The organism is Streptomyces yaizuensis, assembly GCF_034961445.1.
Taxonomy (GTDB): domain Bacteria; phylum Actinomycetota; class Actinomycetes; order Streptomycetales; family Streptomycetaceae; genus Streptomyces; species Streptomyces yaizuensis.
Genome location: NZ_BSBI01000009.1, coordinates 115344 through 172503, shown reverse-complemented (window position 1 = coordinate 172503; position 57160 = coordinate 115344). Strand labels below are relative to the sequence as shown.

Sequence of the window (57160 nt, the reverse complement as noted above, 5' to 3'; positions counted from 1 at the left end):
GCGCGTCGGCGTCGCAGTCGGGGTGGGTGTAGCCGCAGAGGAGGGCGTAGTCGTGCGCGTCGAGATCGCGCTCGTCCCAGATCCCGGACCCCTCCAGCATGCCCATGCCGCGCGCCCACTCCCGGGTATGGGCACGTGCCGTCTCGACGTGCGGATTGAGCCGTGCCGGATACGGCACATAGAAATCGGGCAGGGTGAAGGGCTGGGACATGGCGTACGGGGCCTTCCGGGCAGGGCTGAACGGGTTGATGGCCACAGCTCTACCCGTCGCCCGGATGGCCCACGCGGACACCGAGATAGTCATACAAGCTTATGAATGGGCGGCTGTTGATCGGTTCAGCGGCCCACGTTTCTCACCGCACCGGCCTCAGCGCACCGGCCGCACATCGGACGCCTTCACGAAGGCCACCCGGTGGCCGAACTGGATCTGGTAGTACCACTCCGAACCGCGCACCACCCGATGACCCGACGGATCGAACGTCTTGGCGAACAGATACTCGCCCCGCACCAGATCGCCCACCACATACCGCTGACCCGCCACCAGGGAGTACGGGTACGGAGCCAACTGCTGCACCGGCACGTCCGCCGGATAGTCCGCAGGCTCCGGATAGGCCCGCCCGTACACCGGCACATCCGGCCGCCCCGGCGCCGCCGTCACCAGCAACCCCCGCGACCCCACCGCCACCGGCCGCCCCGGAGGGTTGTGGAACCACGCCTTCTGCCCCAGGTACCAGATCGCCGTCCACGCGCCCCGGCGCTCCGCCACCGCGAACCGCTGCCCCGTCGACGCCCGCGCTCCCGTGTCGTTCACCTGGGTCGTCGACTCCTCACCACCGGGCCGCAGCCCCACGTCCCGCACCAGCGGGGCGTCCGGGGACGGCCCGGTGTGCAGCCGCACCGCACCCGACCCGTGCGGCGCGCACACCTCGCCCGGCTTGCGGCACCCCGTGTACACCGGCTGGTGGGACGCGTAGTCGGGCCGGATCGTCACCACGGAGGCCCGGGGCCCCGCCGTCGCCCGGAACGGCTTGCCCAGCAGCGTGAAGTAGTGGTCCCAGTCCCAGTACGGACCCGGATCCGTGTGCATGCCCCGGATCGTCGCCGCCGTCGTCCCCGGCACATTGTCGTGCCCGATGATGTGCTGCCGGTCCAGCGGAATCCCGTACCGCTTCGCCAGATGCCGCACCAGCCGCGCCGACGACCGGTACATCGCCTCCGTGTACCAGGCGTCCGGGTCCGCCAGAAAACCCTCGTGCTCCAGACCGATCGAGTGCGCGTTGACGAACCAGTTCCCCGCGTGCCAGGCCACGTCCTTCAACGGAACGTGCTGCGCGATGTGCCCGTCCGACGCCCGCAGGCTGTACTGCCACGACACATACGCCGGGTTCCGCACCAGCCGCAGCGTGGTCTCCCAGGTGGCCTCCGTGTCATGGACGACGATGTACCGCACCCGCTGCGAACGCGGCCGGTCCGCCAGGTCGTGATTGCCGTACCCGCCACCCGGCAGCTCCTGGTACGGCGCCGGCAGCCACTCGCAGGACACCGTCCCGGGGCACTGGGGCCGCTGGGCCCCCGCGGCGCGCGGCTCCCGCAGCCCCGGCAGGGAACGCTGCCCGGCGGACGGCACCGCCGAACGGTCCGCCGCCAGCGTGATCCGCGCCCCGCTGTCCGTGGTGCGCGCCATGCCGGAACGGATCACCGAGAAGACGTCGTCGGCCCAGGCCCGCGCCGCTGCCGCGTCCTCGGCCGCCGGGAACAGCGCCACCGCGCCGTACCAGCCGGACACCGGGGCGTCGGCCGCCCGGCCCAGCCGCCGCTGCGCGTCGGCCAGCAGCGCCGCCCCGCCCCGGACATTGGCGGCCGGCTCGCTCCGCAGCCGGTCCGCGCCGATGCCCGAGACCTCCGCCGCCCGCTCCAGCGTCCGCAGCCGGGCGGGCACCCCGCCCGCCGCGACGGCGGCCGCCGCCGCCGATGCCCCCGCCGACGACGGCAGCGGCCGGGACGGATCCCCGCGCCGGTCCTCCCCGGCGCCGTGCCCCGCGTGACCGGTGCCCGACCCGTCCAGCGCCGCCCGCAGATCGGTCAGATGCATCGGACCGTAGCCACCGGCCACACTCGGCGCGCCGCCGTGCCAGTCCCACCGCGACTGGAGGTACGAGACTCCGAGCAGCACCTCACGGGGCACCCGGTACTCGGCGGCGGCCGCCGTGAACGCCGCGTCCAGCGACCCCGGAGCCCCCGGAGCCCCCGGCGTCGGCGGAGCACCGGCCGTGGCGGAGCCGGGACCGGCGGACAGCAGCGGCAGCAGCAGCGCGGCGGCCGCCACCGCGACCCCCGCCCTGCGCGCGCGGCGCCCCGGCCGGGCCGGTGGCGGTACGGGAACGGGCTCGGTCACGTCGGACCTCCTGGGGCGGACGGGACGCGGGACCCACCCGGCCGAGACCTCTGGAGGGGCGAGGAACACGGACCGGCCGCAGGACACCCCGCAGGGACCACCACGCATATCCGCCGGGGACCCCGCCCGTCAATCGCGACATGCCGGGTCACCACCCCCGGACCGCGTCTTTCGGCCGATTCTCATATCCCGCGCCACCGAGCCGTGTTCACCCCGACAACCCGGTCGAGTGTCGTCTCGAACACAGGAACGTATCGATACGACCGGCCGGGCCGGTGGACCGACGTCCGCAGGACCGGCACCACAGCACCGTCCGCACCACCTCACCGACCGCACCACCTCACCGTCCGCACAACGGCACAGACGCAGACGACAGCCCGCCGCGCGCCCGGGACGAACCGGTCCGGACGCGCGGCGGGCTCTCCCTTCCGCCGGAAGCTCAGCGGGTGCCGACCGCCGCCCGCACCGCCCGCCGGGCCAGGGCGCAGTCGTCGTGCAGCCGCCGCAGCAGCAGCCGCTGCTCCTCACCGGCCGACAGACCGCTCGCCGACAGCGGCGCCGACGGCGCGGCCTCCCGCATCGTGCGCTGCACGGCCGTCTCGTACGTACGGATCTCCCGGGTCAGCACCAGCATCAGATTCACCAGGAAGGCGTCCCGCGCGTCCGGCCCGGCCAGTTGCGCCGCCTGGCTGACCCGCCGGCGCGCCGCCGGGGCGTCCCCGAGCACCGACCAGAGGGTGGCCAGGTCGTATCCGGGCAGGTACCACCCCGCGTGCTCCCAGTCGACCAGCACCGGGCCCGCCGGCGACAGCAGCACGTTGGAGAGCAGGGCGTCCCCGTGGCAGAACTGGCCGATCCCCTGCCGCCCGCCCGACTGGGCGAGTCCGTGCAGCAGCTTCTGGAGATCCCCGAGATCACGGTCGGTGAACAGTCCCAGCTCGTGGTAGCGCGTGATCCGCGAGGCGTAGTCCAGCGGCCGGTCGAACAACTCCGCCGGCGGCCGCCACTGGTTGAGCCGGGTGACCGCCGTGAGCACCGCGGCCGCGTCCGCGCGCGGCGGCGCCTCCGCGGGATGCCGGGACAGCCCGGCGGGCCGGCCGGGCATCCGCTCGATCACCAGCGTGCAGTTCTCGGGGTCGGCCGCGATCAGCCGCGGCACCCGGACCGGCGGACGGTGCCGGACGAAGGTCCGGTAGACCGCTATTTCGTGGCGGAACCGCTCCACCCACACCGACGAGCGGTCCAGCAGGCACTTGGCGACCGCCGTGTTCCGTCCCGTGGTCCCGACGATCAGTACGGAACGCCCGCTGCGCCGCAGCACCTGCACCGGATGGAACTCCGGGCAGATCCGGTGCACCGAGGCGACCGCCATGCGCAACTGGGCGCCCTGCGCGCCCGACAGGTCGATTCTCCCGGTGAGTGGCGCTCCGGCGGCCGGGGCCGCCCTGCGCGCCCGGACGGCGCCCACCGGGTCCGCGTACGGACCGGCACCGGCCGCGCCCGGCCGCCGTGGCCGGTACGGGGCGGACACGGAGGACGATGCTGTGTACATGGGGGTGACAGATCCCTTCGTGCGCCGACGGATGTCGTGCGCCACCCCGCCCCGGCGGCCCGCCGCACCCTGGGGAATGCGGTGGCCGCCGGGGCCGGGAATGACGCGTTCCTACGTCACACCAGCGCGCGGGTGGCACACCATCTGGCGAACCCTGGCGAACCCTGGCGAATAGTCGCCACCCCCCTGACGGGGGGCTACTGTCAACTCAGCCGAGAACCTGGGGGCTTGACGTGACCGGAGTACCCAACACCCGCCTCTGCGACCTGTTCGGCCTGGCCGGCTGGTCCAAGGGCGAACTCGCGAGACTCGTGAACCGGCAGGCGGCGGCCATGGGCCACCCCCAGCTGGCGACCGACACCTCGCGGGTCAGGCGGTGGATCGACATGGGGGAGACCCCGCGCGATCCCGTGCCGCGGGTGCTGGCCGCCCTGTTCACCGAGCGCCTCGGCCGTGTCGTGACCATCGAGGATCTCGGGTTCGCACGGAACGGGCGGACCGGCAGGCGGAAGGACGAACAGGGCACCGCTGACCCTGACGGTCTGCCGCTGCCGCCCGGCCGGACGGCCGCGGTCCTCACCGAATTCACGGGAATGGACCTCATGCTCAACCGACGCGGCTTGGTGGGCGCGGGCGCCGCGCTCGCCGCGGGATCGTCGCTCAGCACGGCCATGCACGACTGGCTGAACACCGACCCCGCCCTCGCCCAGGACGCCCCCTACTCCGATAACCCCCTGCACGCCGACCCCGCCGGGTACGACCGCTACGAGGCCGCCCCCATCGGCTCCCAGGAGATCGAAGCCCTGGAACGGTCCGTCGAGGTCTTCCGCGCCTGGGACGCCGCCCGGGGCGGCGGGCTCCAGCGCAAGGCCGTGGTGGGGCAGCTCAACGAGGTGGGCGGGATGCTCTCCTACCGCCACCCCGAGCACCTCCAGCGGCGCCTGTGGGGTGTCGCCGCCAACCTCGCCGTCCTCGCCGGCTGGATGTCCCACGACATCGGCCTGGAACCCACGGCGCAGAAGTACTTCGTCATCGCCGCCCACGCGGCCCGCGAGGGCGGCGACCGGCCCCGCGCCGGAGAGGCGCTGTCCCGCGCCGCCCGGCAGATGGTCCACCTGGGGCGCCCCGACGACGCACTCGATCTGATGAAACTCGCCCAGTCCGGATCAGGCGACGAGACCCTGCCCCGGACCCGCGCCATGCTCTACACGATCGAGGCGTGGGCCCAGGCGTCCATGGGCCAGGGCCAGGCCGTCCGCCGCACCCTCGGCAAGGCGGAGGAACTGTTCGTCTCCGACAAGGGCGACGTCCCGCCGCCCAGCTGGATGCAGATGTTCGACGAGGCCGATCTGCACGGCATGGAGGCCCTGGCCTACCGCACCCTCGCCGAGCACGACCCCACCGCCGCGCCCATCGCCCAGGGCCATGCCCGCAAGGCGCTGGAGCTGAGGGCGAGCGGACACCAGCGGTCCCAGATCTTCGACTACATCTCCCTGGCGTCGGCCAGCTTCATCGCCGACGACCCCGAACAGGCCGACCGCTACGCCCGGCTCGCCCTGGTCTCCATGGGGGAGACGTCCTCGCACCGGACCTGGGACCGGCTCCGTGAGATGTACCGGCTGACCGGTCAGTTCGCGGGATACCACCGGATCGAGGAACTCCGCCGGGAGATCCGCCTCGCCCTGCCCAACAGCCCCTCGCTCAGGGCCAGGAACGCGGAGGTCTGAGAACAGCGGCTCTGAGAACAGCGGGTGTCCGTGAACTCCGGGAACGCGCCCGGCCACCGGCACCACCGGCGCCGGTTCCGACCCCGCTCCTGATCCGGCCTGGTCCGTAGAAGACGGCCTAGGCGTCGATCCGTGCCACCAGGACGCAGGCGTCGTCCTCGCGGCCCTCCTGGCCGAAGCTCTCCACCATCGCCCGCAGGCAGGCCTGCGCGTCCTGGGCCGCCGCGAACCGGGGGGCCAGCGCGAGCAGCCGCTCGACACCGGAGCCCACCGCCGGATCCGTGCTGTCGGCGCGGGTCAGCCCGTCGGTGTGGAGGACGAGCAGATCACCGGGGAGCAGCCGCAGTTCGGCCTGCTCGTACCGGCTGCCGGGGGTCGCGCCGAGCAGGACGCCCTCCGGCGGGGTCAGCACGCGCCCCGTCCCGCCGCGGAACAGCAGCGGGGCGGGGTGGCCGGCCTGCGCCCAGGAGAGGGTGCGGGTCGCCGGGTCGAACCGGCAGCACACCGCGCTGCCCAGCGCGGGCTGGACGGCCGTGTCCAGCAGTTGGTTGAGATGGCCCAGCAGCTCGCCGGGGGCCACGCCCGCGAGGCTCATGCCCCGCATCGCGCCCAGCAGCGTCGCCGTCGCCGATGTGGCGGTCACGCCGTGCCCGGTGAGGTCGCCGACGCCGAGCAGGGAATGGCCGCCGGGCAGCGGAAAGGCGTCGTACCAGTTCCCGCCGATGAGGGCGCTGCTCCCGGAGGGGAAGTAGTGGGCGGCGATGTCGATGCCGCTGTCGCCGTCGGCGCCGCGCGGCAGGGAGCCCTGGCCGACGGGGAGTACGGCCTCCTGGAGTTCCTTCGCGAGCCGCCGCTCGGTGCGTTCGGCGTACTGCCGGCGCTGGAGCGTGTCCCGGCTCTCGCGGACCGCCCGTTCGCTGCGGCGCAATTCGCTGACGTCGCGGAAGACCGCCCACATGGAGGCGGTGGAGCCGTCCGCGTCGAGGACCGGCTCGCCGGTCATGTGCACGGTGCGGACCCGGCCGTCGGAGCGGACCATCCGGAACTCCCCGTCGATGGGGCGCCCGTCGACCAGACACCCCGTCACCAGGACGGTCAGCAGCGGCTGGTCCTCCGCGAAGACCACCGACGGCAGCTCGTCCAGGGTCATGGGACCGCTCTCCGGGCTGCGGCCGAGGATCCGGTACAGCTCGTCGGACCAGCTCACCTCGTCGGTGAGCAGATTCCACTCGGCGCTGCCGATGCGGCTGAGCAGCGAGCCGGTGCGCTGGGCCCGGTCGGCCTCGTGCCCGGCGAGTTCGTCCAGGGAGGTGCCGGCGCCGGGCGGGTCGGGGTGGTCGAACGGAGTGCACGGCGCGAAGGACGCGAAGGAAGCGGAGGGCGCGCAAGGGGCGAAGGGGTCGAACGGTTCGGTGCCGCCGAAGGGGTCGGCGGAGGGGTCGGCGGAGGGGTGCGGGCCGGCCGGGGCGAGGGGCCCGTCCGCCGGGCCCGGGTGGTCGCCCGTGCCGTCCGCCGGGCCGGTCAGCCCCTCCCGGAGCTGCCCCAGATGCGCGCCCAGATCGTCGAGTTGATGGACCGCCAGATCGCAGAGCGCCCGCTGCCAGCGGCCGTGCGGGTCGTCCTCGTCCCCCGTGGTGTCCCGTCGTACGGCGTCCACGTCGCCGCGCAGCCGACGGGTCCGGGTGATCAGAGCGTCGACGGTGCCGCGCTCGGGAGGCTGTGAGGCGGAGGGGTCCGCGAACACATGGGACGGCATGTCGTACTCCGATACAGGCGCGGCCGCGGCCAGGTCTGAGACACGGTCTGAGCAAGGGGCCGTGATGACTCTTGCACAGGGAGAGATGGGCTGTAAGCGATTCGGCAACACTCGGTACGGTGGTGCCCGCGTCATATGTCGTCGGCGCGCATTCTGATGCGCTGAATTCCGGCCATACCGAGGGCTGTTGGGTACAGGATACGCCTCGGCGCGGCGGTCCGGGACATCCAGGGCGCGCCCGGTGGCGGTCGGCGGGGCTCCCGGGTGGGCCCGGGGAGAGGCCGGTGGGGCGGGGTGGGTGCGGCACCGTTCGTCTGCCGCCGCAACAAGGGGTGAACTGCGTCTCTGCGGCCCCGGGAGGCGGCCGGACCGTGCCGCGGCCCCGGCGTCGGCCGGTCCGGCACCGGGGCGGGGGCCCGGTGCCGGACGTGGATCGAGGGCCGGTGTATCCCGGCGGTCGACCGTTCAGATTCGGCCACCGACCCGCCCGAGGCGGACGACGGCCCGAAGGGGCGGTCAAATGGCGTGGAATCGCCCCCACATCCGGGGGGCCGGCGGGGGGAGGGGCGGGCCTCGGGCGGCGTCCGCCGCGAGGTGGTGCGTTGCGCCCCGGTGGGACACGCCGGGCGCCCCGGCGCACCCCGGCGTGGCCGGCCAGGGTGCGACACGCCGGGCGCCGACGGCCGGGGCCACCGGGCACCCCCTCCCACCCGTTCACGGGCCTCCGGGGGAGCTGGTTCAGTCACCCTCGCCCGGTATCCGTCCGGCATATGCCCAAGGCCTACGGAATCCCGCCCTCCGGACCGGTGGCGGGCCGGCCGGAGACCGGCGGAACCGGCGTTACCGGCCAGCCGCCGACCGGGCAAGGCCGGGCGGGACCGCGGGTGTTCGCCGCCGCGGCCCACCGGGCCCGGCCCACCGGCCCACCGGCCCACTGCCGTCGAGCCGCCGGCCTGTCGGCCCGTCAGGTCAGACCGCCCGTTCCACCGTCTCCCGGCGGAGGAAGGCCAGCCGGGCCCGCTTCTCCGGCTTCTCGATCTCCGGCCCCAGCTCGAACCCGGCCCGCACCAGCCGTGCGACGGCCTTCTCGTTGCGGATGTCCGGCTCCGCGACGATCCGCCGGGTCGCGGGGTCGGCGAGGGCGAACCCCACGAGCGCCTGGAGCAGCTTCCCGGTGAAGCCGCTCTCCTGCGTCCCGCCGGCGGAGCCGATCAGCAGATGCACCCCGAAGTCGCCCGGCTGGACCTCGTAGCACTCGGCGACCGGGTCGGCGGTCGGCTCGTACGTCTGGAACAGCGCGACGGGCTCCCCGTCCCGCAGGGCGAGAAAGGCGTGATGGGTGGTCAGCGAGTCGACGTACGCGTAGATCTCCCGCACCTGCTCCTCGGTGTGGCCGACCATCCCCCAGTAGCGGGCGCGCTCCTCGGAGACCCAGCCGTGGACCAGCGCGGCGTCGGCGCCGGGGTCCAGCGGGACGAGCCGGACGGTGCCGAAGCCGTCGACGGTCTGCTCGTGCACGGCCGGGCGGGCGGCCCGGACGTCCTCGGGGGTTTCAACGGACACGGTTCTCCTCGGTGAGTCGGTTCCAGTCGGTGAGTACGGGGACGAGCCCACCGGTCAGCCAGAGGGGCAGCTGATCGCGGCGGTGGGGGTCGCCGTCGGCTCCGGAGGCGCCGAACGGCACCACCCAGAGGCTGTTGTCGCGGTCGGCCAGGTCCCAGACGAAGCGGGCGGCCGGACCGCGCCAGCTGTGGGCGCCCACCCCCGGGACGCTGGTGGTGGAGAGGACGCAGTCCTGGTCGCCGGAGAGGCCGGGCCACCCCTCCTGCGGTACGTCCGGCAGCGCCTGCCAGGGGGCGAGCCGGTGGACCCCGCCCCAGGTGGACTCCGGGCCGTCCGCGGCCGCGGCGCGGGCGGCCACCTCTTCGAGCCCGGCCCGCGCGGCGCCTGCCCGGTCCAGCTCCGGCAGGGCGGTGGTGGTCAGCAGCCCCTCCAGGGCGAAGCCGACCCGGGGCAGGAAGGCGAGCCACGGCCGCAGCTCGCCCGGATGGTCCGTGGCGGCGATCCGCCCGGCCAGGGGCGCGAGGGCGGGGTCGGCCGCGAGGGCGCGCACCACGGCCGAGCGCACCTCGGCCCAGCGGGCGGCGTCCGCGCTGTCCGCGTCCATCCGGCGGTCCCAGCGCACCAGCCGGTCCCGCAGCCGTTCGGCCGCCCCGCTCAGTCCGGTCAGCCCGGCGAGCAGGTCGAGCAGCGGCGGTGCGGAGTCCAGCCGGGTGTCCATGTGGATCGGGGACATCTCCCCGGCGGTCCAGTCGGCGCGCCCGCTCAGCAGCTCGTGGATGCGCCGGGCCCGGTGCGGCGGGGCGAACTCGGCGCCGAGGGGCGCGGCGAGCCCGCGCTCGTTGGCCATCACGGCGAAGCCGCCGTGGATGTCACGCCGGGGCAGCGGGTGCAGGCCCCGCCAGGCGTGTTCGGCCTCCCAGGCCGGGACGGGGCGGAGCATGTTGTCCGGGTGGCGCAGCGGGACCCGGCCGGCGACGCGGTGCAGCAGCCCGCCCGCCGTGTCGGCGGCCTGGACCACGTTGACCGGCTCGGCCCAGTGGTCGAACGCCCGGTCGACGTCGTCGGTGTTCCGCGCCCGCAGCAGCGCGGGCAGCGCGTCGAAGCCCAGCTCCCCGGTGACCCGGGGCGGGGTGCGCAGACTGTACGTGGCCTCCGCGCCGGGACCGCCCATGATCACCGGTCCGCGCTCGGTCTCGATCACCTCGACCGACACCGGTGCGCCGCCCGCGACCTCGATGGTCTCGGTGTGGACCGTGGCGGGTCGCCAGCCGTCGGGGCCGAGTGCCTCCACCCCGTCGGCGGTGGCGCGCAGCCGCTCCCGGTAGAGGTCCTGGTAGTCCGCCATGGCGTTGGTGATGGCCCAGGCGACCTGGCCGGTGTGCCCGAAGTGGGCGATGCCGGGGACGCCGGGCACCGCGAGGCCGACGACGTCGAACTCGTCGCAGGCCAGCCGGATCTGCTGGTAGACCCCCGGGTCCTCGATGATCCGGTGCGGGTCGCCGGCGATCAGCGCGGCGCCGCTCGCGGTGCGCTCCCCGCCCACCAGCCAGCCGTTGCTGCCGGAGCCGCCCGCGTCGGTGGCGAAGAGGCCGATCAGCTCGTCACCGAGGGTGCGGGCCACCTCCTCGCGCCAGAACTTGGTGGGGAAGCCGGCGAACAGGATGTGGGCGGAGAGCCAGACGGCGAGCGGGCTCCAGGGCTGCCACGGGCCGGGGACCAGACCGGTCGCGGCGAACTGGGGGGCGCGCCGGGCGCCTTCGGCGAGGCCGGCGTTGACGCCCTCGGTGTAGCGGGTGACCCAGGCCGCGGTGGCCGGTTCCAGACGGTCGAAGCAGCGCCGGGCGGTGTCGTCGAGCCGGGCCTGCCGGGCGAAGCGGTCCCAGTCGACGGCCTCGGCGCCGAGGAAGGAGGCCGAGGTGCCCTGTGCGCGGTGCCGGTCCACCTCGATCTGCCAGGCGCGGTCGACGGCGGCGTTGTGGCCCTGGGCGAAGGCGAGTTCGCCGGCGCTGTCGGCGCGCAGATGCGGAATGCCCCAGGCATCCCGGTAGACCGTGAAGTTCACTCTTCCCCGCCTCTGGTGGCTGTGCGGCCGGACTGACCCGGGCCCATTCGACTTTAGGTTAGGCTGGCCTAAATTAATGCACGGGTGTTCGATGGGCAAAACCGGAGATACCCGAAGAGAAGGGGAGGAAGCGGAGATGGGACATGGGTGGGAGGGTGTCGTCCTCAAGCTGATGCGCGGCAAGGACTTCACCTTCACCGTGACCGGCGCCGAGCAGGTCACCGAGAACTACCAACGGGTCCGCCTCTCCGACGGCGGCATGCTCGCGCGGACCGGGGTCCACCCCACGATGTGGGTCCGCGTCTGGTTCGGCAACGCGGGCAAGCCGCACCAGCGCGCGTACACCCTGGTCGACCCGGACCCGGTCGCCGGCACCTTCAGTCTGGAGTTCGCCCTGCACGACGGGCCCGCCAGCGACTGGGCCCGCGCCGCCCGGCTCGGCGACACCGTCGACGCGACCCTCCAGGGCACCGGCTTCACCGCCCCCGAGCCCCCGCCGGGACGACTCCTCGTCGTCGCCGACCCGGCCTCGCTCCCCGCCGTCAACTCCCTGCTGGACGCCTTCCCCGGCGTCCCCGCGACCCTCTGGTTCGAGACCGCAGGCGACGGGGACGAGGAACTGCCGCTGCGCGTCGACCCCGCCTGCCACGAGGTGCGCCGCGTCCCGCGCGAGGACGCGGGCCGCCGCCTGGTCGCCGAGGTCACCGAGGCACTCCCCGGCGTACTGGCGGGCTGCGCCGACCCGTACCTCTGGATCGCCTGCGACACGGTGACCACCCGCGCGCTCTCCGGTTTCGCCCGCAAGGAGCTGGGTATCGCCAAGGACCGGATCAACGCACTCGGCTACTGGCGGCCCTGACCGGCCCCGCCGCCGTCACCCCGTGCCCGCCCGCACGGGGCCGGCTCCCGCGCGCGTCCACGACCGTGACGTCAGAGGGCCGACGGCCCCGGCGGGAGGAGAAGGCATGCCCGGCACCGGCGTACCACCGCAGTCACCCCGGCCGTCCCAGGGGCCCCCGTCGCCGGAATCCCCCCGCTGCACCCTGCGCAGCGTGGTCCTCGACTGCCCCGACGCCCACCGGCTCGCCGCCTTCTACGGTGCCCTCCTGGGCTGGCCGGTCCGGGCGAGCGAGCCCGGCTGGGTCCATCTCCGCCCGCCCGGCGGCGCCCTCGGCCTCTCCCTCCAGACCGAGGAGGGGTACGAGCCCCCGCTCTGGCCGGAACGGCCCGGCCGGCAGCAGAAGATGGTCCACCTCGACATCCAGGTCGACGACCTCGCGGCGGCGGTCCGCCATGCGCTCGACCTCGGTGCCACCCGGCCCGCCGCCCCGGAGCAGGGCGACCCGCTGCCGGAGCAGGACGGCCTGCGGGTCCTGCTCGACCCGGCCGGGCACCCCTTCTGCCTCTTCCTGGACGCCGTGACCTGACCCCGCCGGTATCCCCGCACGACCCGCCGACCTGCTGATGTAATACTCGTACCATGAGTAGGCATATGACAGGTGCGACCGGGGCGATCAGGATCGTACGGGCCACCGCCCGGGACAGCGCCCGGCTCACCGCCATGGTCCGCAGGTCACGCGCCTACGAAGGGCACTACGCCGCCATGGTCGCCGGATACCGGGTGGGCGCCGTCTACATCGACACCCACCCCGTCCATCTCGCCGTGGACGACGACGACACCCTGCTCGGCTTCTACTCCCTGGTGCTCAGCCCGCCCGAGCTGGACCTGATGTTCGTCGCCGACGCCGCCCAGGGCCGCGGCATAGGCCGCCGGCTGGTCGGCCACATGCTCGACGAGGCCCGCGCGGCGGGCCTCGACACCGTGCGCGTCGTCTCGCACCCGCCGGCCGAGGGCTTCTACCGCAGCGTGGGCGCCGAACGCGTCGGCACCTCGCCCGCGATACCCGGGTCCGTCCCCTGGGAGCGGCCCGAGCTGGTCTTCCGCCTCCACGGCGAGGCGTAGGTCGTGTCGTCAAAGTCCCGTCTGCCCGACGGGGTCTGGCACGGCACCTCGCCGCGTTGTCGTCAGTCGCCGATGGCCCCCTGGGCCTGGCGGCCCGGGTGGGGGTGCCACCGGCGGAGCCAGGGGGAGTACCCCCTCCGCATGGACTCGCCCCCTGGGCCTGGCGGCCCGGGAGGTACCCCCATCCTCCGCCTTGCGATGCGTCCCCACGGCCCTGGGGGCCTGGGGAGACCCCATCCCTCGTCCGCTGGCGGGCCTGGGGAGACCCCATGCGCCAGACCCCGCCGGGCCCGCCCTCCGGGCGGACGACGCTACTGTGACGACACTCCCTAGGACGCATGCCCGGCGGGGCGGCCCCACATCCCGGACCGCCCCGCCGGCGCCGCCCGCTCAGACCACCGCGCCCGTCCCCGTCCGCCGCCCGGTCCGTTCGGACGCCGGCCGGGCCCGGTCCGGGTGGCGCAGCTGGAGCCCGACCGCGAGCGGCATCGCCGTGAAGACCGTCGACGCCATGCCCAGCACCACGCCCGCCAGCAGCGCCACGGAGAAGTCCGCCAGCGAGTCACCGCCCAGCACCGCCAGCGCGACCAGGACGAACAGCGCCCCCATGCCCGTGTTCACCGTACGGGGCAGGGTCTGCGCCACCGCCAGGTCCGCCAGGTCGGGCCAGGCCGCGCGCGGGGACGCCCGCCGCAGCTCCCGCAGCCGGTCCAGCACCACGACCGTGTCGTTGACCGAGTAGCCGACCACCGTCAGCAGCGCCGCGAGGAACACGCTGTCGACCGGCTTGCCCAGCCAGGCGAACAGCCCCACGACCAGCAGCACGTCCTGCGCCATCGCGGCGACGGCGGCCGCCGCGAACGTCCACCGGAACCGCACCGTCAGATAGAGCAGCTGCGCCGCGACCGCGACTCCCAGCGCGATCAGGGCGTGCTGCCGCAGCTCCGAGCCGAGGCTCGGGCCGATCGTCTCGTCCCGCTCGACGGTCACCTCCCCGGCGACCTTCCCCAGCTCCGTACGGATCGACTCCTGCTCCGCGTTGCTCAGCCCGCCCGTGCGGACCGTGATCCCGCTCTCGCCCGTGGTCTGGACGACGGCCCGGGGGAACCCCGCGTCGGCCACCGCCTGCCGCGCCCGGTCCGCGTCCACGGGCCGCTCGGCCGCGTACTGGATCTGCCGGCCGCCGGTGAACTCCACCCCGAACTCCAGCCCGCGCACCCCGATCCCGGCGAGCGCGACCAGCAGCAGCCCCAGACACCCGGTCAGCCAGCGGCGCCGGTACCGCATCAGCCGGGGCGGCCGGCGCTCCAGCAGGGTGCGCACCCTGCCCCGTACGGTCAGACCCGTCCACGCGGGACGCCGCCGCACCGCCGGCCGGGCCACCGCCCACTCCGCGAGCAGCCGGGTGATCACCATCGCGGAGACCAGCGACGCCAGCACACCGATGGACAGGACCACACCGAAACCCTTGACCGGCCCGGTCGCGAAGACGAAGAGCAGCCCCGCCGCGAGCAGGGTCGTCACATGGGAGTCGGTGACCGCGCTCCACGCCTTGTCGAACCCGGTCCGCAGCGGCCGGCGCAGATCGTCGGAGCGGAAGGCGGAACGGGCGTACTCCTCCCGTGCCCGTTCGAAGGCGAGGACGTTGGCGTCCACGGCGATCCCGATGGCCAGGACGAATCCGGCGAGTCCCGGGAGCGTCAGCGTCGCGCCCAGAGCCACGACGGCGGCGTACGAGATCACTCCGTACAGCAGCAGCGCGAGCGCCGCCAGCGCCCCGACCAGCCGGTAGACCGCGATGATGAAGACGCCGGTGCACACCAGGCCGATCACGGCCGCCCAGGCGCTCGCCCGGATCGCGTCCGCGCCCAGCGTCGGCCCGACGACGGACTGCTCGACGGCGGTCACCGGTACGGGCAGGGCGCCGCCCTTGACGAGCGCGGCCAGGTCCCGGGCCTCGTCCGCGCCGAAACCGCCCGTGATCTGGGCCGAGCCGCCGGTGATCCCCGTACCGCAGGGCACCGAGGACTCCATGCCGGGTGCGGAGAGCACCGCGCCGTCCAGGACGATCGCCACCCGCCGGGCCGGGTCGCCGGGCGCGGCGCACGCCGCCGCACCGGTGATCCCGGCCCATTCCTTGCCGCCGCCGCGGAAGGAGAGGTCGACGGTCCAGCCCCGGCCCGACATCGAGTCGAGCACGGCCTCGGCATCCTTCACGCCGTCCCCGGTGAGCGCGGTCGGCCCCAGCGCCAGGAAGCTCCCCGGCGCGTCGGGGTCGGGCAGCACCCGGGAGCCGTCCCGCTCCGGCCCCGAGCGGGGTCCGGCGGTGGCCTCCCGGACCGGGTGGAACGAGAGCTGCGCGGTCCGGCCGATCACCTCGGCGGCCTCACGGGGGTCGCGCACCCCGGGCAGCTCCACCACGATCCGGCGCTCCCCGGACCGGGCCAGCGTGGGTTCGGCGACACCGAGCGCGTCGACCCGCTGCCGCAGCACCTCCAGGGTCCGGTCGGTGGCGTCCGCGTCGGCGCGGACGGTGGGGGAGTCGCGGGTCTCCAGGACGATCCGGGTGCCGCCGCGCAGATCGAGCCCCAGCCGGGGCGGGACGAACACGGCGACGCACACGGACGCGACGACGACGGCGAGCGCGAACAGGGCCCGCCAGAACGTGGCCCGGGAGCCCCGCCGGCGGGCCGGCCCGCGCGGGGAGGGACGGGACGGCGAATCGTTCCCGGACGACGCGTTGTCACGCGATACGGGAGGTGAGGACATGGTGGACCACTCCAGAGGCAGCCGAGCGGACCGCCCCACGGGCGGCCGCGCTGGAAAAGGGAGGTCGCGCCCCGGCCGTACCGGCTCCGGACAGGCCGAAGCACCGGGCGGCGGGCGCGGTGGGAACGTCAGCTGCTCGTGGCGGAGGGGGGTGCCCGGCTCTGCCGGGGGGTGTGGGGCGCGCGCGGCGGCGCCCGCTCCTGCCGGGGCCCGGCGACGAGCCGGCCGGCGAGGACCGGCGGGTCCACGGACACCACCGCACCGGCGGCGTCCGCGGGCACCAGGGGCGGCCGGGGCCCCTGTTCCCGGTCGGCCGCGTACGGGACGGCGACCGGGGAGCGCCGGGTCTCCGGGTGCGCGGCGGGGCCGCGCTGGGCCACCTCGGTACGGGCCGGCAGCGCCGGGGCGGCCGCGGCGGCCGCGGCCACCGGGACCGCGGCGGCCGGACCGGCACCCGTGAGGGCCAGGACCGCCGACCAGACACCCAGCAGCAGCGCCGGCAGGACGGCCGCGACCAGCGCGCGTACCCGCTGCCCCATCGACCCCCCTCGTGCCCCGTGCCTCCACCCGCTCCGTCCGCCCCACCCTAGGTGATCCCGTCCGCGGGGGCGCCCCGGCCCCGTCGCGCGTGTGAACGCCTCGTGAACTGTCCCTTCGGGACCGCGCCCGGTGCCTACGCTCTCCGTCGGACGGTCTCGAACCGGTGACCGCCTGCCCGCACTCCCCCCTTCGACGGAGGTCGTACGTGTTCGGGAAGGCCACAGCACGGACCAGAGGCACCAGATCCATCAGATCCATCAGATCCATCAGAGCCACCGGAGGCACCGGAGGCACCGGAACGGCGAGGCCGGCGGCGTCGGCCGTGGCGTTGCTCGCGACGCTCCTCGCCACGGGCTGCGGCTCCGGCGACGAGGGGGCGACCACCTCGGACGGCGTCCCCCTGGTGGCGAAGGGCAGGCTCACCACCTGTACCCACCTGCCCTACCCGCCGTTCCAGTTCGAGCGCGACGGCGAGGTCGTGGGCTTCGACGTGGCCCTGATCGACCGGGTGGCGAAGAACCTGGGCGTCGAGCAGCACATCGTGGACACCCCGTTCGAGAACTTCAAGACGGGCGCGTTCCTCAACTCCGGCCAGTGCGACCTCGCCGCCGCCGGGATGACGATCACCGACGAGCGCAGGAAGAACGTCGACTTCTCGATCCCCTACTTCGACGCCACCCAGGCGCTCCTCGCGACCGCCGACAGCGAGGTGACCACGCTCGCCGAGGTCCGCTCCGGGAAGAAGCGGCTGGGCGCGCAGAGCGGCACCACCGGCGAGAGCCACGCCCAGGAGCAGGGCTTCGACCCGGTCGCCTTCGAGAGCGCGGACGCCGTCCTCAACGGGCTGCGCACCCGCCAGGTCGACGCCGTCGTCATCGACTACCCGGTCGTCCAGGGCTGGCTGAAGGACCCGGCCAACGCGCGGACGTTCCGGCTCGGCCGGTCCATCGACACCGGGGAGCGGTACGGATTCTCCGTCAAGAAGGGGAACGACAAACTCCGCGCCGCCATCGACCAGGTCATCGAGGAGTCCCGGGCCGACGGCGGGTACGAGCGGCTGCACCGGGAGTGGATCGGACCGCTGCCCAAGGGCTCGGGGTGAGCCGCCGGCCGGCCCGCCGGCGCCGGAGGGTCCTCCAGGGTGTCCAGTACGCGGTGTTCGCGGCCGCGGTCGCCTTCGTGGCGGCGTACGCCGACTGGGAGACCCTCGCCGACCAGTTCGCCCAGCGGGACCTGGCCGGGCAGCTCTTCCCGGAGATCCTCACCGTCGCCCTGCGGAACACGGTGCTCTACACCCTCTCCGGCTTCGCCCTCGGCCTGGTCCTCGGGCTGGTCGTCGCCCTGATGCGGCTCTCGTCCGTCGCCCCCTACCGCTGGGCCGCCACCGTCTACATCGAGGTGTTCCGGGGACTGCCCGCCCTGCTGATCTTCATCTTCGTGGGGGTGGCGGTCCCGCTCGCCTTCCCGGGGACCGAGATCCCCGGCGGCACCTACGGCAAGGTCGCGCTCGGCCTCGGCCTGGTCGCCGCCGCCTACATGGCCGAAACCATCAGGGCGGGCATCCAGGCCGTGCCCCGGGGCCAGTGGGAGGCCGCCCGCTCGCTCGGCTTCTCCCACTCCCGCGCCATGATCTCCGTGATCATTCCGCAGGCGCTGCGGATCGTGGTCCCGCCGCTGACCAACGAACTCGTCCTGCTGTTCAAGGACTCCTCGCTGGTGCTCTTCCTGGGGGTCACCCTGACGGAGCGCGAACTGACCAAGTTCGGCCGGGACCTCGCCGGGCAGACGGCCAACTCGACCCCGATCCTGGTCGCCGGCGTCTGCTATCTGCTCGTGACCGTGCCGCTGAGCCTGGTGGTACGGCGTCTTGAGGCCCGAGCGGCCCGCTCGGGCTGAGCGGGCCCGGCCCGGCGGGAGCGGCGCCGACGTCCACCACACCGACGAATCGAGCGGAGGGGCACATGACAGGGACACCGGCACCGAAACCGGCGCCGAAACCGGCACCGGCACCGGCACCGGCACCGTCGGGCACGGTCCGGGGAGCGGAGATCCGTATCCGGGGCGTGCGCAAGTCGTTCGGGGACCACCAGGTCCTGCGCGGGATCGACCTCGACGCCGCCCCCGGGGACGTCGTCTGCGTGATCGGGCCCTCCGGGTCCGGCAAGTCCACCCTGCTGCGCTGCGTGAATCTGCTGGAGGTGCCCAGCGCGGGCCGGATCACCGTCGGCGGAACCGAGATCACCGACCCGGACACCGACATCGACGCCGCCCGCCGCCGGATCGGGATGGTCTTCCAGCAGTTCCACCTCTTCCCCCATCTCGATGTCCTGGGGAACCTCACCCTCCCGCAGCGGCGGGTCCTCGGCCGGGACACGGAGCACGCGGTGGCCGTCGCCCGGGAGAACCTGGCCCGGGTCGGCCTCGCGGACCGCGCGGCCGCGTATCCGTCCCAGCTCTCGGGCGGCCAGCAGCAGCGGGTGGCCATCGCCCGTGCGCTGTCCATGGGGCCCGAGGTGATGCTGTTCGACGAGCCGACCTCGGCCCTCGACCCCGAACTCGTCGGCGATGTCCTCGCGGTGCTGCGGGAGCTGGCCGGCGACGGCATGACCATGATGGTCGTCACCCATGAGATGGCCTTCGCCCGCGAGGTCGCCGACCGGGTCGTCTTCCTCGACGGCGGCGTGGTCGTGGAGGAGGGCCCGGCGGCCCGCGTCGTCGGCGACCCCGTGCACGAGCGGACGCGGGATTTCCTCCGCCGCGTCCTGCACCCGGCGGGCGTCCGCACACCTCCGCCCGCCCCATCCCCATGACCGTGGTCCTCAGGATCGGCGCTCGTTCTAGGCCGTTTCTTGCGGATCAGGCTGGGTAAGTGAGCGGGGTCTGGTGCCGTGCATCGCAAGGCGGAGGAATGAGTCCATGCGGAGCATCGGCGATTGACGACAACGCAGCGAGGTGCGGTGCCAGGGCACGCGAGCCCCAGCAAGATCCGTAAGAGACGGCCTAGCGCCCCGGAGGCGAACCGAGCCGGCAAAAATAGTCGAAGCGTGCGGTGCTGCGGTGGGCCGACGGTGAGACCACCCGCAGCTCCGCGCGGGCGCTGTAGTCGCCCCGCCCCGTGAACGACCACAGCAGCCGCAGCCGTGCCTGCTCCTGGCCCCGGGCCAGTTTCTCCCTGAGCAGCCCGGAGGTCGTGCCGTCGCTGCGTACCCAGCGGTAGACCAGGGTGCCCGGCCGGCCGTTGGTGCCGACGACGCCGACGATGTCCGCGGTGCCCTCGCAGCCGAGGGTCGGTGACCCGGGCCGCGCCGACACGTTCTCGACCGCGATGGACTGCCCGTACCGCTGCCAGGTCAGCAGCGCGAGCACGGTCACCAGGACGGCCGCCGCCAGTGCCCAGCGGCGCAGCCTCCGCAGCCGGACGGTGCGGCGGGTGCGGCGGTCCGGTGGCGGGGTGCCGTCGCCGTGCCAGACGGCGACCGCGGTGACCGCTGTCGGTGCGGCCGGCGCGGGTACGGTCACCCCGGGGCCGAAGCGGCGGACGTCGCCGTCCACGCGGTCCGGCCGGGCGTCCTGGGGGACGGCGGGCCCGATCGGCGTCGGCTTCTCCGCGCCGGCCGGCCGGCCCGCGGCGGGCCGTTCGAACCAGTGGCTGCCGAGTGCTGTCGCGCTGTCGGTGTCACCGCCCGCCGCGTCGGGGCAGCGCTCATGCGGGGTTCTCGGATCCGTCACTGGACGCGCACCTCCGATCGAGGATCTGCCGTGAGGCGTCGCCGCCCCCGGGCGCGGGGGAGGCGCCGGCCACCACTCCCAGGTAGCAGCCCTGCCCCTGGAAGGTGTGGGTCAGGGTGAGGGTGTACGTCCGCGCGCCGCTGCGGGACAGGGTCTCCACGGCGTCCGCTTCGCCCATGTCGCCCGCGTTCTCGCCGGTGTACCAGGTGAGGAGGAGGGTGACGGGCCCGGTCCCGTCGGTGGTGACCTCGGCGGTCACGGTCACCGTCGAACCGGGCAGCCTGCGTGCGGCGTTCCGTTCGACGATCTGTTCAAGCCCGGTGATCTGCACCGAGCGGACCCGGGCGGGGGCCGGGGTGGTCCCGCTCGGCGTCGGCCGGGGCGGGGTGCTCGTGGGGGGCCTGATGGTCGGTGCCGTGGTCGGCGGGGCCGTCGTGCGGGTGGGGCCCGGCGGGACGGGCCGCCCGGCGGAGGGCGAGCGGGACGGCCCGGGTGCCCGGGACCGGGTCGGGCGGCCCGAGGGCGGGCCGCTCGCCCCCGGAGCGGACGCGGCCGGGCCGGCGTCCGCGCCGACGGCGGGGACGGGGGCGGTCCGCCGGGCCGACGGCGGGGCGGAGGAGCCGCGCGCCGGGGAGGCGACCCCTTCCGGTAACGCCGGTGCCGACGCCCCGTCCGGAGGGCCGGCGCTCGTGGTGGCCAGATGTCGCCCCGCCGCCCGGGCGCTGTCCCCGCCGTCCGGTTCGGCGGCGACCATCAGCGCGAACAGTCCGGCCGCCGCCGCGGCCGCCGCGCACAGCGAGCCGGCGGTCCACAGCCGTTCCCGCCCGACGCTCCGCCCGCCGATGCCGCTCCGCCCGGTACCCCGCCCGGTGGCGAGGCCCGCGCCCGCGCCCCGCCGGCCGCCCCGGCCCGCGCGGCGGCCCGCGCCCCGGCCGGCCAGGCCGAGCAGACGCGGTGGCCCGGCCCGCCCGGCCCCGCCGCCGAGTGCCGTGGTGGCGCTGTCCTGCGTACCCGACGACTCCCCGCCGGACGACGGCAGCAGCAGGGGCAACAGCGCGACCAGCGCGGCGAGCCGGTGCTGCCCCCGCTCCTCCCACGCCTCCCCGTAGGCGGCGCGGGCGATCTCCTCCAGCTCCGCCACGAACGCCGCCGCGCTCGCGGGCCGGTCCGCCGGGTCCTTCGCCATACCGCGCCGGATCAGCGGGCGCACCGGCTCGGGCGCCTCCTCCTCCGGTACCGGCGCGCTCATGTGCGCCACGGCCAGCTCGGCCAGATTCTCGGCGATGTACGGCTTGCGCCCGGTCAGACACTCGAAGAACGTGACCGTCGCCGCGTAGACGTCGGCGGCGGGCGAGACGGGATCGCCCTGCCACTGCTCGGGGGCCATGTAGGAGGGGGTGCCGGCCGGTTCGGGTGCGTCCCCGAGGCCGGCCGCGATGCCGAAGTCCCCCAGTTTGGACGAGCCGTCCGCCGCCACCAGCACGTTCTCCGGCTTGTAGTCGCGGTGCACCACCCCCGCCCGATGGGCGTCGGAGAGACCGAGAAGCGACCCCTTGAGGACGGCGAGCGCCGCTTCGGGCCCGGTCGCGCCCTCCTCGCGCAGCAGCACCCGCAGGGCGATCCCGTCGACCAGCTCCATCACGATGGCGGCGCCGTGGGGCGACTCGACGTACTCGTACAGACCCACCACGTACGGTGAGCCGAGATGGCCGAGCAGCCGGGCCTCCGCGCGCAGCCCGAGGACGAAGTCGTGGTCCGAACGGAGCCGTTCGGCGAGGTACTTGACCGCCACCGGGACGCCGGTCGCGTCATGGACGGCGAGGACGACCCGTCCGCTCGTCCCGGATCCCAGCTCCCGTGACTCCGTGTACCCGGGTACCGTCCACGCGTTCATCCCGCCCTCCCCAGGGCCTTCGGGCCGTCGCGCCGGCGTTCCGTTCCGCGCCGGGCAGCGCCGTCGCACGGTGTGCTGCCGCACGCTAACCCACGGGCCGTCGTCTGAGCAGACTGGATCGCGCCGTCTGCCGGTTGCCCTTCGGCCGGGTTCCCCGGGGCGTGTGGAAGCGCGCGAGGCGTACGGGGGAGCGCGGAAGAACGGCCTGTACAGGGCGTGTTACGGGAGCGCGCCCCGCCACCGGACCGTCCGCGCGCCACCCCCCGACCCGTCCCCACGGGGCGCCCGGGACAAGGGGTGTCCCCGGCTCTCCGGCGGCCCGGGAGACCTGTCCCACCAGGGCGGATCCCGGCCGGGCCCGTTCGGTTCGGCCCGTCGGGAGCGCGGGTGAGCGTTGCCCCGCCGCCGTACGGCCGGTTAGAGTCGTCCCGTGACTGCCGGGTCGGCCTTGGGCCAGAAGCGAGCAGGGTTCCCGGCCCCGGAGTGATTCCGGGGCGGGTGCGAGCCCCGCCTTTTCCTCTTTCTCCGCGCGCCGAGCGCGCCGTTCTCCGCGTACCCGCCCCACGGGTGCGCCTCTGCCGGCGCGTCCCCGCGCGCCGCGTGCGCGCCCGTCGCCAGGACCGCGACACGGGGCGCGTGACGTGTGACGCATGCCCCTCCCCGTATCCGTACGCCCCCGTCGGCGCACGGCGGCCGGAGCATGCCCCGAAACCCTTCTCCCCGGGCGGCCGTTCGGCCCGCCCGCGCTCCGCCGCGCCCTGCGCCGGGGCGCCCCGACACAGAGAGCCGTGTATGCCCAACGACTTCAACCAGCAGGTCATCGACGAGTTCCGCGCCCATGGCGGCGAGGTGAAAGGCCCCTTCGAGGGAGCCAGGCTGCTGCTGCTCACCACCACCGGCGCGCGGACCGGCGCCCCGCACACCACCCCGCTCGGCGCCCTGCCCGACGGCGCCGGCCGGACCCTGGTCATCGCCTCCGCCGGGGGCGCGCCCCACCACCCCGCCTGGTACCACAATGTCCTCGCCCACCCCCGGGTGACCGTCGAGGCCGGGGTGTTCACCTACGAGGCCGACGCCGTCGTCCTCACCGGTGAGGAACGCGACCGCGCCTTCGCCCGCGCCGTCGAGGCCGACCCGGGCTGGGCCGAGTACCAGGCGAGGACCACCCGGACCATCCCCGTGGTCGCCCTGGACGAGATCCCCGGCCCGCCCCGGGTGCGGGCCGGATCCGTCGGCGAGAGCCTGCGGCTGGTCCACGACGGCTTCCGCCGGGAACTCGCCCTGATCCGCGCCGAGGTCGCCGCGTCGGGCCCCGGCATCGGCGCCCAGCTGCGGATCAACTGCCTCACCCTGTGCCAGGGGCTCCACAACCACCACACCGGCGAGGACCGGATGCTGTTCCCCGCGCTCGCCGCGGCCGGTGACCCGGCGCTCGTCCCCGTACTGGACCGGCTCCGTGAGGAGCACGAGCGGATAGCCGCCCTGATCGCCGAGTTGCAGCGGACCGTCTCCGCCGGAGACACGGGAGACGCGGGGAGCGTGGGGGACGCCGGCGGCGCGGCCGTCGTGGACCGGGACACCGTGGCGCGGGAGGTGGACCGGATCATCGCCGAGCTGGAGGGGCATCTGCGCTACGAGGAGGAGCAGTTGATCCCCGTGCTCGACGGCTGAACCTCCCCGGCGGGGCCGGTACCCGCACGGATACCGGCCCCGCTCCGCCCTACCCCTCCCCGGCCGGCCGGCCGCCGGCCGAGCCGGTCCGCGGCGGCGATCACCCGGGTGTACGCGCCGTGCGGCTCGACCGCCGCATGCGCGTCGACGCGGCCCACCAGCGACGGGTCGGCGACCCGGGCCACCACCTCCCCGGTGGCCAGGGCCTGGTGGGTGACGTCCGGTCCGCACATCTCGGCGGGCGGGCCTGTCAGTCCCCCACGGCAGGTGATGAAGCGCGGTACTTACGCCGGGTCCGTCGAGCCTCGCTTGTCCTCGACGTGGACGACGTGAAGCTCGGTGCCGTCCCGGTGACGCTTGGAGCGTCCGAACAGTCCGACATCGATATGCGAGTGATCCTGAGGTTCATCGGGGCCGACATAGGTGAGAACGTCGTGGTGCTGCCCGGTGACGACCCATCCCTCGATGCCCTTGAGGTCGATCACCCCGAAGTCTGCCGCCGAAGTTCCGGCATAGACCGGGCCGACGTCCTTCAGGAGGTCGGTGGCCTGTTCGGCGGGCTCCCCGTCCGGAGCGGTGAGCACGACACAGGTGCCGTGCTCGAACAGCACCCACGACTTTCGGGATTCGGTGAGAAGGCGCTGCCAGACGTCTATCAGTATCTCGGTGTTCATGCAGATCATCATGGAGCAGAGCACCGGCACAGGGTGACGATCCGTCGGCGGTCACGGTGGTCACGGCGGTCGCGGCGGGTACGTGACTTGCGGACCTGCGGGCCTGTCCGTCCCACCAGGGACACCGACCGGTCAGCCGGGGCCGGAGCCGAGGCCAGGGCCGTGGCCGGCGATCCGTTCCAGGGCCGCCAGGACCGGCGCCACCCCGTCCTCGTCCGTCAGCCGGCCGGCCAGGTCGGTGGCCCGTTCCCGGTAGCCGGGGTCCGATGTGGCCCGGGTCAGCGCCGCCGCCAGCGCCGGGGCGGTGAGCCGGCGCAGTGGCACGGACCGGGGCGCGACACCGAGCCGTACCAGTCGCTCGCCCCAGAACGGCTGGTCGAACTGGAGCGGTACGGGCACCGCCGGCACCCCGGCCCGCAGCCCGGCGGCGGTCGTCCCCGCGCCGGCGGCGTGCACGACCGCCGCAGCCCGGGGGAAGAGCGCGCTGTGCGGCAGTTCGCCCACGGTGAGGAGGTCGTCCCCGTCGGCCCGCAGCCCGCTCCAGCCGGACTGGATCACTCCGCGCAGTCCGGCGGTCCGCAGCGCGCGGACCACCGTCGCGCTGACCCGCTCCGCGTCCGGTACGGTCGCGCTGCCGAGACCGACGACGACCGGCGGCGGCCCGGCGGCCAGGAAGTCCTCCAGCGGCCGGGGCAGCCTCCGCTCCGGCTGCTCGTGGGGCCACCAGTAGCCGACCACGCTCAGCTCCGGCCGCCAGTCGCGCGGCCGGGGGACGACCAGCTCGCTGTAGCCGTGCAGCACGGGGAGGCGCTCCCGCTCCCGGGCCCGCCGCAGCGCGCCCATCCGGGCGGGCGGCAGCCCCAGCCGGTGCCGCAGCGCCCGTACCGCGTCGGCGAAGACCACGTCCATGGCGGCGTTGACGGCCCGCCCGGCCAGCCGGTTGACGTGCGGGCCCCAGGACCGGGTCCCGGTGACCGGCGGGGCGAACTCCGTGGTGGCGGCCACCGGCTGGAGGAACACCCCGAGGCTCGGCAGCCGCAGTGCCTCGGCCACGGCGTGCCCGAGCGGCGCCAACGAGGCGGAGACCAGGACCACATCGCTCTCGCGTGCCGCCGCGACCAGGTCCGCCGTGAACCGTCCCGCGTGCCGCCGGGCCATGGTGACCAGCCGGGCCAGCTTGCCCGCGCCGCTGGAACTGCGGTGCAGCCCCAGCCCGGCGGGGGACTCCAGCTCGGTGCGCGGATCCACCGGCAGTGGATGGAAGCCCAGTCCGGCGGCGCGGGCCAGGGGCGCGAACCGCGCGTGGGTGACCAGCGTCACCCGGTGCCCGGCCCGGGCCAGGCCGTGGCCCAGACCGGTATAGGGGGCGACATCGCCCCGGGAGCCCGCCGTCATCACCGCGACACGCATGATCGCAGTATGCCCGGGGGAGACCGGCCGGGCCCCCGGACCCGGCGGACTCCGGCCTGAATCGCCCGCGCGCCGACGCTTCCTGGCCGACAACCGCCGGGACGGGACGGAGTGGTACGGGGGAGGGGGCGCCGCTGCGGAGGAGGGGTGCCGACGGGCGGCCCGGCCCCCCGACCGGGTCGCCCGCTGCCCAAGGAAGGCCCGCTTACTGTATAGCGGCGCAGTAGGGCACAGCAGTCGCATTGCAGCCGCCGGATGGCTGATAACGATCTCCGCGACCGACCCCTGGCCCTGGCCCCGGTTCCTGGCGCTGCCCGCCGCACCCCCTCCTCAGCGCGTCGGCTCCACCACCACCGCCCCGGGCCGGCCGACCCGCGCCGCCGCCACCGCGACGACCAGCGCGAGGGCGCTCAGCACGGCACTCACCGCCGGCGGGGAGCGGTAGCCGAGCGACGCCGCGATGGCGATGCCCCCGAGCCAGGGACCCAGCGCCGCACCGACGTTGAACGCGGCGGTCGCGCTCGCGCCCGCGAGGTTCGGCGCGCCGGTGGCCTCGTACAGCACCCGGGAGATCAGCGCCGAACCGACCGCGAACGACAGGACACCCTGGACGAAGGCGAGCACCGGCAGGGCCACCGGATGCGGAGCCGCCACGGCGAACAGGACCCAGCCCGCCGACAGCACCGCACCGGCCGCGAGCAGCGGACCCACCGGGCCCCGGTCGGCGAGCCGGCCGCCCGCCGCGCTCCCGAGGAACGCGCCGGCGCCGAAGAGGGCCAGCACCCCGGGCACCCAGCCCTCGCCCAGCCCGGCCACCTCGGTCACCAGCGGGGCCAGATAGGTGAACGCGCAGAAGGTGGCGCCGTTGACGAGGGCCCCCAGCAGCAGGGTCAGCACGGCCCGGGGCGCGCGCAGCGCCCGCAGCTCCGCCCGTACCCCGGTGCCGGAGGCGTCCCCGGCGCCCGCCGGGACCCGGGCGAGGATCGCGAACAGCGCGGGCACCGAGAGCAGCGCCACCGCCCAGAACGCGGACCGCCACCCCCACAGCTGGCCGAGGAGCGCCCCGCCGGGCACACCGGCGACGCATGCCAGGGTGATCCCGCCGACGAGGACCGAGGCGGCCCGGCCCTTGGCTCCCGGCGGGGCCAGGGCCGCCGCCGTCGACAGTGCCACCGCGAGGAATCCCGCGTTGGCGAGCGCGGCCACCACCCGCGTCACCAGCAGCAGCGGATAGCTGGTGGTCAGCGCGCCGGCCACATGGACGAGGAGAAAGACCGTCAGGAAGAACAGCAGCGCGGTCCGCCGGGACCAGCGCCGGGACAGCAGCGCCATCAGGGGCGCGCCGACCACCATGCCGACGGCGAAGGCCGAGGTCAGCGCACCGGCGGCGGGAACGGAGACCTGAAGGTCACGGGCGATGTCCGGGATCAGCCCGGAGAGCATGAACTCGGACATTCCCTGGGCGAAGACCGCCAGTCCGAGCAGGTACAGGACGAAGGGCACAGCGAAACTCCACAGCCGCTTCCGATGGGAACAGGACAGCGTGGGCCGTGGGGGCATCCGGGACGGTCGCCGGGCACATCCACTCGACGCACCGGTGGGGACCACCGGGCCACAGGGCCCCGGCGGTCACCGGGCGGGGAAGGTCACCTCGACAGCGCGGAAAGCCACCGGACGGCCGGTGGCCCGCCTCTGTCGGACTCGGGGCTGGACATGAACGGCACGGTAACGCCGCCGGTCCGGGCCTGTCCACCGGATTCCCCGCCCGGCCCGGGCCCGCCCGCGTCCCCGTCGGTGGCGGCGGCTACTCCCCGACGCGGCCGTCGATCCGCTCCCGCAGCAGATCGGCGTGGCCGTTGTGCCGGGCGTACTCCTCGATCATGTGCACCAGGACCTCGCGGACGGTCACCCGCTTTCCCCCGTGCGGTACGGAGGAGGCGAGGTCGGGCCCGGCGGCCACGTACCGTTCGGCGTTGGCGACCTCCGCGCGCCAGGTCCGCCATGCCTCGGCGACGACCTGCGGGTCGGCCACCGCGCCGTTGAAGTCGGTGTCCCGGTCGGCCTCGGTGCGGTAGAGGTACGGCACGTCCTGGCCGGCCAGAATGCGCCGGAACCAGGACTGCTCGACGTGGGCCAGATGGCGGACCAGACCGAGCAGGGAGAGGTTCGACGGCGGGACCGGGCGGCGGGCGAGCGCGTCGGCGTCGAGCCCGGAGCACTTCAGTTCCAGCGTCAGCCGCTGGTCGCGCAGGAAGGCGGCGAGGACGGCGAGTTCGCCGGTGTGCCCGAGGCCGCCCCGGGGGTCGTCCGCGGCGGACAGGAACATGTTTCCGGGGCCGCCGAAGTGCCGTTCGGGCAGGCCGGCGGGGTCTTCGGCCGGGTGTCCCGGCAGGGGTGCGTGCGATGACATGGGCCGAGCATGGGCGCCGCCCGGCCCAGCCCGCCACCCCTTTTCCCGGCCCGCCGCACCCCCCCACCCTGCCGCCGACACCCCCACCCTGCCGCCGACGCCCGCCCCCGTCGCCGATGCCCGCCCCCGCCGTCCGCGTCGTCCGCTCAGTGGCAGCACGCGTCCTGACGCACGGTCGGGCGCCCCTCCAGCAGCCCCAGACCCAGCGGTGTCAGCGTGTGCCGGATCGTGTTCCGCACCCGCAGGCTGTGGATCAGCCCCGCGTCCCGCAGCACCGTGGCGTGTTCGCTGACCGACGCAGGGGAGATCTCCAGCCGGCGGGCGATCTCGTTCCCGGTGGTGTGCTCCGCGTCCGCGATCATGTAGAGGGCGGCGGCCCGGGTCCGGCCCAGCAGCCGGGCCAGGCGGTCCGTCCCCGCGACCGGCGCCGGCTCCAGGGCCGTGATGCTCCGCGCCACCGGATAGACCAGCACCGGCGAGCGCGTGGTGTCCCGCAGCGTGATCGGCGTCCCCCGGCAGAAGAACGACGGCACCAGCCGCAACCCGCGCCCCTCCAGCCGCAGTTCGCTGTCGACGGGGTAGGACACGAGCAGCACCGGCGGCTCCCACCGGACCGTCGGATGCAGGCTCCCGAGCAGCCGGTCCGTCCCGCCCGCGAGGAAGGCCCGTGCCCGCAGCTCCCGTTCGGCGTCCACGGCGGCCCGGATCCGGCTCCAGTGCGGGGCGAGCGCCTGCTCGTGATAGCCGCGCAGGGCGTGGCCGAGGCCTCGCAGCGCCTCGGGCCGCCCGTTCGCCAGCACCTCCGCCCAGGACGGGAGCCGCCGTTCCGACCCCAGAGTGGCCAGATCCGTTCGCAGTTGTGTGCGGGGCGTCGAGAGAATCAGCTCAATTCCGCTTTCCATGCTGTCGACACCCTGGGCCGGAGTCAGGAAATCGGGCGAATAGCCGCGCGGCGGCGCCAGCCGGAGCAGCGGCCGGGCCGCCGGGGCCAGCTCCCCGCGGAGCCGGTCCCGCCAGGAGCGCAGGCCCACATCCTCGTCATGGCCGGCCAGCGCATGCAGGCTGAGCAGAGCTTCCCAGGCGGGATCGGGGCCCGGGGCGATATGGATCCGCCCGAGGTCCACCGCACCGAAGTGGATGCGCAGCACCAACGTACCCCCGTCATCAGCTGCTCTCCTCACCCCCACTGTCCCGGTTCGTCCCGTCTCCCGGTAGTCCGGAACACGCCAAGGAGCGGTTCTTCGGCCAGGACCGAAAGAGATTCCGCTTCACAGTGGTCCGGCCTACGTTTTCGGACATGGCCACGGGGCGGCTCGGGGGCCGTCGGCGGTTCCCGATCCGCCCCGTGCCGACGGGAGGATCAGCATGGCTTCCGCACGACGACGGACGGGCACCCCCGCGGTCGCCGCGGCGCAGGTCACCGCGGCCACGGTGCCCACCGCTACCGGGCCGGAGCCGGACCGCGCGGAGACCGCGCTCGCCGTCGCGGACGCGGCGTGCACGGGGGAGACCGGCGTCGTCGGCGTCCGGTCGGCGGTGGACGCCGCGCACCAGCGGCGGGCGAGGGCGGAGCACGCGGCCCGACCGGCCGCCGTGGCGCGGGACATCCGTACCAGGCTCCGCACCACGGACCGGGTGCTCGCGGACCGGTGATCCGGACCGGGGGCACCCGCCCACGGGGGGACGGGTGAGGGGCCACGCGGCGCGCGGCCCCTCACCCGTGGACGACGGAGGCGATGTGCCTCAGAGGGCGCCCCGGCGCCGCTCCCGGACGAGCAGCCAGCCCAGGTAGGCGCCACCGATCGCCATCGTGTAGATCCCGACGGGCAGATCCTCGAAGAGCGGCAGCTGCTGGGCGCAGAGATCCGCCAGCACCAGCAGCAGCGCGCCCGTCAGACCGGAGAGCAGCAGATGCGGCCCGGTGCCACCGGTGATCCGCCGGGCGATCTGCGGCGCGGTCAGCGCGATGAAGGCGATGGGCCCCGCGACGCTCACCGCTCCGGCGGACAGCACGATCGCCAGGACCACCGCGTACGTCTTGGTGCGCTGCGGCTCCGCCCCGAGCCCCCGGGCGATGTCGTCGCCCATCTCCCCGATGTCCAGCCGGCGGGAGAGCAGGACGGTCGGCGGCACCGTCGCGAGCAGCACCAGGCCGATGGTGGTCGCGTCCTCCCAGGCGCGCGCGGAGAGGCTGCCGTTGACGTACGCGGTGAGCGCGGACGCGTTGTCCCGTTCCATCGCGTACACGACGTACTGGGTGACGGCCGCGCAGATCGCGGACACGCCGATACCGGCGACCACCAGCCGCGCCGGGTTGCGGAAACCGGTGCCCGTGGACACGTACACCAGGACCATGGCGAGGACCGCGCCGGTGAGGGCGCCGACCGGCACCCCCACGGTCCCGGGCAGCATCAGCGCAGCGACGGCCGCGCCCGCGCCGGCCCCCGCGCCCAGACCGATCACATCGGGGCTGCCGAGGGGGTTGCGGGTCGCGGACTGGAAGAGCGCCCCGGACAGGCCCAGCGCGCAGCCGGTGCCGAGGGCCACGACCAGCCGGGGGCCGCGCAGCTGCTCCAGGACGAAGGCGTTCTTTCCCTCGGCGCCGCCGCTCAGGGCCTCGCCCAGCTCGGCGAGCGGGATCCCGAGCCGGCCCAGCGACAGGGTGGCCGTCGCGGCCGCCGCCAGCAGGACCAGCAGCCCGAGCGCGGTGAGCACCGAGGCCCGCCGCAGCCGCAGCGCGAGGACGCCGCCCACGGTCACGAACCCCTTCGGGGCGCGTACCCGCACGGCCTCGCCCGGACCGGCCGGCGCCGGGTCCCTCTTCGTGATCATGTGTTCCCCCTCATCCGGCGGACGGCGATGAGCAGGGCGGGCGCCCCGACGAACGCGGTCACGACGCCGACCATCAGCTCCTGCGGACGCATCACGACCCGGCCGATGATGTCGGCGGTGAGGAGCAGCGTCGGGCCGACGACGGCGGAGAAGGCGATCTGCCAACGGAAGTCGATCCCGACGAGCGCCCGCACGACATGGGGCACGGCGAGGCCGACGAACGCGATCGGGCCGACGGCCGCCGTGGCCGCCGCGCTGAGCACGGTCGCGGCCGCGAGTCCGCCCGCCCGGACCAGGGCGGGATTCGCGCCGAGCGCGGCGGCCGTCGAGTCGCCGAGGGCGAGGGCGTTCAGCCCGCGCCCCAGCAGCAGCGCGAGGACCAGGCCGGCGCCGGCGAAGGGCAGCATGGACTGGAACACGTCGAAGTCCCGGCCGCCGAGCGCGCCGACCACCCAGTAGCGGTAGCTGTCGAAGACCTGCGGCTTGGTCAGCGTGACGGCCTGGATGTACGCCATGAGCACGGCGGAGAGGACCGCGCCCGCGAGCACCAGCCGGACCTGGCTGCGGCCCGAGCGGCCGGCACCGATGGCCTGGACGGCGAATCCGGCGGCCAGCGCCCCGGGCAGGGCCCACCACATGGCGGCGGTGCTGCCCGACGCGCCCCAGAAGGCGGTCGCGGTGACGATCGTCGCCGACGCCCCCGCGTTGATGCCGAGCAGACCGGGTTCGGCGAGGTGGTTGCGGGAGATCCCCTGCATCAGGGTGCCCGCGACCGCCAGGCAGAGTCCGGCCAGCACGCCGAGGGCGGTCCGTGGATACCGGCTCTCCACCACGGTCGTGAGCTGGGGATCGGCGGTGCCGCGCAGCACCTCGACCACGTCGCCGAACGACGTCGTCAGACTGCCGAACATGACACTCGCGAAGAGCGCGAGCGCGAGAGCCGCGAGTGCGGCGAACATGCCGTACACCCGCCGGGCGGTGCCCTGGTGCGGGGCACCGCCCGACGGGCGCTGGGAAACGGTGGCCATCAGGCTCTTCAGTTCCGTCCGTTCCGTTTGCTCGACAGGGGCTGCGAGGTCGCCTCGGGCGCCTACTTGCCCGCGGCCTCGACGGCCTTGTCGATCAGCGGCAGGTACCGGTCGATCGTCCACGGCACGGTCAGCGGGTTGATGATCGAGGAGGCCGTGACGAAGGAGTTGTTGTCGCCGACGACGACGGCGCCCTTCTTGACCGCCGGGATGCCGCCGTACAGCGGCTGGCCCTCGATCTCCTTGCGGTTCTTCTCGTCCGTGTAGAACGTGAAGATCAGGTCGCTGTCCTTCAGCTTGCCGGCGTTCTCCAGACCGATGAGCGCCGAGTCGGTGCCCTCGGTCTCCTTGAAGCCGTTCACCACCGGGTCGACCTTCAGGCCGAGCGAGGAGACCATCGTGACCCGCTGCTCCTCGGGCTTGAAGACGCCGAGGGTGCCGGGGCCGGTGTTGTAGATGTACGAGAAGGTCAGGTCCTTGTAGTCCGGGCGGGTCTTGGCCGCGTCGGCGAGCTGCTTCTCGATGTCACCGATGAGGTTCTCGGCCTCGGCCGGCTTGCCCAGCGCCTTGGAGATGATCTCGATCTGCTGGTCCCAGTTGGTGCTCCACGGCAGGTCCGGGTAGGCCACCGTCGGGGCGATGCCCGTGAGCTGCTTGTACTGCTTGTCCGTGATGCCCGACCACGGCGCCAGGATCACATCGGGGTCCAGCTCGACGATGGCCTCGATGTCCAGCTCCTCGCCGCCCGTGAACTGCTGGGGGAGCTTCTCGCCCTTCTTGGTCACGGCCTCGTGGATCCAGGGGAGGTAGCCGGTCTTGTCCGCGCCCCACGGGTAGCTCTCGATGCCCACGGGGGTGTGGCCCAGCGCGATGGCCGTCTCGGCCGAGCCCTGGCCCAGCGTGACGATCCGCTTCGGCTGCTCCTTGATCTCGGCCGGGCCGAGCGCGCTCTGGATGGTGACCGGGAACGCTCCGTCGCTCTTCTTCGCGGCGGTGCCCTCGGACTTCTTCTCCCCGTCGTCGGACGACGAGCAGGCGCCGAGAGTGAGTACGGCGGCGGTGGCGGTGGCCGCGGCGGCGAGAGCGCGGCGACGCGCACGAGTGAACCCGAGCATGGACGTTCCTCAAGAGTTGGTGTTCCAAGGCTGTCGACCGGGCGTCCATGGGAAAGGGGGGTCCCTCGGCATGGGAAGGGGACACCCCTCCGGCGCAGACGCACTGCGGCGCTGATCGACTTAGGCGACCCTAAGCTATGTCTGTCCCTGCGTTCAACCGCCCCCGGGCTCCGGTCGGCGGCCCATGTCATGATCTTCAGGAGGGAATCCCCGCTAAGTAACCTAATTCGGGCAGGGGTGTCGTTCCGCCATCCGCTGGCGGACACTCCGAGGGCCCGATCGCGCGGACGCGGGCGTTCTCGCAGGTCCGGCCCGCAGGGGCGGCGCACATGGGGAAGGCCGCCGGAGCGGAGGCGGCCGAAAGACGCCCCCCGCGGCCGTCACCGGCGGCCGCGCACTGTCCCGGGACCCGCCCGCTCCCTAGCATGACCCCCGGCAATCCCACGGAACGGGCCCCGCTGGCCGGGCCCTCTCGACGACACGGGTGAGTACTGGATGCAAGAGGAGTCGTGGCGCCCGGACGCCATCGACACGACCGTGCCCAGCGTGGCACGGATGTACGACTACTACCTGGGGGGCGACGACAACTACGAGTCGGACCGGGTGGCCTGCGAGGAACTGCTCAAGGCGGTACCCAGCACCAAGGTCCTCGCGGTCAACAACCGCCGCTTCCTGCGCCGGGTGGTGCGGATGCTGGCCCAGGAGTACGGCATACGCCAGTTCATCGACCACGGCTCCGGCCTGCCCACCCAGGACAACGTCCACCAGGTCGCCCAGTCCGTCGACCCCGCCGCGCGGGTCGTCTACGTCGACAACGACCCCATCGTGCTGGCCCACGGCCGGGCGCTGCTGGAGGAGAACGACCGTACCGCCGTCATCCAGGCCGACATGCGGGACACCGACGGCATCTTCGGCCACGCCGAGACCCGGCGGCTGATCGACTTCGAGCAGCCGGTCGCCGCGCTCTTCGTCTCGGTGCTGCACTGCGTCCCGGACGAGAGCGACCCGGCGGGCCTGGTCCGCGAGGTGGCCCGGCGGCTGGCCCCCGGGAGTTTCCTCGTCGTGTGTCAACTGGTCAGCGAGCGGCCGGAGATCCGCAAGTACGTCACCGACTTCATGGCCGAGGCCACCGGCGGCCACTGGGGGCGGGTGCGCGAACAGCGCGAGGTCGCCGCCTATCTGGACGGGTTCGAGATCCTGGAACCCGGCCTGGTCGAGGTCTCGACCTGGCGGCCGGACAACGACCTCGCGCCGGTGCAGCAGACCGACGAGTGGATCGAGTGGGGCGGGGTCGCCCGCCTGCCCTGAGCCGGCCGGACCGCGCGGGCCCCACCGGGGCCCGCGCCTCCGCGCGGACCCGACCCTAGTACTGGGCCAGCCGCTCGCGCAGGACCGCCGCCGTCCGCGCCGGGGTGAGCGCGCACGCCCCCATCCGGTCGAGCATGTTGCGGTACTGCTCCACGATCTGGGGCTTCTGCGTGAAGGTCGAGTCCGTCAGATGCTCTATGTAGACGGCGTCCTTGAGATCGCCCAGCGCGAACCGCAGATAGGTGACGCCCGTGCCCACACCGGCGGCCGCCGATACATCGAGCGGCGCGATCTGGAGGGTGATCCGGGGCCGCTCCATCAGGGCGACCAGATGCTCCAGCTGGGCCCGCATCACCTCGCGCCCGCCGACCGCGCGCAGCAGCACCGACTCGTCGATCACGGCCCACAGATAGGGGGCGTCCGCCTGGTCGAGCCGGCCCTGGCGTTCCTGCCGCAGGTCCACGCGGCGCATCACGTCGTGCGCCAGCAGCTGCCCGGGCCCCGCCTGGATCACGGCCCGGGTGTACGCCGGGGTCTGGAGCAGGCCCGGGACATAGAAGGGCTCGTAGGTGCGGATACGTTCCGCCGCGCTCTCCAGCGCGACCAGCGGGGTGAAGAAGTCCGACAGCACGTCGTTGAACGAGCGCCACCAGTCGGGCCGGCGGGACTGGTCCACCAGCCGCAGGAACTCCTCGACGCGCTCCTCGCTCTCGACCCCGTACAGATCCAGCAGGGCGATGGCGTCGGCCAGCTTGCAGCCATGGCGCCCCAGTTCGATTCGGCTGGTTTTCGAGCGTGAGAATCCGAGCCGGCCGTCGACATCGGCGGGGTCGAGACCCGCGGCGACGCGCAGTTCCCGCAGCTTGCCGCCGAGGATCAGCTTGAGCGCGGTGGGATTGCGCTCCACCGCACCCAGAGGTCGGACGAACAACGACTCGCTCGGGTCGGTTGCTGCCATGGGGCGCTCCTGCGGACGTCTGGAGAGGTCGTCAGTATCCACCACCCCTGCTGATCAGTCAGGGGAGGGAGCGCCCCCGGGCCTCTTTTCAGCCAATGAGGGCGTCGAAGTCCCCGGTCCGCGCGCCCGCGACGAACGCGGCTATCTCGTCGGGCGTGTAGATGAGGGCGGGACCCTGGGGGTCGCGCGAGTTGCGCAGCGCGACCGAACCGTCGGGGAGCTTCGCCAGCTCCACACAGTTCCCGGTGGCGTTGCTGTGGCTGCTCTTGGTCCAGGTGACCGAGGTGAGGGCGTCGGCCCCCATGCCGTTGACGAAACGTTCCATTACAACAGCCCCTAGCTTCTCGTACGGTGGTTCGCTCATCTTGACCGAAGGTCCATGCAATCCCATTTGCAATCCCAGATGCAATTGCATTCCCCCGTGATACTCGACCATACTCGTTGCGCGGCACCGGCGGCAGCGGTGAAGTCCTAAACCTTCAGGGGGACATGACCAGTGACGACCCATGTGGCAGCCTCGGCGGGCACGGGCTTCTCAGGTGGTGGCCGACCGGCCTCCGCCGGCCCGGGTGCGGACCTGCCGATCGGCTTAACCGGCGCCGGTGAGCCGCTCTGGGGGCATCTCCCGGGCAGCGGCCCGGCGGGTTTCTCCGCGTGCGGCCTCGACGGCGGACTGCGCAACGCCTCCCAGGCGCGGCGCTTCACCGCCCACACCCTCGAAGGCTGGGGACTGGTCCGGCTGGTCCCGGACGCCGCCCTGATCGTCAGCGAACTCGTCACCAACGCCGTGCGGCACGCGCTCGACCCGGACGCGCCCGACAGCGGCGAATACCCGGTGTGGCTCGGCTTCTTCCTCCGCCCCGGCCTCGTGGTCTGCGCCGTCACCGACCCCAGCTGTACGCCGCCCCGCCCGCGCGGGGCCGACGCCTGCGCCCTCGGCGGCCGGGGGCTCGCGCTGGTCGCGGCGGTCAGCGAGAGCTGGTCGTGGACGCTGACCCCGCCGCGCGGCAAGACCGTCTGGGCGGCGCTCGCCCGCTGACCGGGCCGACCGGCCACCGGCCCGCGCCGGCCCGGGTGGGTCAGTCGTCCGTGTCCCGGCCCGCCAGCAGGCCGGCGACCACCTCGATGTCACCGATCCGGGACGGCTCGACGCGTCGCGGATCGTCGCCGAGGACCACCAGGTCGGCCCGCTTCCCCGGAGTGATGCTGCCCGCGCTGTCGTCCCAGTGACAGGCGTACGCGGCGTCCACCGTGTAGGCGCGCAGCGCCTCCTCCACGGTGATGCCCTCGTCCGGGCCGATGATCCGGCCCGATGCGGAGGCCCGCTCCACCATGAACTGGATCGCCCGCAGCGGCGCCCCGTCGGCGACGGGCCGGTCCGAACTCCCCACGATCCGGACCCCGTTGGCGAGAAAGCCCCGGCCCCGGTAGAGCCAGGGCGCCCGCTCCGGCCCCATGACGGTGGCGTAGTCGTCGCCGGAGTGCCGCAGGAACGACGGCTGGACGACGGCGGTCGCGCCCACCGACGCGAACCGGGCCGGCTGGTCGGGCCGGACCAGGCCGGCGTGCTCGATCCGGTGCCGGGCGGCGGGCCGGGGCAGCAGCCGCTGGGCCCGCTCCAGGGCGTCGAGCGCCACATCGACCGCGCGGTCGCCGATGGCGTGCACGGCCAGCTGCCACCCCGCCCGGTGCCCCTCGATGATGATGTCCGCCAACGGACGGTCCGTCCGCTGGAGCCGCCCACAGCCGCCGGATCCATCGGAGCCCGCGTAGGGGCTGGTGAGCGCGGCGGTACGGGCCATCATCCCGCCGTCCGTGAAGACCTTGAGCGCGCCCAGCGACAGCCCGTCGCCGCCGTCCCCGGCGCCGAAGCCCGTCCGCAGCCCGAGGTCCAGGGCGTACGCGGTGGAGTCCGCGGGGGCCGCGGCCACCGGGCCGAGCACGTCCGCGGAGACCATCAGCTGGAGCCGGACCGCCAACAGGCCTCTCTCCCACGCCTGTTGATGGGCCGCCCCCTCCAGCGGTCCGTGGGAGAAGAGCGTGCTGCCGATGCCCGCCTCCGCGCAGGCCGTCACTCCCTCCGCCCGGCACTGCCGGGACGCCCTGCCGATGGCGTCGGCCAGCTCGGTCAGTGTGTGGGGCGGGCGCAGCGCGCGGGCCTCGCCCATCGCCTCCTCCGCGAGGAAGCCCTCGGTGCGGATCGCGGCGGGCAGGGCGTCCATGACCGCCGAGTTGGCCACGCAGCCATGGCCGGAGACATGCCCGACGAGCACCCGGCGGCCCTCGCTGACCCGGTCCAGCTCCGCCGCGGTGAGATGGCGGCCGAGCGGGCGCTGGTCGTATCCGGACAGATCCGCCCAGCCGCCGGGCGGGACCGCGCGGACCGCCCGCGCCACCGCCGCGAGGATGTCGTCGGCGCGGGCGGAGGGGGCGACGTCCACGGCCCGCGCCGTCAACCCGGCCCAGGCGAGGTGGACGTGACTGTCGATGAACCCGGGGAGTACGGTGGCACCGTCAAGATCGACGAACTGCCTTGCCGGCAGGCCGGACACCTCCTCGTCCAGCCCCACGATCCGGCCCCGCCAGACGCCGAGTTCGCGGGCGACCGGGCGGTCGGGGTCCATCGTGATGATGTTGCCGTTGCCGAATCGGGTGCAGAGCACGGACACTTCCTTTCCCGGGGGTGCCGACGCCCGCCTCCGACGCGGTCGCTGACGTCCCATGATGGCTGGTATTCGGGGCGATCCGCTGCTCCGAACGGAGGTGCCCGGCGCAGCAACGATTATGCTTAGGTGAGGCTAACCTAAGAAGGTGTTGCTGAGTGGACGAGTGGCGAGAGGTCCCCGCGAACAGGCTCGACGCATGGGCGGACGAGGTGGTCGCCGGCCTTGACGCGCACGAGGACGTCGACCGTGCCCTGCGGTACGCGCTGCGCAGACGCCCGAGCCTGCGGGAGGAGAACGGGGCCCGGATGGCCGACGCGGTACGGGCGGCCGCGCTCGGACTGGGCCCGGCGGCGTGCGCGCTGGCCGCCGGTGTGTCCGAGCGATTGCTGGGCAACTGGCTGGCGCGGGACGCCTCGTTCGCGGCGGCGATGGCGGCGGCCAGGGAGCTGGCCGGCGGGCAGGGGGCGGGGGGCCGGCCAGGGCCGGCGGGTCCGGCGCTGCACCCGGCGGGTCTGCGGGTCCTGCTGAAGGCGCTGCGCGCCGGGTCCCTGCACGCCCCGGCGGCCGCGCTCATCGGACTGTCCGGGCGCGCGCTCTACCGGCTGCGGCGGGAGAGTCCGGAGATCGCCGCGCTGGTGGCGGCGGCCCGGCGGGCCCGTCCGCGCAAGACGGACCGTCGCGGCGGGCCGGGCCGGCGCCGGTACCGGCTGGTCCGGCTGGACGAGACCGCCCTGCCATCCGGCTCCCCGGTCCCGGGCCCCCGCATCTCCCCGGACGCCGATCCTGCCGATCCCGTTGATCGCGTTGATCCCGCCGGTCCTGCCGGTCCTGTCGATCTTCGCGACGCGCCGACGGGCCTGGGTGGGCGCCGTGTTCCCGGGGTGCCCCCAGGGAGATAGGGGACAGGGGGCAGTCGCGAGGCTTCGCGGGAGTGCCGGGGGAGGGGTGTTCCCGCTCGCGGAGCGCCGGGGGCGAGTCCCTCCCCGTACCCGTCCGCCATCTGTCATCCGCGGAGACGGCACCGGACCCGCCCGGGCGCGCGTACCTTCTCCGCCCCGCCCGGCCCATGCCCGGGATGCGTACTGTCATATCGTTGGCCCGGCTCGACCGCATGGTCTTGATTGCCGGGTAATGGCAGGATCTGTTCGCTGGACGCGGCGGTCGGCGCCACGACCCATCACGGGATCTCTGCACGGGGGTGTCGCTCCGGTGCCGGGGCGGGGAATGATCCGTCGAAGCGAGGTGGGGGCATCCGTCATCGGTTGGCCCCGCAGTTGAAACTTAGGCTAACCTTACTTCGCATATTGTGCTCGTTCCAGGGGCACCGGGACGGCTCCGGAGGGGTACGGGTGGGTTCAACAGATCTGTCGGGCAGGACAGTTCTGCAGCAGGCGGTGGCGGGAGAGCGCCGCGACGTCGTCGTCGGAGCCGCGCTCGGCGCCGGGCACCAGGCGGGTGAGGCGCTCGTCCCCGTACTGATCGGCGTCGTCATCGACCGGGGTGTCGCCCGGGGCGACGGCAGCGGACTCCTCATCGGACTCGCCGCGCTCGGCCTCGTCTACACCGCCCTCTCCGTCGGCTTCCGCTTCGGCGCCCGGGCCGGCGAACGCGCCGCCGAGACCGCCGCGCACCGCCTCCGCACCCGGCTCGTCGGCCGGATCCTCGCCCCCGAGGGCGGCGCCGACCGCGGCCGCCTCTCCGGCGAGCTGACCAACATCGCCACCCAGGACGCCAAGCGCGTCGGCGCCGTCACCATGGCCCTGATCATCGGCATCTGGGCGCTCATAGGACTGCTCGTCGCCGCCGTGGTCCTGCTGCGGATCTCACTCCCGCTCGGGCTGCTCGTCCTCCTCGGCACCCCCCTGCTGCTCTGGGCCGGCCATCTGGTCAGCAAACCGCTGGAGCGCCGCAGCGAGGCCGAGCAGGAGCGCGCCGCCCACGCCTCGGGCGTCGCCGCCGACATCGTCGCCGGGCTGCGGGTGCTCAAGGGCATCGGTGCCGAGCCCGCCGCCGTCGCCCGCTACCGGGGCACGAGCCGGGACTCGCTCACCGCCACCCTGCGCGCCGCCCGCGCCCACGCCTGGCAGAACGGCATCGTCCTCACCCTCACCGGCGCCTTCATCGCGCTCGTCGCCCTCATCGGCGGCCGGCTCGCCATCCGTGGCGACATCAGCCTCGGCGAACTGGTCTCCGCCGTCGGCCTCGCCCTCTTCCTCCTCGGCCCGCTCTCCGAGATCTCCTGGGTCAACGCCGAACTGGCCCAGGCCCGCGCCTCCGCCGGACGGATCGCCGCCGTGCTCGCCGCCGACCACGCCGTACTCCCCGGCAGCGGCACCCCCCGCCACCCCGTCGAGGGCCGGATCCGGCTGCGCTCGGTCGGGTACGGGACCCTCCGCGACGTCGACCTCCGCATCGAGCCCGGCACGGTCCTCGGCGTGGTCGCCACCGACCCCGCCGACGCGCGCGCCCTGCTGGGCTGCCTCGGCCGCCACGCCGACCCCGACAGCGGCGCCGTCGAACTCGACGCCACCCCGCTGACCGACCTGGACCCTGCCGCGGTGCGCGGCGCGATCCTGGTGGCCGAGCACGACGCCGACCTCTTCGAAGGCACCCTCACCGGCAATGTCCGGGCCGCCGCGCCCCCGGGCGCCGACATCGGGCCCGCGCTGGCCGCCTCCGGCGCCGACGATGTCGCCGACGCCCTCCCGCAGGGTGCCGACACGCCTGTCACCGAACGCGGCCGCTCCCTCTCCGGCGGCCAGCGCCAGCGGGTCGCCCTGGCCCGCGCCCTCGCCGCCGACGCTCCCGTCCTGGTCGTCCACGACCCCGCGACCGCCGTCGACGCCGTCACCGAGGCCAGGATCGCCACCGGTGTCCGGGACATCCGCCGGGGCCGGACCACGATCATGGTCACCACCAGTCCCGCGCTGCTGGCCGTCGCCGACCGCGTCGTCCTCATCGAAAACGGCCGGGTCGCCGCCGACGCCACCCACGCCGAACTCGTCCGCGACCGTGTCGGCTACCGGACGGCGGTGCTCTCGTGAGCGATGCCCAGCACCCCGCGCCCGGCGCGGACCGGGGGCGCGTCCTGCTGCCCATCGCCACCGCCGCCCGCACCCGGGCCGCCGTCGGTGAACTCCTCCGCCCCCACCGGGGCCTCGCCCTGACCGGCTTCTCGGTCATGGTCGTCGCGACCGCCGTGGGCCTGCTGACCCAGCCGCTCCTCGGCCGGATCGTCGACCTCGTCGCCGACCGCGGGTCACCGGACGCCCTCACCACCACCGTGATCCTGCTGGCGGCCGTCGCCGTCGTCCAGGGACTCGCCACCGGCGTCGGCCTCGACCTGATCTCCCGGCTCGGCGAGACCGTCCTCGCCCGGCTGCGTGAACGCTTCGTCTCCCGCGCGCTGGGCCTGCCGCTGGAGCAGGTCGAGAAGGCCGGCTCGGGCGACCTGACCGTCCGTGTCACCGGGGATGTCGCCGTCATCGCCGACGGCGTGCGCAACGCCCTGCCGGAGCTGGCCCGCTCGGTACTCGCCATCGTCCTCACCCTCGGCGCGCTCACCCTCCTCGACTGGCGGTTCCTCGTCGCCGCGCTGGCCGCCCTCCCCGTACAGGTCTGGACGGCGCGCTGGTACATCCGCCGGGCCGTGCCCCTCTTCTCCGCCCAGCGGGTCGCCGGCGGGGACCAGCAGCAGCAGCTCCTCGACACCATCGGCGGCAGCCCCACCGTGCGCGCCTTCCGGCTGGAGCGCGAGCACACCGACCGGGTCACCGAACGCTCCTGGTCCCTGGTGCGGCTGACGATGCGCGGCATCGACCTGGTGATCGGCTTCTACAGCCGGCTGCACATCGCCGAGTTCATCGGCCTCTCCGCGGTGCTGACCACCGGATACTTCCTGGTCCGGGACGGCTCGGCCTCGGTGGGCACCGCGACGGCCGCCGCCCTGTACTTCCACAGCCTCTTCACCCCCGTGAACTCGGCGCTCGGGCTCCTCGACGACGCCCAGTCCGCGATCGCGAGCCTGTCCCGGATCGTCGGTGTCGCCGACCAGTCCCCGCCGGCCGGACCGGAGCGGCCCGCCACCCCGCGCGACGCCTCCGTCGCCGTGACCGGCCTCCACCACGCCTACCGCGCTGGACACCCCGTCCTCACCGATGTGGATCTCACCATCCGCCCCGGTGAGCGGGTCGCCCTCGTCGGCGCCAGCGGCGCGGGCAAGACCACCCTCGCCCAACTGATCGCGGGCATCCACACACCGACCGCCGGGACCGTCACCGTCGGCGGCGCCACCCTGGACGCCATCGGACCCGCCGGAGTGCGCCGCGCCGTCGCGCTGATCACCCAGGAGACCCATGTCTTCGCCGGGCCGCTCGCCGAGGACCTGCGGCTGGCCGCCCCCGGGGCGACCGACGCCGAACTGCGCGCGGCCCTCGACCGGGTGGACGCCCTGGCCTGGGTCGACGCCCTCCCGGACGGTCTGGGAACCGTCGTCGGCGAGGGCGGGCACCGGCTCAGCGGGGCCCAGACGCAGGCCCTCGCGCTCGCCCGGCTGGTGCTCGCCGACCCCCCGGTCGTCATCCTGGACGAGGCCACCGCCGAAGCGGGCAGCACCGGCGCCCGCGCCCTGGAGAAGGCCGTCACCCGCGCGGTGGACGGCCGTACCGCGCTGATCGTCGCCCATCGGCTGACCCAGGCGGCGAGCGCCGACCGGGTCGTCGTCATGGAGGCCGGACGGATCGTCGAGAGCGGCACCCACGAGGAGCTGCGGGCCGCCCGGGGACGGTACGCCGCCCTCTGGAGCGCCTGGTCCGACACCCGGGGGAGCGAGCCCGCCCCCGGAGCCGTCCGGCCCACCCCCCAGACCACTGCCCGAGCAACACCCGACAAGAAGAAGGACCGTTCATGGCCCGCTCCCTGACCGCGCGGCGCGCCGCCGCCGCGTTCGTCTCAGCACTCCTGCTCCTGGGCACCGCCGCGTGCGGTGGTGGCTCCGACGAGAAGGGCTCCGGCGACGGCACGTCCGGCGAGGGCGCCTCCCGCGACTCCGCCTTCCCCGTCACGATCCCGCACAAGTTCGGCGAGGCGAAGATCCCCGCCGAGCCGAAGCGGATCGTCACCCTCGGTCTCACCGACCAGGACGCGGTGCTCGCGGCCGGCAAGGTGCCGGTCGGCACCATGGACTGGATCGGCGGATTCGAGGGCGCCGTCGGCCCCTGGGCCCAGGACGAGCTGGGCTCCGCCACGGTGCCCACCGTCCTCAAGGACACCGGCACCGGCGCGCAGATCGAGAAGGTCGCGGCGCTCGACCCCGATCTGATCGTCGCGGTCTACGGCGGGCTCACCAAGGAGCAGTACCGGACACTCAGCAAGTTCGCGCCGGTCGTCGCCCAGCCCGCGAAGTACCAGGACTATGGTGTGCCGTGGCAGGAGCAGGCCACGATCGTCGGCAAGGCGGTCGGCGGGTCCGAAGCCGCCGCGAAGGCCGTCGCCGACGTCGAGGCGAGGATAGCCGCGGCGGCCCGCCCGGAGTTCGAGAACGCCACCGCCGTGATGGGCACCCCGTACGAGGGCATCTTCCTGTACGGCAGCCAGGACCCGCGCTCCCGGCTCCTGACCGACCTCGGCTTCTCGCTGCCGGCCGGCCTGGACAAGGCCATCGGCGGCAAGTTCGGCGCCAACATCAGCAAGGAGCGCACGGATCTGCTCGACCAGGACGCCGTCGTCTGGATGCTCGGCGATGTCGAGAAGGACGGCGCCAAGCTGCGCGAGGACCCCTCGTACGGTGGTCTGAAGGCCGTCAAGGAGGGCCGCGAGGTCTACATCCACGAGACCAGCGACTACGGGTACGCCGCCACCTTCGGTACGGTCCTCAGCCTGCCGTATGTGCTGGACCGGCTGGTTCCGCAGCTGACCGCCGCCGTCGACGGCAAGCCGGAGACCAAGGTGGAGCAGCCCGCCTCCTGACCGCCGGCCCTCCCGGTGACCCGGGCCGGACTCCGCAGGCCGCGGAAGCCCGGCCCGGGGCCGGGAGCGGTCCGGATCGTAGTAAGGTAAGCATTGCCTAATTAGCGGGGGTTCTCTGGGTGAACGGGACCCTGCCGGCCCCACGTGGCCCGCGTTGAAGGCCTGCCCAACCCGAGGAACGTGCCCTGGGGAGCCCCGCGTCCACAGCGGGACACCCCAAGCGGCCTCTGCTCCCGCGTCCTTGGGATCCACGAAGTCTGCGAAGAATGTCGTCGAAGTTGTCCAGGTTGTTGATGTTGTCGAGGTATTCGGCCGAGCGCCGCCGCGCCGCCCTGCTGCCTCTGGTGTCGCTGGCCGTCCTGGTCGCGCTCGCCGCCCTCTCGCTCTCCGTCGGCGCTCTGGGCGTCCCCCTCGGCCAGGTGTGGAGCACCCTGCTCGGGGACGCTCCCAGCACCCGCGTCGAGAACGTCGTCTGGTCGGTACGGGTCCCGAGGACCGCGCTCGGGATCGCCGCCGGAGCCGCGCTGGGACTCGCCGGCACCCTGATGCAGGCCCTGACCCGCAACCCCCTCGCCGACCCCGGACTCCTCGGCGTCAGCGCCGGCGCCGCCTTCGCGATCGTCCTCGCCGTCGGCGTCCTGGGCCTCGGCTCCGTCCACGGCTACATCTGGTTCGCCTTCGCGGGCGCCTTCGCCGCCAGCGTCCTGGTCCATATCCTGGGCGGACTCGGCCGCTCCGGCTCCACACCGGTGCAGCTGGCCCTTGCGGGAGTCGCCGTCACCGCCCTGCTCACCTCGCTGACCAGTGCCATCGCCCTCACCGACCCGGACGCGCTCAACCGCTTCCGGTTCTGGTCGGCGGGCACCCTGGCCAACCAGGACCAGGGCACGCTGAACCGGGTCCTCCCCTTCCTTGCCGTCGGCGCGCTCATCGCCCTGGCCCTCGGCCCCGCGCTCAACCGGCTTGCCCTCGGCGACGACGTCGCGACCTCCCTGGGCCTGCGGACGGGCCGGCTGCGGCTGGCCGGAGTGAGTGCCGTCACCCTGCTGACCGGCGCCGCGGTCGCCGCCATCGGTCCGATCGTCTTCGTCGGCCTGATCGTGCCGCACATCGCGCGCAGCCTCACCCAGTACGCCGGGATCGGCCCCGACCACCGCTGGCTGCTGCCGCTGTCGGCGCTCATCGCGCCCTCGCTGCTGCTCGCCGCCGACATCGCCGGACGGCTGCTGGCCCGGCCGGCCGAGATCCAGGCGGGCGTCCTCGTCGCCCTCATCGGCGGACCCTTCTTCATCGTGATGGTCCGCCGCCGCCGACTCGCGGAGCTGTGAGCATGACCGACCTCCTCACCGACCACCCCACCGGCCCGGAAAATGCCCCGGAGCACACCCCGGAGCACACCCCGGAGAACAGCCCGGAGCACGGCCCGCAGCGCCGCCCGGGGCCCGGCCGGATCACCTTCCGGCCGGCCGTACCCCCCGTCTCCGGTGTGCTGCACCCCCGCCGGATCGTGGTCTGCGCCGCCCTCGCCGCCGCCGTCGCCCTGGTGTTCTGCTGGGGCATCGCCGTCGGGGAGATCCCGTACTCGCTCACCGAGGTCGCCCGCGCGCTGGCCGGCACCGGCGACCCCGGCACCGAGCTGATCATCCACGAGCTGCGGCTGCCCCGGGCCCTGGCCGGACTCCTCGTCGGCATCGCCTTCGGGGTCTCCGGCGCCCTCCTCCAGACGATGACCCGCAACCCGCTCGCCAGCCCCGACATGATCGGCATCACCCAGGGCGCGGGCACCGCCGTCGTCGCCGGACTCGTCCTCGGCTGGGACGCCGGCCTCTCCACCCAGTGGCTCGGCCTCCTCGGCGCGCTCGCCACCGCGCTCCTCGTTTACGGACTGGCCTGGAAGCGCGGCACCACCGGCTACCGCCTCGTCCTCGTCGGCGTCGGCGTGGCCTGGATCTGCACCAGCGTCACCGACTATCTGATGGCCCGGGGCCGCCAGTTCGACGCCCAGGCCGCCCTCGGCTGGCTCGTCGGCAACCTCAACGGCCGCACCTGGGGCCAGATCGAGCCGCTGCTCATCGCGCTCGTCGTCCTGCTGCCCGCCGCGCTGCTGCTGGGCCGGCTGCTGCTCACCCTCCAGCTCGGCGACGACGTGGCCCGCGGCCTCGGCACCCGCGTCCAGCCGGTCCGGCTGGCCGTGCTCGTCACCGCCGTCGGCCTGGTCGCCTTCGGCACCGCCACCGCCGGACCCGTCGCGTTCGTCGCCCTCGCCGCGCCGCAGATCGCCCAGCGGCTGATGCGGACGGCCTGGCCGCCGCCGCTGGCCGCCGGGCTCACCGGCGCCCTGGTCGTCCTGGTCGCCGATCTCATCGCGCGCACACTGATCACCGACACCGAACTCCCGGTCGGCGTCGTCACCGGCGCCCTCGGCGCCCCCGTACTGCTCTGGCTGCTCATCCGCGCGAACCGCGCCGGCTCAGGAGGCTGAACCCATGCCAGCGAATTCCACCCCGGCCGAGGTCACGGCAGCCCGGGCCATGACAGCCGAGGCCACCGCGGCCGAAGTCGCGGCGCCCGCGCCCGCGCCGCCCGCCACCGGCCCCGATCTGCGGGCCACCGGGCTCAGACTGGCCTACGACAACCGGGTCGTCGTCGACGGCCTCGACGTCGCCATCCCCTCCGGCCGCATCACGGCCATCGTCGGCGCGAACGCCTGCGGCAAGTCCACCCTGCTGCGAGCACTGGCCCGGCTGCTCACCCCCGCCGCGGGCGCCGTGCACCTCGACGGCCGCGCGCTGCACGCGATACCCACCCGGGAACTCGCCCAGCGGCTCGGCATCCTGCCGCAGACCCCCGTCGCCCCCGAGGGCCTGACCGTGATCGACCTGGTGGGCCGGGGCCGCTCCCCGCACCAGACCTGGTGGCGGCAGTGGTCGAGCGGCGACGAGCGGGCCGTCCACGAGGCGCTGCGCGCCACCGGCATGACCGATCTGGCCGACCGCCCCGTCGACGAACTCTCCGGCGGGCAGCGCCAGCGCGCCTGGATCGCCATGGCCGTCGCCCAGGGCACGCCGGTGCTGCTGCTGGACGAGCCCACCACCTATCTCGACCTGGCCCACCAGATCGACGTCCTGGACCTGGTCACCGATCTCAACCGGACCCAGGACCGTACGGTCGTCATGGTCCTCCACGACCTGAACCAGGCGTGCCGCTACGCCGACCACGTCATCGCGATGAAGTCCGGGCGGATCGTCGCCGAGGGCGACCCCGTCGAGGTGATCACCGCGCCGCTGGTCGAGGAGGTCTTCGGACTGCGCTGCCGGATCGCCCCCGACCCCGTCAGCGGCACCCCGATGATCATCCCGATGGGCCGGTACCACGAGGAGGCCCCGGCGCGGTGACGCCCGCGGTGGCGCGGGGGTGACCCCACGCGGGCCCGCGTGACCCGGTCAGGGGAGCGCGGTGGGACAGCCGCCCATCGTCCGGAAGCCGAACATGAGCACCACCGGGTGGCCACGGTCGCGGGAGTCACCTGCGACGTCCATCTCCAGGGCGGTACCGAGCACAGTCACGGGCTCACCTCGGCCCTGCTCTCCCCTACGGCGGTCCGGGCCGGGGAGATCCTGCGTTCCCTGCCGGCCCGGGGCGGACGGAAGGCCGCCGCCCCGGGCCGATACGTGCTCCGGCCGGCCCGGTCAGGGGGCCGGCCGGTGGTCCCGGCCGGATCCCGGGGGCTTCTGCACGCCCCCTGCCGGACCCGGCCGGAACGTGCCTCAGCCGCGCGGCTTGTGGTCGTCGATCAGGCCGATCGGCGGCACCTTGACCGTACGGGCACCGGGGACACCACCCAGGACGATCTTGCGCAGGGCGGTGTTGTTCTTGGTGCTGGTCTCCTTGAGGCGGTTGGCCGGGTTGGCCTTCACCTCGATCCAGTACGTGCCGTTGGCCAGGCCGGTGATGTCGAAGGCCTGGTCCGGCAGGTCCTGGGTGTAGGTGTCACCGGAACCGACGTCCAGCCGCTGCCGGATGGAGACCCGGGTCGGGCCGCTGCACGCCGAGGTCAGGTCGGTGTTGTCCGGGGACCAGTTGGCACCCTTCACCGTGTAGTCGACCGCGTCCGTGTTGGCGAGGCAGAACGCCTCCTTGCCGCTGCGGACGGCCTGCTTCTTGTCCGCCTTCAGCAGGCTGTAGTTGGCGAAGTCCACGAAGTGCCAGTGGTTGTGGCCCTCGCGCGGGTCCCACTCCATGGAGCCGGCCGGGGTGAAGCCGACCTGCTTGCCGTTGGTGTCGTGGAAGTACTGGTAGGCGTCCATGACGTCCTTGCCCTTGGCACGGAAGCCGTCCACCACCAGCTCGGCCGGACCGGCGTTCCACACATTGGCGGCGAAGGTCACGAAGTCCTTGCCGGGCTGGCCCATCTCCGCGCCCTGCTGGATCGTGACACCGAACGCGGGCAGCGAGCGCAGGTCGGGCTTGGGCACGTTCGGGACCTTCGCCCGGCCCGTCGGCCGCTGCGCGTTGGGCTTGTCGCCCAGGGACTTGCGGGAGCCGTCGTGCTGGCCGGCCCGGTCGCCGACGTTCGCGGCGGACCGCGCCGAGTTGCGCAGCGCCCAGGCGAGCGCGGGCGGCGCCGGCGGATAGGGGGTGTGGCCCACGTTGTACGAGGGGCCGGTGCCACCGGTCGCCTGGGCCAGGGACATCTTCGGCGCCTGGCCGTGTCCGCTGTGCCCGCCGTGCCCGGCGGCGTGGTGCGCGTGGGCACCCGCACCCGCCGCGCGCCCGACCGGACCGCCCTCCTCCGGGTCCGGCACGTACTCCTCGACCTTGACCTTGACGGTCTGCGTCTTGGCCGGGATGCCGAACAGGTCGCGGTACTTCTTCGCCACCACGGCCTTGGCGGTGTAGTTGCCGGCGGCCAGCTGGAGCGGCTTGTCCTCGTAGTGGCCGGAGTAGGTGTTGGTGCCCCAGTCCTTCTCCACACCCCAGACCGAACCCACGGTGAGCGGGTTGTCCGGGCAGCCCTGCGGGAAGCGCGAGGACTGCGGCCCGCCGGGACGGAGCCGGCCGGAGGCGTTGTTGGGACAGAAGTTCTGGCCCTGCTTGAGAACGGTCTTGCCGGCGGCGTCGGTGAGCGTCACCTCGATGAAGCCGGGCAGCCCGCGGAAGTCCTTGGTGAGCCCGGCCGGGAGCTTCTTGACCCGCTTCTTCTTGCCCTCGTGGACGATCTGCTCGATCGCGATGGGCTTGTCGTACGACGTGCGCTTGAGCCGCAGCTCGAACGGTGACCCCTCGGCCGCGAGATGGAGCCCGAGGTCGGCCTCGCCGATGCCGCCGGGGTACCACTCGTTGGCGGGATAGCTGGTCCAGGTGATCTGGGGGACGGCGCTGAGCAGGCTCAGCTTGGGACCGGCCGGAGCGGCCTGAGCCCGGTCCTCGGGGGCGGCGGCGACGATACCGGCGGTCACGGCGAGTGCCGCGGACGCGGCGAGCGCCGAACGCCAAAGACGGGTGCGAGGGATTGCGTTCATCGTTCCTCTGTCATGCAGTTGCCACGAGGGCGAGCCAGTGGAAGCGCACGACGGAGCCATCGGGACCCGCGGGGTGCCGGCGGTACGGCCGTGCTCGCCGGGGGAGAGGGATCCCGGCCCGCCGGGGTTGCCCGAGGATGCGTATCCCCGAGAGGTTGGCTGGAAGTGGACGTTAATTCCACGATCAGGTCGTCTTGGCGAGGAAGTCTATGAGTCAGCTGTGAATCATGGTATTGCCCGCTGTGCGGGCGGTGGCAGCCCGGGAGCGCCCCACACCGGGAACCAGCGGGACAGGTCGGACTCCATGCGCAATTCCTCGGCGAGCAGCGCCCGGACGCTCAGCTCCAGGGCGTTGTCACGGCGCTCCTCCGCACCGGGGACCGGGGCGAACGGGTAGAAGGTGCCCCGTTTGTAGAGATAGACCAGGCTCAGCACCCGCTCACCGGACTCCTCCCGGAAGGCGAACAGGGAGCACAGCAGCTGCGGGCCGAACCCCGCCTCCTCCAGCAGGGTGTTGACCGCGTGCACATCGTTGACCAGGGAGACGAGATCGTCGGGCGGGCGCCGCAGCGGCAGCCAGGTGTACCCGTACGCGTCCTGCTCGAACTCCGCCACGACCCCGCCGCCGGCCGGTGCGCCCCCCGGCCACCCCGGGCCGGAGCCGTCGGAGCCCGCGGGGGTGCCGGAGCCGTCGGGGCCGTCGGCCGCCAGCAGCTCCCGTACCTCCGTACGGAGCCGGGCGAACGCCCCGCCCTCCACCCCGGCGAAACACACCGAACCCGATCCGGCAGGGGCGAAACCGGCGCCCGCCTGGAGGGTGATCGCCGCCCCCGGCACGCCGAAGAGCCGGTCGAGGTCGGGGCGCGCCGCCCGGCTGCGCCCGAGGATCACGTCGAGGAGACCCATGGACCCGCTCCCGTCAGGGCCGGGACAGCCCGGCCGAGATCCGGGCCAGCTGCTCCAGCCGCCGTTCCAGCGGGGGGTGCGAGGCGAGCAGCCGGGCCAGGCTCTCCCGGGAGGAGAAGGCCGGGGCGAACCAGAACGCGTTGTACGGCTCGGCCCGCCGCAGGTCCCGCGTCGGGATCCGGGCCATCTCCCCGGTGACCTTGGTCAGGGCCGCCGCGAGCGCGGAGGGCTTGCCGGTCAGCAGGGCCGCGGCCCGGTCGGCGGCCAGCTCCCGGTAGCGGGAGAGCAGCCGGGTCAGGAGGAAGCCGATCACGTAGACGGCCGCGCTGACCAGCGGGATCAGGGCCATGGCGAGGGCGGCGTTGCCATTGTTGCGCCCGGCGCGGCCGAGCCCGCCGTAGAGGGAGATCCGGGTGAGCAGCCCGGCCAGCACCCCGAGGAAGGAGGCGATGGTCATCACGGCCACATCGCGATGGGCGATGTGGGACAGCTCGTGCGCGAGGACGCCCTCCAGTTCCTCGGGCTCCAGCCGGCGCAGCAGCCCGGTGGTGACGCAGACCAGGGCGGTCCGTCTGCCGCGTCCGGTCGCGAACGCGTTGGGCACGTCGCTCTCGGCGAGGGCGACCCGGGGCTTGGGCATGTCCGCGAGCGCGCACACCCGGTCCACGGCGCCGTGCAGCGCGGGCGCCTGCTCGGGGGTGACCTCCCGGGCGCCCATGCCATGCGCGGCGATCTTGTCGCTGAACCAGAACTGGGCGACGAAGAGACCGGCGGCGATCAGCAGGATCAGCGGCCAGGCTCCCCGGACCAGGGCCAGGAGGACCCCGACGAAGACCACGTAGAGCAGGCCGATCAGGAACATGGTGGTCACCATGCGTGTCGTCAGTCCCCGGTCCGGTACGTACCGGGACCGGGTCCGGGTGGCTGCCATCCGATCACCTTCCGGACAGTGTCGAACTCGCCCCCCTCACTCGATTGTGCTCCTTCGGCGGGTCCCGCGGAGAGTGTGCCGGTGCGCCGCCGGTACGCCGCCGGTGCGCCGTCGGTCATGCCGGGTGCGGGCGCCGCGGCCGGGGACCCACGGCTGCCGGCCGGTCGCCCCGGCACCCGGAACGCGGGAATCCGCACCCGGGCGCGGCGATGGCGCGGCGATGGCGCGGCGATGGCGCGGCGATGGCACGGCGAGACCCGGCCATGGCGCGAATCCATGGCCCGGCGTGACGGCCCGCATTCTGCCAGTGACGCCCCGGTGTTTGTCGAGGGGGTGCGGGCAAGTGGTTCCAGGGCGATCCGGAATCGAAGATTCCGTTGGTGAAGTGGCCCCGTGGCCTGTACGGTACGCAGCCCCGGAGCCCGTTTCTCCGGGGTCCTGCCCCCCTTGGCACGCCGCCGACGCCGTGCCGATGTGTCCGCCGAAGTGGGGGGTTGACATCGAAAGTTGGTCTAGTCCACCTTGGTGGCACGGAGGTCCGGCCGAGGGGAAAGACCCGGTCCGACCTTCTGCCGGAGAGCGACGAAGCCAGCCGGTTCGGCCATCACCACCGCCCGTCCCGCGGTCCGCCATGACCGTCGTGGGGCGTCGATTCCAAGGAGGGAAGCACCCCGGCTCACCCCTCGCGGAGTCCTCCGGAGTGACCCGCCGGTACGACGGGCCGTTCCGCCACCTGTGACACCACGGCCCTGTGGATCGCCCGTCCGTCCCCGTCCGACGTGCCCCGCCGCCCTGCGGGGCCGCCCCACCCGGCGGCCCGGCTCCGGCCGGGGCGAAGCGGCGTGAGCGACCCGATCCGTCCCTGCCGTGGCGCGTGCCGAACCGACCGCCGTCCCCCGCCCCGCCGTCCCTCACCCCGCCGTGCCGTGCTCCGCCATGCCCGGAGCCGGCCGACCCGGCGCCCCGCCGGACCACCGCCACCCCTCCGTCGTGCCGTCCCCTGCAGTCCCCCGCCGTGCCCCGCGCGGCCCCGGCCCGGCCGGTCCCGCCCGTACCCGACCGCCCCACCGCTGCTGACCCACCGCACAGTCCCGATTCCCGTCGAGCATTTGGAGAAACCGCATGCCCGCGCAGCCCGGATATCTCTACCGAGCGCCATCCCCCACCCCGTACTTCAGCCATGACGGCGAGTCATATCTCGCCCAGACACAACTGCGTGACATCGAGAAGTCCCATAAACTCCGGGTCCTTTCCGACGCCGATTTCGCCTTCTGGCAGAAGTACGGCTACGTCGTGGTCAAGGAGGCCATACCCCGCGAGTCCGCGCTGCGACTGCTCGATTTCGCCTGGGAGTTCCAGGGCCTCGACCCCGAGCGGCCGGACACCTGGTACGAGGAGCGGCCCTTCCGTACCGACCTCGATCGCGAACTGCACGTCTACGGCTTTGTCGAGGCCTATCACCACCAGCTCATCTGGGACAGCCGGCAGAGCCGCCGTGTGTACGACGCCTTCGTCGACGTCTGGGACTGCGAGGAGCTGTGGGTCACCCTGGACCGGCTCAACCTCAACCCGCCCAATGTGAAGAACCGGGACCGCGCGCTGATCGCCCCCACCGACAAGGGGTTCGACATCGAACTCCACTGGGACGTCGACACCACCCTCGGTGTGCTGCCCCAGCGGGTCCAGGGCATCATCGCCCTCAACGACACCCGCCCGGACCACGGCGGATTCCAGTGCTCGCCCGAGCTGTTCCACCGCTTCGAGCCGTGGAAGGTCGCCCAGCCCGCCGACCGCGACCCCATCCGGCCCGACGTCGACCGGGCCGAATTCCCCGTGGTCCGGCCCGAGCTGGCCGCCGGCGACCTGCTGATCTGGAACGGGCTCCTCGCGCACGGCGTGGCCCGCAACACCTCCGAGGACGGGGTGCGGTCCGTGCAGTACCTCTCCATGATGCCCGCGCTGGAGTCCCACGAGGAGCTGCGGCGCTCCCGCATCGCCTCCTGGCGCGACCTCAGCACCCCGGACTGGAACGGGACCCTCGTCGGCGACGCGGTCAAGCACGAGTCGCTGCGGTACGACACGGCCACGCTCAACGACCTCGGAAAGAAGCTGCTCGGGCTCGAATCCTGGCGCGGGTGACGACCGCGTCCCCACCCCCACCACGAGACTTCCGGCACGAGGAGAGATCCGGCATGCAGAAGATCTGCCTTACCCTTCCCACCAACCGAGAGTGCGCCGCCACGATATCCGCCGTCGCCCAGGAAGCCGCCGAAGCGGCCGGGCGATTCGGTGCGGAGGTGCACCTGCTGATTCTCGACTCCTCCGAACCCGGGGACCGCGCCGCCCATTCCCGGGCCATCGAGGAGATTCCCGCGCACTCCGGGGTGGTCGTCCACCACCTCGACGAGCAGCGCCAGCGCGAATTCCTGCGGGAGGTGATCCACCGTGCCGACGCCCCCAAGTCCGAGCTGCTGCTCGACCTGATGCTCCCGGCCGGCGTCTCCTACGGAGCGTGCACCAACCGCGCCTTCCTCATCGCCGCCGCCCTCGGCTGCGCGTCCACCCACCGCAGGGACTCCGACAGCCGCTACCAGAGCCTGGACGGCGAGCCCGTCCACCCCCTCGTCCAGGAACTCACCTTCCTCGGCCGGCGGGCCGCCGACGCCGTGCCGGACGCCACGACGAGCACCCTGACCGACGACGACCTGACCAAGCCGATCTCCCTCGTCGCCGCCTCCTTCGTGGGGGAACTCTCCGTCGACATCGCGGAGATCGAGGAGCAGGACCCCGCCGCCTACCACGACCTCGTCAGCCTGTGGGGCCCGGCCGACCTGACCGACGAGGAGAAGGCCCGCCTGGTCGCCGAGTCCTTCCGGGGCGCGGGACACACCCCCTTCGCCGGGGACGACTCCCTGCTGTCCCGGGTCGACCCCATGCACGTGGACATGTGCAACACCGCCTTCCACCACGACGTGTACGAGAGCGTCCCGCTGCCGCCCGCCGTCGACACCATCGGCAGCGACTACTTCCTGTTCCACACCCTCCAGTGCGCGACCCTGCCCGGCGTCCGGCACAACCGGAACATCGTCAACTACTACACCGCCGAACGCCGGACGGACGCCGGCTTCGCCGCCTACCACGTCCGGTACGTCAAGTTCCTGCTGTCGATGCTCTACTTCAACACCGTCTACGACCGCATGGAGCAGGCCGGTTCCGGGCTCCTCGACGCGGACCTGCGGCTGCGCGCCGGCACCATCGCCGGCTTCGTCCGGGACAGCGCCGGTCTCGACCGCGCGGAGAACACCGGCAGGCTCGACACCCTGGACCGCGCCTACCGCCGGCTCGGCGGCCGGTACACCGACGTCGCCGACCTGCTCCAGGCCCGGGGACCCGCCCTCCTGGACGAGGCCCAGGCCGACATCGAGGACTTCGCCCTGCTGCTGGAGAACTGGGCGCCCCTGGTCCGCGCGAGCAGGTCCACCGCCGTCCCCCGCACCGACCCACGGCGGGAGCGTACCGGCGGATGAGCGCACCACCCCAGCCGGCCACGGCCCGGCCGCAGGTCACGCCCCCGCCGTGGGGCGTGACCCGGGCGCCCGACGTGCCCCCGCGGCTGCGCGCCGCCCTCGCCGCCGCCGACGGCGACCGGATCGTCTTCGACCTCCCCGGCATCGCCGAACGCCACGCGACCCTGCGGCGCGAACTCCCCGGCGTCGCGGTCCGGTTCGCCATGAAGGCCTGCCCGGTGGACGAGGTGCTGACGCTGCTCGCCGCCGGCGGCGCCGGCTTCGACGCGGCCAGCCCCCAGGAGATCGCCCAGGCCCTCGCCGCCGGCGCCCCGCCCGGCGCTGTGCACTTCGGCAACACCGTCAAATCGGACCGGCACATCGGCGAGGCCCATCGCCTCGGCATCCGGGACTTCGCCACCGACAGCCTGGAGGACGTCACCGCCATCGCGGCCCACGCCCCCGGCGCCCGCGTCTTCTGCCGCCTCGCCACCAGCGGGGACGGCGCGCTCTGGGGCCTCAGCCGCAAGTTCGGCTGCTCGCCCGCCGACGCGGTCCGTGTCCTGGAACGCGCCCGCGACCTGGGGCTGACGCCCTCGGGGCTCTCCGTCCACGTCGGCTCCCAGCAGATGACCGCCGAGGCGTGGCGCGACACCTTCACCACCCTGGCCGACACCCTGACCGAACTGCACCGCCGGGGCATCGAACCCGACCACGTCAACCTCGGCGGCGGGCTGCCCGCCCTCGGCTACCTCGACCGCTGGGGCGAACCCCTGAACCCCCCGCTCGACAAGATCTTCGCGGCGATCCGCGAGGGCATGGAGACCCTGCGGCGGCTCTCCCCGTCCCCGCTGGACTTCCTGATCGAACCGGGCCGCCACCTCGTCGCCGACCAGGGCGCCATCCGGGCCCACGTCGCCCGCCTCTCCTCCCGCCGGCAGCCGGACGGCGAGCCGCAGCACTGGCTCTACCTCAGCTGCGGCAAGTTCAACGGACTGTACGAGATGGACGCCGTCCGCTACCGGCTGGTCTTCCCCACCCACCCCGGCGAGGACGTCGTACCCGCCGTCGTCGCGGGCCCCACCTGCGACAGCGACGACGCCTACGGGGTCGACGGCGAACCCACCCGGGTGCCCCGCACGGTGGCCTCCGGGGACCCCGTGTGGATCCTCTCCACGGGCGCGTACGCCACCAGCTACACCACCCGGGGGTTCAACGGCTTCCAGCCCCTCCCCTACGGCTGGACCGGCGACCGCCCACAAGCGGAGGGCCGCGGCTAGGCCCTCTCTTCCGGATCTTGCTGGGGCTCGCGTGCCCTGGCACCGCACCTCGCCGCGTTGTCGTCAATCGCCGCTGCTCCGCAGGGACTCATTCCTCCGCCTTGCGATGCACGGCACCAGACCCCGCTCCCTCACCCAGCCTGATCCGAAAGAAAGGCCCTAGATGGACCACGACATCGAGGTCCGGGAGATCGCCCCCGGCGACTGGGACGCGATCGTGGCCCTCGAAGCCGGCGCGTACGCCGACTGCGCGCTGTCGGAGGACCGGGCGGCCCTGGAGTCCAGGGCCGCCGCCTCACCGGCCACCTGCTTCGTCCTGGTGCGCCGGGTACGGCTCGCGGGTTATGTGCTCGCCCTGCCCTACCCCCGGTTCCGGTTCCCGGACCTCTCCCAAGCGGAGGACTCCGTTTTTCACTCGCCCAATCTCCATCTGCACGACCTCGTCGTCGCCCGCGAGGAACGCGGCCGCGGGCTCGCCCGGCGGCTGCTGCGCCAGCTCACCGCGACGGCCCGGTCGCGGCAGTTCGAAAGGATCTCCTTGATCTCCGTTGAGGACAGCCGGCCCTTCTGGTCGGCGCGGGGCTTCGAACCCCATCCCGAGATACCGCTCCCGGAGAGCTACGGCACCAGCGCGGTCTACATGTCCCGGGCCCTGACCGACGGAGCCGGCCGATGAGCATGCTCAAGGTCCGCGACGACTTCCTGCGGGCACAGCTCGCGATCGGCGCGCTCTTCCTCTTCCTCGGCTTCCAGTACGCCACCTGGGCCGCCCGGCTGCCCGCCCTCAAGTCGAAGCTCGATCTCGGCGAGGCCGAGATCGGGCTGCTCCTCATGGCCTGCGGCGCGGGCGCGGCGGCGTCGTTCCCGCTGGTGGCCGTCCTGATGCGGAAGCTGGGCTCCCGGCGGCTCGCGCTCTTCTCGGCCCTCGCCCTCGGCGCGCTCCTCCTCGCGCTGGCCGCCGCCCCGAACTACCCGGTCGCCGTCGTCGTCATCTGCCTCGACGGAGTCGCGGTCGGCGCCCTGAAC

48 protein-coding genes (2 of these 48 only partly in view) are annotated in these 57160 nt (G+C 73.8%); 23 read left to right on the top strand and 25 right to left on the bottom strand.

Annotated elements, in window-relative coordinates:
• The 3 genes from SYYSPA8_RS21925 to SYYSPA8_RS21915 all read right to left on the bottom strand — a co-directional run.
• Nucleotides 1–211: the start of a terpene synthase family protein gene (locus SYYSPA8_RS21925; protein WP_323449118.1), read on the bottom strand. The gene continues 2018 nt to the left of window position 1, outside the view; the window shows 211 of its 2229 coding nt (coding positions 1–211); its start codon is at nt 209–211; its stop codon lies beyond the left edge, outside the window.
• A 156-nt stretch (nt 212–367) separates the two neighbouring features.
• The gene (locus tag SYYSPA8_RS21920; protein ID WP_323448963.1) at nt 368–2395 is read right to left on the bottom strand and encodes an N-acetylmuramoyl-L-alanine amidase; all 2028 of its coding nucleotides are present in this window, start codon (nt 2393–2395) and stop codon (nt 368–370) included.
• A gap of 439 nt (nt 2396–2834) precedes the next feature.
• Nucleotides 2835–3947, bottom strand: coding sequence for an aminoglycoside phosphotransferase family protein (locus SYYSPA8_RS21915; RefSeq protein WP_323448962.1), 1113 nt, complete (start codon nt 3945–3947; stop codon nt 2835–2837).
• Between the two features lie 233 nt (nt 3948–4180).
• On the opposite strand from SYYSPA8_RS21915, the gene SYYSPA8_RS21910 reads away from it, so the two are divergent.
• Complete coding sequence (locus tag SYYSPA8_RS21910; protein WP_323448961.1) at nt 4181–5674, top strand: DNA-binding protein NsdB; 1494 nt, start codon at nt 4181–4183, stop codon at nt 5672–5674.
• 118 nt (nt 5675–5792) lie between these two features.
• Here SYYSPA8_RS21910 and SYYSPA8_RS21905 read toward each other — a convergent pair whose 3' ends face one another.
• From SYYSPA8_RS21905 to SYYSPA8_RS21895, 3 genes are all read right to left on the bottom strand, one after another.
• Nucleotides 5793–7430: a PP2C family protein-serine/threonine phosphatase gene (locus SYYSPA8_RS21905; protein ID WP_323448960.1), complete on the bottom strand. Its 1638-nt coding sequence runs from the start codon at nt 7428–7430 to the stop codon at nt 5793–5795.
• 969 nt (nt 7431–8399) lie between these two features.
• Nucleotides 8400–8993, bottom strand: coding sequence for a GNAT family N-acetyltransferase (locus tag SYYSPA8_RS21900; protein ID WP_323448959.1), 594 nt, complete (start codon nt 8991–8993; stop codon nt 8400–8402).
• A complete protein-coding gene (locus SYYSPA8_RS21895) occupies nt 8983–11055 on the bottom strand; it encodes a penicillin acylase family protein (protein ID WP_323448958.1) in 2073 nt (690 codons plus the stop codon). Before SYYSPA8_RS21895 ends, SYYSPA8_RS21900 begins: the two co-directional genes overlap by 11 nt.
• A 136-nt stretch (nt 11056–11191) precedes the next feature.
• Between SYYSPA8_RS21895 and SYYSPA8_RS21890 the strand changes: the two genes are divergently transcribed.
• The 3 genes from SYYSPA8_RS21890 (at nt 11192) to SYYSPA8_RS21880 (ending at nt 13018) form a co-directional block, all read left to right on the top strand.
• Complete coding sequence (locus tag SYYSPA8_RS21890) at nt 11192–11914, top strand: siderophore-interacting protein (RefSeq protein ID WP_323448957.1); 723 nt, start codon at nt 11192–11194, stop codon at nt 11912–11914.
• Nucleotides 11915–12020: 106 nt separating this feature from the next.
• Nucleotides 12021–12482: a VOC family protein gene (locus SYYSPA8_RS21885; protein ID WP_323448956.1), complete on the top strand. Its 462-nt coding sequence runs from the start codon at nt 12021–12023 to the stop codon at nt 12480–12482.
• A gap of 65 nt (nt 12483–12547) precedes the next feature.
• Nucleotides 12548–13018: a GNAT family N-acetyltransferase gene (locus SYYSPA8_RS21880; RefSeq protein WP_323448955.1), complete on the top strand. Its 471-nt coding sequence runs from the start codon at nt 12548–12550 to the stop codon at nt 13016–13018.
• Nucleotides 13019–13408: 390 nt separating this feature from the next.
• Here the strand turns inward: SYYSPA8_RS21880 and secD are convergent, their stop codons facing one another.
• Nucleotides 13409–15787, bottom strand: a complete 2379-nt coding sequence (secD, locus tag SYYSPA8_RS21875; protein WP_323448954.1) for a protein translocase subunit SecD — start codon at nt 15785–15787, stop codon at nt 13409–13411.
• Between the two features lie 128 nt (nt 15788–15915).
• The gene (locus tag SYYSPA8_RS21870; protein ID WP_323448953.1) at nt 15916–16326 is read right to left on the bottom strand and encodes a hypothetical protein; all 411 of its coding nucleotides are present in this window, start codon (nt 16324–16326) and stop codon (nt 15916–15918) included.
• Nucleotides 16327–16649: 323 nt separating this feature from the next.
• On the opposite strand from SYYSPA8_RS21870, the gene SYYSPA8_RS21865 reads away from it, so the two are divergent.
• From SYYSPA8_RS21865 to SYYSPA8_RS21855, 3 genes are all read left to right on the top strand, one after another.
• A complete protein-coding gene (locus SYYSPA8_RS21865) occupies nt 16650–17429 on the top strand; it encodes an ABC transporter substrate-binding protein (RefSeq protein ID WP_323448952.1) in 780 nt (259 codons plus the stop codon).
• Nucleotides 17426–18223 (top strand): amino acid ABC transporter permease, encoded by a 798-nt coding sequence (locus SYYSPA8_RS21860; RefSeq protein WP_407706053.1) that lies wholly within the window; start codon nt 17426–17428, stop codon nt 18221–18223. The genes SYYSPA8_RS21865 and SYYSPA8_RS21860 overlap by 4 nt, the downstream gene beginning before the upstream one ends.
• Before the next feature lie 65 nt (nt 18224–18288).
• Nucleotides 18289–19137 carry an amino acid ABC transporter ATP-binding protein gene (locus SYYSPA8_RS21855; protein WP_407706052.1) on the top strand — a complete coding sequence of 283 codons (849 nt, stop codon included), beginning with the start codon at nt 18289–18291 and terminating at the stop codon, nt 19135–19137.
• A 190-nt stretch (nt 19138–19327) separates the two neighbouring features.
• Here SYYSPA8_RS21855 and SYYSPA8_RS21850 read toward each other — a convergent pair whose 3' ends face one another.
• Together SYYSPA8_RS21850 and SYYSPA8_RS21845 are read right to left on the bottom strand one after the other, a co-directional pair.
• Nucleotides 19328–20056: a hypothetical protein gene (locus tag SYYSPA8_RS21850; RefSeq protein ID WP_323448949.1), complete on the bottom strand. Its 729-nt coding sequence runs from the start codon at nt 20054–20056 to the stop codon at nt 19328–19330.
• Complete coding sequence (locus SYYSPA8_RS21845) at nt 20031–21950, bottom strand: serine/threonine-protein kinase (RefSeq protein ID WP_323448948.1); 1920 nt, start codon at nt 21948–21950, stop codon at nt 20031–20033. Before SYYSPA8_RS21845 ends, SYYSPA8_RS21850 begins: the two co-directional genes overlap by 26 nt.
• 792 nt (nt 21951–22742) lie before the next feature.
• Here SYYSPA8_RS21845 and SYYSPA8_RS21840 point away from each other — a divergent pair.
• Nucleotides 22743–23621, top strand: a complete 879-nt coding sequence (locus tag SYYSPA8_RS21840; RefSeq protein WP_323448947.1) for a nitroreductase/quinone reductase family protein — start codon at nt 22743–22745, stop codon at nt 23619–23621.
• A 284-nt stretch (nt 23622–23905) separates the two neighbouring features.
• Here SYYSPA8_RS21840 and SYYSPA8_RS21835 read toward each other — a convergent pair whose 3' ends face one another.
• From SYYSPA8_RS21835 to SYYSPA8_RS21815, 5 genes are all read right to left on the bottom strand, one after another.
• Nucleotides 23906–24295, bottom strand: a complete 390-nt coding sequence (locus SYYSPA8_RS21835) for a hypothetical protein (RefSeq protein ID WP_323448946.1) — start codon at nt 24293–24295, stop codon at nt 23906–23908.
• Nucleotides 24296–24427: 132 nt separating this feature from the next.
• Nucleotides 24428–25705: a glycosyltransferase gene (locus SYYSPA8_RS21830; protein WP_323448945.1), complete on the bottom strand. Its 1278-nt coding sequence runs from the start codon at nt 25703–25705 to the stop codon at nt 24428–24430.
• Nucleotides 25706–26035: 330 nt separating this feature from the next.
• A complete protein-coding gene (locus SYYSPA8_RS21825) occupies nt 26036–27208 on the bottom strand; it encodes a Cmx/CmrA family chloramphenicol efflux MFS transporter (RefSeq protein WP_323448944.1) in 1173 nt (390 codons plus the stop codon).
• A gap of 301 nt (nt 27209–27509) precedes the next feature.
• A complete protein-coding gene (locus tag SYYSPA8_RS21820) occupies nt 27510–28115 on the bottom strand; it encodes a DinB family protein (RefSeq protein WP_323448943.1) in 606 nt (201 codons plus the stop codon).
• A gap of 146 nt (nt 28116–28261) precedes the next feature.
• Nucleotides 28262–29263, bottom strand: coding sequence for an ArsR/SmtB family transcription factor (locus SYYSPA8_RS21815; protein WP_323449117.1), 1002 nt, complete (start codon nt 29261–29263; stop codon nt 28262–28264).
• 217 nt (nt 29264–29480) lie between these two features.
• Between SYYSPA8_RS21815 and SYYSPA8_RS21810 the strand changes: the two genes are divergently transcribed.
• A complete protein-coding gene (locus tag SYYSPA8_RS21810; RefSeq protein ID WP_323448942.1) occupies nt 29481–29768 on the top strand; it encodes a hypothetical protein in 288 nt (95 codons plus the stop codon).
• Between the two features lie 90 nt (nt 29769–29858).
• On the opposite strand, the gene SYYSPA8_RS21805 is transcribed toward SYYSPA8_RS21810, so the two are convergent.
• From SYYSPA8_RS21805 to SYYSPA8_RS21795, 3 genes are all read right to left on the bottom strand, one after another.
• Nucleotides 29859–30947: a FecCD family ABC transporter permease gene (locus SYYSPA8_RS21805; protein WP_323448941.1), complete on the bottom strand. Its 1089-nt coding sequence runs from the start codon at nt 30945–30947 to the stop codon at nt 29859–29861.
• Nucleotides 30944–31975 carry a FecCD family ABC transporter permease gene (locus SYYSPA8_RS21800; protein WP_407706051.1) on the bottom strand — a complete coding sequence of 344 codons (1032 nt, stop codon included), beginning with the start codon at nt 31973–31975 and terminating at the stop codon, nt 30944–30946. Before SYYSPA8_RS21800 ends, SYYSPA8_RS21805 begins: the two co-directional genes overlap by 4 nt.
• A gap of 62 nt (nt 31976–32037) precedes the next feature.
• On the bottom strand, nt 32038–33090 hold the full coding sequence (locus tag SYYSPA8_RS21795) for an iron-siderophore ABC transporter substrate-binding protein (RefSeq protein ID WP_323448940.1): 1053 nt from the start codon (nt 33088–33090) through the stop codon (nt 32038–32040).
• Between the two features lie 495 nt (nt 33091–33585).
• Here SYYSPA8_RS21795 and SYYSPA8_RS21790 point away from each other — a divergent pair, with 495 nt between their 5' ends.
• Complete coding sequence (locus tag SYYSPA8_RS21790) at nt 33586–34398, top strand: SAM-dependent methyltransferase (RefSeq protein ID WP_323448939.1); 813 nt, start codon at nt 33586–33588, stop codon at nt 34396–34398.
• Between the two features lie 55 nt (nt 34399–34453).
• On the opposite strand, the gene SYYSPA8_RS21785 is transcribed toward SYYSPA8_RS21790, so the two are convergent.
• The gene (locus SYYSPA8_RS21785; RefSeq protein WP_323448938.1) at nt 34454–35356 is read right to left on the bottom strand and encodes a helix-turn-helix domain-containing protein; all 903 of its coding nucleotides are present in this window, start codon (nt 35354–35356) and stop codon (nt 34454–34456) included.
• A gap of 88 nt (nt 35357–35444) precedes the next feature.
• Nucleotides 35445–35681 (bottom strand): DUF397 domain-containing protein, encoded by a 237-nt coding sequence (locus SYYSPA8_RS21780; protein ID WP_323449115.1) that lies wholly within the window; start codon nt 35679–35681, stop codon nt 35445–35447.
• A 171-nt stretch (nt 35682–35852) separates the two neighbouring features.
• Here SYYSPA8_RS21780 and SYYSPA8_RS21775 point away from each other — a divergent pair, with 171 nt between their 5' ends.
• Entirely contained in the window at nt 35853–36395 is a 543-nt protein-coding gene (locus SYYSPA8_RS21775; RefSeq protein WP_323448937.1) for an ATP-binding protein, read from the top strand.
• A gap of 40 nt (nt 36396–36435) precedes the next feature.
• Here SYYSPA8_RS21775 and SYYSPA8_RS21770 read toward each other — a convergent pair whose 3' ends face one another.
• A complete protein-coding gene (locus SYYSPA8_RS21770; RefSeq protein WP_323448936.1) occupies nt 36436–38019 on the bottom strand; it encodes an amidohydrolase in 1584 nt (527 codons plus the stop codon).
• 158 nt (nt 38020–38177) lie between these two features.
• Here SYYSPA8_RS21770 and SYYSPA8_RS21765 point away from each other — a divergent pair, with 158 nt between their 5' ends.
• The 7 genes from SYYSPA8_RS21765 to SYYSPA8_RS21735 all read left to right on the top strand — a co-directional run bounded on the left by SYYSPA8_RS21765 (nt 38178) and on the right by SYYSPA8_RS21735 (nt 47384).
• Nucleotides 38178–38921 (top strand): hypothetical protein, encoded by a 744-nt coding sequence (locus tag SYYSPA8_RS21765; RefSeq protein ID WP_323448935.1) that lies wholly within the window; start codon nt 38178–38180, stop codon nt 38919–38921.
• Between the two features lie 450 nt (nt 38922–39371).
• Complete coding sequence (locus SYYSPA8_RS21760; RefSeq protein WP_407706050.1) at nt 39372–41066, top strand: ABC transporter ATP-binding protein; 1695 nt, start codon at nt 39372–39374, stop codon at nt 41064–41066.
• Entirely contained in the window at nt 41063–42943 is a 1881-nt protein-coding gene (locus tag SYYSPA8_RS21755; RefSeq protein ID WP_323448933.1) for an ABC transporter ATP-binding protein, read from the top strand. The genes SYYSPA8_RS21760 and SYYSPA8_RS21755 overlap by 4 nt, the downstream gene beginning before the upstream one ends.
• A complete protein-coding gene (locus tag SYYSPA8_RS21750) occupies nt 42928–43989 on the top strand; it encodes an iron-siderophore ABC transporter substrate-binding protein (protein WP_323448932.1) in 1062 nt (353 codons plus the stop codon). Before SYYSPA8_RS21755 ends, SYYSPA8_RS21750 begins: the two co-directional genes overlap by 16 nt.
• Nucleotides 43990–44282: 293 nt before the next feature.
• Nucleotides 44283–45317, top strand: coding sequence for a FecCD family ABC transporter permease (locus tag SYYSPA8_RS21745; RefSeq protein WP_323448931.1), 1035 nt, complete (start codon nt 44283–44285; stop codon nt 45315–45317).
• Between the two features lie 2 nt (nt 45318–45319).
• A complete protein-coding gene (locus SYYSPA8_RS21740) occupies nt 45320–46471 on the top strand; it encodes a FecCD family ABC transporter permease (RefSeq protein ID WP_323448930.1) in 1152 nt (383 codons plus the stop codon).
• A gap of 49 nt (nt 46472–46520) precedes the next feature.
• Nucleotides 46521–47384, top strand: coding sequence for an ABC transporter ATP-binding protein (locus tag SYYSPA8_RS21735; protein ID WP_323449114.1), 864 nt, complete (start codon nt 46521–46523; stop codon nt 47382–47384).
• A 48-nt stretch (nt 47385–47432) separates the two neighbouring features.
• Here the strand turns inward: SYYSPA8_RS21735 and SYYSPA8_RS38410 are convergent, their stop codons facing one another.
• The 4 genes from SYYSPA8_RS38410 to htpX all read right to left on the bottom strand — a co-directional run bounded on the left by SYYSPA8_RS38410 (nt 47433) and on the right by htpX (nt 51348).
• The gene (locus tag SYYSPA8_RS38410) at nt 47433–47555 is read right to left on the bottom strand and encodes a hypothetical protein (RefSeq protein WP_407706049.1); all 123 of its coding nucleotides are present in this window, start codon (nt 47553–47555) and stop codon (nt 47433–47435) included.
• Nucleotides 47556–47756: 201 nt separating this feature from the next.
• On the bottom strand, nt 47757–49511 hold the full coding sequence (locus SYYSPA8_RS21725) for a lysyl oxidase family protein (protein WP_323448929.1): 1755 nt from the start codon (nt 49509–49511) through the stop codon (nt 47757–47759).
• Between the two features lie 225 nt (nt 49512–49736).
• Complete coding sequence (gene pspAB / locus SYYSPA8_RS21720) at nt 49737–50417, bottom strand: PspA-associated protein PspAB (RefSeq protein ID WP_323448928.1); 681 nt, start codon at nt 50415–50417, stop codon at nt 49737–49739.
• A 13-nt stretch (nt 50418–50430) separates the two neighbouring features.
• Nucleotides 50431–51348 (bottom strand): zinc metalloprotease HtpX, encoded by a 918-nt coding sequence (gene htpX / locus SYYSPA8_RS21715; RefSeq protein ID WP_323448927.1) that lies wholly within the window; start codon nt 51346–51348, stop codon nt 50431–50433.
• Between the two features lie 1122 nt (nt 51349–52470).
• Here htpX and SYYSPA8_RS21710 point away from each other — a divergent pair.
• The 5 genes from SYYSPA8_RS21710 to SYYSPA8_RS21690 all read left to right on the top strand — a co-directional run.
• The gene (locus SYYSPA8_RS21710; RefSeq protein ID WP_323448926.1) at nt 52471–53487 is read left to right on the top strand and encodes a phytanoyl-CoA dioxygenase family protein; all 1017 of its coding nucleotides are present in this window, start codon (nt 52471–52473) and stop codon (nt 53485–53487) included.
• A gap of 53 nt (nt 53488–53540) precedes the next feature.
• Nucleotides 53541–54875, top strand: coding sequence for a DUF6271 family protein (locus SYYSPA8_RS21705; protein WP_323448925.1), 1335 nt, complete (start codon nt 53541–53543; stop codon nt 54873–54875).
• Nucleotides 54797–56134, top strand: coding sequence for an alanine racemase (locus SYYSPA8_RS21700; RefSeq protein ID WP_407706057.1), 1338 nt, complete (start codon nt 54797–54799; stop codon nt 56132–56134). Before SYYSPA8_RS21705 ends, SYYSPA8_RS21700 begins: the two co-directional genes overlap by 79 nt.
• A 163-nt stretch (nt 56135–56297) precedes the next feature.
• A complete protein-coding gene (locus SYYSPA8_RS21695; RefSeq protein WP_323448923.1) occupies nt 56298–56810 on the top strand; it encodes a GNAT family N-acetyltransferase in 513 nt (170 codons plus the stop codon).
• A 2-nt stretch (nt 56811–56812) separates the two neighbouring features.
• A protein-coding gene (locus tag SYYSPA8_RS21690) for an MFS transporter (protein ID WP_323449113.1) crosses the window boundary here: on the top strand, nt 56813–57160 show its 5' portion. The gene runs 837 nt beyond the window's last position; only the first 348 of its 1185 coding nucleotides appear in the window; it begins with the start codon at nt 56813–56815; its stop codon lies beyond the right edge, outside the window.

Bases quoted from the DNA above. Each gene is read 5' to 3' on its own strand.
- SYYSPA8_RS21915 (WP_323448962.1), bottom strand. From the start codon at position 3,947: ATGTACACAGCATCGTCCTCCGTGTCCGCCCCGTACCGGCCACGGCGG.
- SYYSPA8_RS21905 (WP_323448960.1), bottom strand. From the start codon at position 7,430: ATGCCGTCCCATGTGTTCGCGGACCCCTCCGCCTCACAGCCTCCCGAG.
- SYYSPA8_RS21890 (WP_323448957.1), top strand. From the start codon at position 11,192: ATGGGACATGGGTGGGAGGGTGTCGTCCTCAAGCTGATGCGCGGCAAG.
- SYYSPA8_RS21885 (WP_323448956.1), top strand. From the start codon at position 12,021: ATGCCCGGCACCGGCGTACCACCGCAGTCACCCCGGCCGTCCCAGGGG.
- SYYSPA8_RS21880 (WP_323448955.1), top strand. From the start codon at position 12,548: ATGACAGGTGCGACCGGGGCGATCAGGATCGTACGGGCCACCGCCCGG.
- secD (WP_323448954.1), bottom strand. From the start codon at position 15,787: ATGTCCTCACCTCCCGTATCGCGTGACAACGCGTCGTCCGGGAACGAT.
- SYYSPA8_RS21870 (WP_323448953.1), bottom strand. From the start codon at position 16,326: ATGGGGCAGCGGGTACGCGCGCTGGTCGCGGCCGTCCTGCCGGCGCTG.
- SYYSPA8_RS21855 (WP_407706052.1), top strand. From the start codon at position 18,289: ATGACAGGGACACCGGCACCGAAACCGGCGCCGAAACCGGCACCGGCA.
- SYYSPA8_RS21845 (WP_323448948.1), bottom strand. From the start codon at position 21,950: ATGAACGCGTGGACGGTACCCGGGTACACGGAGTCACGGGAGCTGGGA.
- SYYSPA8_RS21840 (WP_323448947.1), top strand. From the start codon at position 22,743: ATGCCCAACGACTTCAACCAGCAGGTCATCGACGAGTTCCGCGCCCAT.
- SYYSPA8_RS21835 (WP_323448946.1), bottom strand. From the start codon at position 24,295: ATGAACACCGAGATACTGATAGACGTCTGGCAGCGCCTTCTCACCGAA.
- SYYSPA8_RS21830 (WP_323448945.1), bottom strand. From the start codon at position 25,705: ATGCGTGTCGCGGTGATGACGGCGGGCTCCCGGGGCGATGTCGCCCCC.
- SYYSPA8_RS21820 (WP_323448943.1), bottom strand. From the start codon at position 28,115: ATGTCATCGCACGCACCCCTGCCGGGACACCCGGCCGAAGACCCCGCC.
- SYYSPA8_RS21810 (WP_323448942.1), top strand. From the start codon at position 29,481: ATGGCTTCCGCACGACGACGGACGGGCACCCCCGCGGTCGCCGCGGCG.
- SYYSPA8_RS21805 (WP_323448941.1), bottom strand. From the start codon at position 30,947: ATGATCACGAAGAGGGACCCGGCGCCGGCCGGTCCGGGCGAGGCCGTG.
- SYYSPA8_RS21800 (WP_407706051.1), bottom strand. From the start codon at position 31,975: ATGGCCACCGTTTCCCAGCGCCCGTCGGGCGGTGCCCCGCACCAGGGC.
- SYYSPA8_RS21795 (WP_323448940.1), bottom strand. From the start codon at position 33,090: ATGCTCGGGTTCACTCGTGCGCGTCGCCGCGCTCTCGCCGCCGCGGCC.
- SYYSPA8_RS21790 (WP_323448939.1), top strand. From the start codon at position 33,586: ATGCAAGAGGAGTCGTGGCGCCCGGACGCCATCGACACGACCGTGCCC.
- SYYSPA8_RS21785 (WP_323448938.1), bottom strand. From the start codon at position 35,356: ATGGCAGCAACCGACCCGAGCGAGTCGTTGTTCGTCCGACCTCTGGGT.
- SYYSPA8_RS21780 (WP_323449115.1), bottom strand. From the start codon at position 35,681: ATGGAACGTTTCGTCAACGGCATGGGGGCCGACGCCCTCACCTCGGTC.
- SYYSPA8_RS21750 (WP_323448932.1), top strand. From the start codon at position 42,928: ATGGCCCGCTCCCTGACCGCGCGGCGCGCCGCCGCCGCGTTCGTCTCA.
- SYYSPA8_RS21745 (WP_323448931.1), top strand. From the start codon at position 44,283: ATGTTGTCGAGGTATTCGGCCGAGCGCCGCCGCGCCGCCCTGCTGCCT.
- SYYSPA8_RS21740 (WP_323448930.1), top strand. From the start codon at position 45,320: ATGACCGACCTCCTCACCGACCACCCCACCGGCCCGGAAAATGCCCCG.
- SYYSPA8_RS21735 (WP_323449114.1), top strand. From the start codon at position 46,521: ATGACAGCCGAGGCCACCGCGGCCGAAGTCGCGGCGCCCGCGCCCGCG.
- SYYSPA8_RS21725 (WP_323448929.1), bottom strand. From the start codon at position 49,511: ATGAACGCAATCCCTCGCACCCGTCTTTGGCGTTCGGCGCTCGCCGCG.
- pspAB (WP_323448928.1), bottom strand. From the start codon at position 50,417: ATGGGTCTCCTCGACGTGATCCTCGGGCGCAGCCGGGCGGCGCGCCCC.
- htpX (WP_323448927.1), bottom strand. From the start codon at position 51,348: ATGGCAGCCACCCGGACCCGGTCCCGGTACGTACCGGACCGGGGACTG.
- SYYSPA8_RS21710 (WP_323448926.1), top strand. From the start codon at position 52,471: ATGCCCGCGCAGCCCGGATATCTCTACCGAGCGCCATCCCCCACCCCG.
- SYYSPA8_RS21705 (WP_323448925.1), top strand. From the start codon at position 53,541: ATGCAGAAGATCTGCCTTACCCTTCCCACCAACCGAGAGTGCGCCGCC.
- SYYSPA8_RS21695 (WP_323448923.1), top strand. From the start codon at position 56,298: ATGGACCACGACATCGAGGTCCGGGAGATCGCCCCCGGCGACTGGGAC.